The 57,671-nt window shown below is 42.0% G+C and carries 65 protein-coding genes and 3 pseudogenes (1 of these 68 cut by a window edge); 53 read left to right on the forward strand and 15 right to left on the reverse strand.

Translation table 11 applies throughout. The features are described 5' to 3' along the window. Positions 1 to 126: 126 nt before the first annotated feature. The 10 genes and pseudogenes from M3636_RS11590 to speD all read right to left on the reverse strand — a co-directional run bounded on the left by M3636_RS11590 (position 127) and on the right by speD (position 7,543). Complete coding sequence (locus M3636_RS11590; protein WP_145411203.1) at positions 127 to 576, reverse strand: threonine/serine exporter family protein; 450 nt, start codon at positions 574 to 576, stop codon at positions 127 to 129. Between the two features lie 18 nt (positions 577 to 594). Further along, a complete protein-coding gene (locus M3636_RS11595) occupies positions 595 to 1,290 on the reverse strand; it encodes a threonine/serine exporter family protein (protein WP_251383058.1) in 696 nt (231 codons plus the stop codon). Positions 1,291 to 1,649: 359 nt separating this feature from the next. Further along, positions 1,650 to 1,955, reverse strand: coding sequence for a hypothetical protein (locus M3636_RS11600; RefSeq protein WP_128100836.1), 306 nt, complete (start codon positions 1,953 to 1,955; stop codon positions 1,650 to 1,652). A 204-nt stretch (positions 1,956 to 2,159) separates the two neighbouring features. Further along, the gene (locus M3636_RS11605) at positions 2,160 to 3,479 is read right to left on the reverse strand and encodes a DUF4179 domain-containing protein (protein ID WP_251382621.1); all 1,320 of its coding nucleotides are present in this window, start codon (positions 3,477 to 3,479) and stop codon (positions 2,160 to 2,162) included. A gap of 1 nt (position 3,480) precedes the next feature. Beyond that, positions 3,481 to 3,990 carry an RNA polymerase sigma factor gene (locus M3636_RS11610; protein WP_145411207.1) on the reverse strand — a complete coding sequence of 170 codons (510 nt, stop codon included), beginning with the start codon at positions 3,988 to 3,990 and terminating at the stop codon, positions 3,481 to 3,483. A 186-nt stretch (positions 3,991 to 4,176) separates the two neighbouring features. After that, entirely contained in the window at positions 4,177 to 4,701 is a 525-nt protein-coding gene (locus tag M3636_RS11615) for an ankyrin repeat domain-containing protein (RefSeq protein WP_128100839.1), read from the reverse strand. Between the two features lie 15 nt (positions 4,702 to 4,716). After that, on the reverse strand, positions 4,717 to 5,118 hold the full coding sequence (locus M3636_RS11620; protein WP_251383059.1) for an NUDIX domain-containing protein: 402 nt from the start codon (positions 5,116 to 5,118) through the stop codon (positions 4,717 to 4,719). Between the two features lie 219 nt (positions 5,119 to 5,337). Continuing rightward, positions 5,338 to 5,829, reverse strand: a pseudogene (locus M3636_RS11625) (GNAT family N-acetyltransferase); the annotation flags it as partial. Between the two features lie 197 nt (positions 5,830 to 6,026). Further along, positions 6,027 to 6,434: a flagellar basal body rod protein FlgB gene (gene flgB / locus M3636_RS11630; protein WP_128100840.1), complete on the reverse strand. Its 408-nt coding sequence runs from the start codon at positions 6,432 to 6,434 to the stop codon at positions 6,027 to 6,029. Positions 6,435 to 6,724: 290 nt separating this feature from the next. Then, positions 6,725 to 7,543 carry an adenosylmethionine decarboxylase gene (speD, locus tag M3636_RS11635; RefSeq protein ID WP_128100841.1) on the reverse strand — a complete coding sequence of 273 codons (819 nt, stop codon included), beginning with the start codon at positions 7,541 to 7,543 and terminating at the stop codon, positions 6,725 to 6,727. Between the two features lie 282 nt (positions 7,544 to 7,825). On the opposite strand from speD, the gene M3636_RS11640 reads away from it, so the two are divergent. Continuing rightward, entirely contained in the window at positions 7,826 to 8,164 is a 339-nt protein-coding gene (locus tag M3636_RS11640) for a hypothetical protein (RefSeq protein WP_128100842.1), read from the forward strand. A 429-nt stretch (positions 8,165 to 8,593) separates the two neighbouring features. Here the strand turns inward: M3636_RS11640 and M3636_RS11645 are convergent, their stop codons facing one another. Beyond that, a complete protein-coding gene (locus M3636_RS11645) occupies positions 8,594 to 9,175 on the reverse strand; it encodes an SLOG family protein (protein ID WP_186323670.1) in 582 nt (193 codons plus the stop codon). A 42-nt stretch (positions 9,176 to 9,217) separates the two neighbouring features. Then, on the reverse strand, positions 9,218 to 10,366 hold the full coding sequence (locus M3636_RS11650; RefSeq protein ID WP_251382622.1) for an RluA family pseudouridine synthase: 1,149 nt from the start codon (positions 10,364 to 10,366) through the stop codon (positions 9,218 to 9,220). A gap of 220 nt (positions 10,367 to 10,586) precedes the next feature. Between M3636_RS11650 and M3636_RS11655 the strand changes: the two genes are divergently transcribed. Beyond that, the gene (locus M3636_RS11655) at positions 10,587 to 10,964 is read left to right on the forward strand and encodes a hypothetical protein (RefSeq protein ID WP_353056291.1); all 378 of its coding nucleotides are present in this window, start codon (positions 10,587 to 10,589) and stop codon (positions 10,962 to 10,964) included. 202 nt (positions 10,965 to 11,166) lie between these two features. On the opposite strand, the gene M3636_RS11660 is transcribed toward M3636_RS11655, so the two are convergent. Beyond that, a complete protein-coding gene (locus M3636_RS11660) occupies positions 11,167 to 11,877 on the reverse strand; it encodes a GT-D fold domain-containing glycosyltransferase (protein WP_251382623.1) in 711 nt (236 codons plus the stop codon). Between the two features lie 416 nt (positions 11,878 to 12,293). Here M3636_RS11660 and M3636_RS11665 point away from each other — a divergent pair, with 416 nt between their 5' ends. The 6 genes and pseudogenes from M3636_RS11665 (at position 12,294) to M3636_RS11690 (ending at position 17,520) form a co-directional block, all read left to right on the forward strand. Beyond that, complete coding sequence (locus tag M3636_RS11665; RefSeq protein WP_251382624.1) at positions 12,294 to 12,983, forward strand: glycosyltransferase; 690 nt, start codon at positions 12,294 to 12,296, stop codon at positions 12,981 to 12,983. A gap of 26 nt (positions 12,984 to 13,009) precedes the next feature. Then, positions 13,010 to 13,999 carry a polysaccharide biosynthesis protein gene (locus tag M3636_RS11670; protein WP_251382625.1) on the forward strand — a complete coding sequence of 330 codons (990 nt, stop codon included), beginning with the start codon at positions 13,010 to 13,012 and terminating at the stop codon, positions 13,997 to 13,999. Between the two features lie 25 nt (positions 14,000 to 14,024). Then, entirely contained in the window at positions 14,025 to 15,419 is a 1,395-nt protein-coding gene (locus M3636_RS11675; protein WP_251383060.1) for a nucleotide sugar dehydrogenase, read from the forward strand. Continuing rightward, complete coding sequence (locus tag M3636_RS11680) at positions 15,406 to 16,164, forward strand: class I SAM-dependent methyltransferase (protein WP_251382626.1); 759 nt, start codon at positions 15,406 to 15,408, stop codon at positions 16,162 to 16,164. The genes M3636_RS11675 and M3636_RS11680 overlap by 14 nt, the downstream gene beginning before the upstream one ends. Before the next feature lie 267 nt (positions 16,165 to 16,431). Continuing rightward, positions 16,432 to 16,713 (forward strand): annotated as a pseudogene (locus M3636_RS11685) (glycosyltransferase family 2 protein); the annotation flags it as partial. 171 nt (positions 16,714 to 16,884) lie between these two features. Further along, a complete protein-coding gene (locus M3636_RS11690) occupies positions 16,885 to 17,520 on the forward strand; it encodes a tetratricopeptide repeat protein (RefSeq protein ID WP_251383090.1) in 636 nt (211 codons plus the stop codon). Between the two features lie 184 nt (positions 17,521 to 17,704). On the opposite strand, the gene M3636_RS11695 is transcribed toward M3636_RS11690, so the two are convergent. Together M3636_RS11695 and M3636_RS11700 are read right to left on the reverse strand one after the other, a co-directional pair. Next, positions 17,705 to 18,250: a DUF859 domain-containing protein gene (locus M3636_RS11695; protein WP_251382627.1), complete on the reverse strand. Its 546-nt coding sequence runs from the start codon at positions 18,248 to 18,250 to the stop codon at positions 17,705 to 17,707. Between the two features lie 15 nt (positions 18,251 to 18,265). Then, positions 18,266 to 19,159, reverse strand: coding sequence for a helix-turn-helix domain-containing protein (locus M3636_RS11700; protein WP_251382628.1), 894 nt, complete (start codon positions 19,157 to 19,159; stop codon positions 18,266 to 18,268). Between the two features lie 114 nt (positions 19,160 to 19,273). Here M3636_RS11700 and M3636_RS11705 point away from each other — a divergent pair, with 114 nt between their 5' ends. From M3636_RS11705 to M3636_RS11920, 45 genes and pseudogenes are all read left to right on the forward strand, one after another. After that, the gene (locus tag M3636_RS11705; protein WP_251382629.1) at positions 19,274 to 21,073 is read left to right on the forward strand and encodes an ABC transporter ATP-binding protein; all 1,800 of its coding nucleotides are present in this window, start codon (positions 19,274 to 19,276) and stop codon (positions 21,071 to 21,073) included. Between the two features lie 38 nt (positions 21,074 to 21,111). After that, positions 21,112 to 23,307 carry an ABC transporter ATP-binding protein gene (locus tag M3636_RS11710; protein WP_251382630.1) on the forward strand — a complete coding sequence of 732 codons (2,196 nt, stop codon included), beginning with the start codon at positions 21,112 to 21,114 and terminating at the stop codon, positions 23,305 to 23,307. Positions 23,308 to 23,711: 404 nt separating this feature from the next. After that, positions 23,712 to 25,592 (forward strand): DNA helicase RecQ, encoded by a 1,881-nt coding sequence (gene recQ / locus M3636_RS11715; protein WP_128100854.1) that lies wholly within the window; start codon positions 23,712 to 23,714, stop codon positions 25,590 to 25,592. Positions 25,593 to 26,054: 462 nt separating this feature from the next. Further along, positions 26,055 to 26,195 (forward strand): hypothetical protein, encoded by a 141-nt coding sequence (locus M3636_RS11720; RefSeq protein WP_251382631.1) that lies wholly within the window; start codon positions 26,055 to 26,057, stop codon positions 26,193 to 26,195. 107 nt (positions 26,196 to 26,302) lie between these two features. Further along, positions 26,303 to 28,348 (forward strand): B12-binding domain-containing radical SAM protein, encoded by a 2,046-nt coding sequence (locus M3636_RS11725; protein WP_251382632.1) that lies wholly within the window; start codon positions 26,303 to 26,305, stop codon positions 28,346 to 28,348. Between the two features lie 257 nt (positions 28,349 to 28,605). Continuing rightward, complete coding sequence (locus M3636_RS11730) at positions 28,606 to 28,935, forward strand: hypothetical protein (RefSeq protein ID WP_251382633.1); 330 nt, start codon at positions 28,606 to 28,608, stop codon at positions 28,933 to 28,935. A 12-nt stretch (positions 28,936 to 28,947) separates the two neighbouring features. Continuing rightward, positions 28,948 to 29,721, forward strand: a complete 774-nt coding sequence (locus tag M3636_RS11735; RefSeq protein WP_353056294.1) for a tyrosine-type recombinase/integrase — start codon at positions 28,948 to 28,950, stop codon at positions 29,719 to 29,721. A gap of 185 nt (positions 29,722 to 29,906) precedes the next feature. Beyond that, the gene (locus M3636_RS11740) at positions 29,907 to 30,908 is read left to right on the forward strand and encodes a serine hydrolase domain-containing protein (RefSeq protein ID WP_251382634.1); all 1,002 of its coding nucleotides are present in this window, start codon (positions 29,907 to 29,909) and stop codon (positions 30,906 to 30,908) included. A gap of 210 nt (positions 30,909 to 31,118) precedes the next feature. Further along, positions 31,119 to 32,024 carry a hypothetical protein gene (locus M3636_RS11745; protein ID WP_251382635.1) on the forward strand — a complete coding sequence of 302 codons (906 nt, stop codon included), beginning with the start codon at positions 31,119 to 31,121 and terminating at the stop codon, positions 32,022 to 32,024. Between the two features lie 180 nt (positions 32,025 to 32,204). Beyond that, positions 32,205 to 32,783, forward strand: a complete 579-nt coding sequence (locus M3636_RS11750) for an HNH endonuclease (RefSeq protein WP_251382636.1) — start codon at positions 32,205 to 32,207, stop codon at positions 32,781 to 32,783. Positions 32,784 to 32,963: 180 nt separating this feature from the next. Continuing rightward, a complete protein-coding gene (locus M3636_RS11755; protein WP_251382637.1) occupies positions 32,964 to 33,344 on the forward strand; it encodes a hypothetical protein in 381 nt (126 codons plus the stop codon). A 188-nt stretch (positions 33,345 to 33,532) separates the two neighbouring features. Continuing rightward, on the forward strand, positions 33,533 to 34,285 hold the full coding sequence (locus M3636_RS11760) for a PD-(D/E)XK nuclease domain-containing protein (protein WP_251382638.1): 753 nt from the start codon (positions 33,533 to 33,535) through the stop codon (positions 34,283 to 34,285). A gap of 188 nt (positions 34,286 to 34,473) precedes the next feature. After that, the gene (locus tag M3636_RS11765) at positions 34,474 to 34,923 is read left to right on the forward strand and encodes a hypothetical protein (protein ID WP_251382639.1); all 450 of its coding nucleotides are present in this window, start codon (positions 34,474 to 34,476) and stop codon (positions 34,921 to 34,923) included. Between the two features lie 215 nt (positions 34,924 to 35,138). Further along, positions 35,139 to 35,843: a hypothetical protein gene (locus M3636_RS11770; RefSeq protein ID WP_251382640.1), complete on the forward strand. Its 705-nt coding sequence runs from the start codon at positions 35,139 to 35,141 to the stop codon at positions 35,841 to 35,843. Between the two features lie 282 nt (positions 35,844 to 36,125). After that, on the forward strand, positions 36,126 to 36,767 hold the full coding sequence (locus M3636_RS11775) for a hypothetical protein (protein ID WP_251382641.1): 642 nt from the start codon (positions 36,126 to 36,128) through the stop codon (positions 36,765 to 36,767). A 109-nt stretch (positions 36,768 to 36,876) separates the two neighbouring features. Continuing rightward, positions 36,877 to 37,344: a YxiJ-like family protein gene (locus M3636_RS11780; protein WP_251382642.1), complete on the forward strand. Its 468-nt coding sequence runs from the start codon at positions 36,877 to 36,879 to the stop codon at positions 37,342 to 37,344. Between the two features lie 150 nt (positions 37,345 to 37,494). Then, positions 37,495 to 38,373 carry a hypothetical protein gene (locus M3636_RS11785; RefSeq protein WP_251382643.1) on the forward strand — a complete coding sequence of 293 codons (879 nt, stop codon included), beginning with the start codon at positions 37,495 to 37,497 and terminating at the stop codon, positions 38,371 to 38,373. Positions 38,374 to 38,516: 143 nt separating this feature from the next. Continuing rightward, positions 38,517 to 38,960, forward strand: a complete 444-nt coding sequence (locus M3636_RS11790; protein ID WP_251382644.1) for a hypothetical protein — start codon at positions 38,517 to 38,519, stop codon at positions 38,958 to 38,960. A gap of 427 nt (positions 38,961 to 39,387) precedes the next feature. After that, positions 39,388 to 40,657: pseudogene (locus M3636_RS29960) on the forward strand (FAD-binding protein). 578 nt (positions 40,658 to 41,235) lie between these two features. Next, positions 41,236 to 41,712, forward strand: coding sequence for a hypothetical protein (locus M3636_RS11800; protein ID WP_251382645.1), 477 nt, complete (start codon positions 41,236 to 41,238; stop codon positions 41,710 to 41,712). A gap of 104 nt (positions 41,713 to 41,816) precedes the next feature. After that, positions 41,817 to 42,503, forward strand: coding sequence for a hypothetical protein (locus M3636_RS11805; RefSeq protein ID WP_251382646.1), 687 nt, complete (start codon positions 41,817 to 41,819; stop codon positions 42,501 to 42,503). A gap of 273 nt (positions 42,504 to 42,776) precedes the next feature. Then, positions 42,777 to 43,394: a Type 1 glutamine amidotransferase-like domain-containing protein gene (locus tag M3636_RS11810; RefSeq protein WP_251382647.1), complete on the forward strand. Its 618-nt coding sequence runs from the start codon at positions 42,777 to 42,779 to the stop codon at positions 43,392 to 43,394. Positions 43,395 to 43,416: 22 nt separating this feature from the next. Beyond that, positions 43,417 to 44,181 (forward strand): nucleotidyltransferase domain-containing protein, encoded by a 765-nt coding sequence (locus tag M3636_RS11815; protein ID WP_251382648.1) that lies wholly within the window; start codon positions 43,417 to 43,419, stop codon positions 44,179 to 44,181. A gap of 225 nt (positions 44,182 to 44,406) precedes the next feature. Next, positions 44,407 to 44,814 (forward strand): DUF4259 domain-containing protein, encoded by a 408-nt coding sequence (locus M3636_RS11820; protein ID WP_251382649.1) that lies wholly within the window; start codon positions 44,407 to 44,409, stop codon positions 44,812 to 44,814. Between the two features lie 147 nt (positions 44,815 to 44,961). After that, a complete protein-coding gene (locus M3636_RS11825; protein ID WP_251382650.1) occupies positions 44,962 to 45,444 on the forward strand; it encodes a hypothetical protein in 483 nt (160 codons plus the stop codon). 127 nt (positions 45,445 to 45,571) lie between these two features. Further along, positions 45,572 to 46,318 (forward strand): metallophosphoesterase family protein, encoded by a 747-nt coding sequence (locus M3636_RS11830; RefSeq protein ID WP_251382651.1) that lies wholly within the window; start codon positions 45,572 to 45,574, stop codon positions 46,316 to 46,318. A 320-nt stretch (positions 46,319 to 46,638) separates the two neighbouring features. After that, positions 46,639 to 46,905: a CD3324 family protein gene (locus M3636_RS11835; protein WP_251382652.1), complete on the forward strand. Its 267-nt coding sequence runs from the start codon at positions 46,639 to 46,641 to the stop codon at positions 46,903 to 46,905. Between the two features lie 183 nt (positions 46,906 to 47,088). Next, positions 47,089 to 47,898 (forward strand): aminoglycoside adenylyltransferase domain-containing protein, encoded by an 810-nt coding sequence (locus M3636_RS11840; protein WP_251382653.1) that lies wholly within the window; start codon positions 47,089 to 47,091, stop codon positions 47,896 to 47,898. A gap of 149 nt (positions 47,899 to 48,047) precedes the next feature. Then, positions 48,048 to 49,043, forward strand: a complete 996-nt coding sequence (locus M3636_RS11845) for a phosphotransferase enzyme family protein (protein ID WP_251382654.1) — start codon at positions 48,048 to 48,050, stop codon at positions 49,041 to 49,043. Positions 49,044 to 49,282: 239 nt separating this feature from the next. Then, positions 49,283 to 49,606, forward strand: a complete 324-nt coding sequence (locus M3636_RS11850; RefSeq protein ID WP_128100875.1) for a DUF2834 domain-containing protein — start codon at positions 49,283 to 49,285, stop codon at positions 49,604 to 49,606. 68 nt (positions 49,607 to 49,674) lie between these two features. After that, positions 49,675 to 50,163, forward strand: a complete 489-nt coding sequence (locus tag M3636_RS11855) for an AAA family ATPase (protein ID WP_128100876.1) — start codon at positions 49,675 to 49,677, stop codon at positions 50,161 to 50,163. An 81-nt stretch (positions 50,164 to 50,244) separates the two neighbouring features. After that, complete coding sequence (locus M3636_RS11860; RefSeq protein ID WP_128100877.1) at positions 50,245 to 50,874, forward strand: DUF3885 domain-containing protein; 630 nt, start codon at positions 50,245 to 50,247, stop codon at positions 50,872 to 50,874. Positions 50,875 to 50,934: 60 nt separating this feature from the next. Further along, positions 50,935 to 51,405, forward strand: coding sequence for a hypothetical protein (locus tag M3636_RS11865; RefSeq protein ID WP_251382655.1), 471 nt, complete (start codon positions 50,935 to 50,937; stop codon positions 51,403 to 51,405). A 152-nt stretch (positions 51,406 to 51,557) separates the two neighbouring features. Next, the gene (locus M3636_RS11870) at positions 51,558 to 52,337 is read left to right on the forward strand and encodes a Cof-type HAD-IIB family hydrolase (RefSeq protein WP_164848642.1); all 780 of its coding nucleotides are present in this window, start codon (positions 51,558 to 51,560) and stop codon (positions 52,335 to 52,337) included. Between the two features lie 22 nt (positions 52,338 to 52,359). After that, entirely contained in the window at positions 52,360 to 52,569 is a 210-nt protein-coding gene (locus M3636_RS29755) for a GrpB family protein (RefSeq protein ID WP_353056295.1), read from the forward strand. A gap of 44 nt (positions 52,570 to 52,613) precedes the next feature. Beyond that, complete coding sequence (locus M3636_RS11875) at positions 52,614 to 53,174, forward strand: histidine phosphatase family protein (RefSeq protein WP_251382656.1); 561 nt, start codon at positions 52,614 to 52,616, stop codon at positions 53,172 to 53,174. 48 nt (positions 53,175 to 53,222) lie between these two features. Continuing rightward, positions 53,223 to 53,681, forward strand: a complete 459-nt coding sequence (locus M3636_RS11880) for an NUDIX hydrolase (protein WP_285858841.1) — start codon at positions 53,223 to 53,225, stop codon at positions 53,679 to 53,681. A gap of 46 nt (positions 53,682 to 53,727) precedes the next feature. Beyond that, a complete protein-coding gene (locus tag M3636_RS11885; RefSeq protein ID WP_251382657.1) occupies positions 53,728 to 54,093 on the forward strand; it encodes a hypothetical protein in 366 nt (121 codons plus the stop codon). Positions 54,094 to 54,116: 23 nt separating this feature from the next. Further along, entirely contained in the window at positions 54,117 to 54,602 is a 486-nt protein-coding gene (locus M3636_RS11890) for a DinB family protein (RefSeq protein WP_251382658.1), read from the forward strand. Between the two features lie 47 nt (positions 54,603 to 54,649). Further along, positions 54,650 to 55,237 carry a hypothetical protein gene (locus M3636_RS11895; protein ID WP_251382659.1) on the forward strand — a complete coding sequence of 196 codons (588 nt, stop codon included), beginning with the start codon at positions 54,650 to 54,652 and terminating at the stop codon, positions 55,235 to 55,237. A gap of 34 nt (positions 55,238 to 55,271) precedes the next feature. Continuing rightward, the gene (locus M3636_RS11900; protein WP_251382660.1) at positions 55,272 to 55,619 is read left to right on the forward strand and encodes a hypothetical protein; all 348 of its coding nucleotides are present in this window, start codon (positions 55,272 to 55,274) and stop codon (positions 55,617 to 55,619) included. A 41-nt stretch (positions 55,620 to 55,660) separates the two neighbouring features. Further along, the gene (locus M3636_RS11905; RefSeq protein WP_251382661.1) at positions 55,661 to 56,386 is read left to right on the forward strand and encodes a hypothetical protein; all 726 of its coding nucleotides are present in this window, start codon (positions 55,661 to 55,663) and stop codon (positions 56,384 to 56,386) included. Between the two features lie 28 nt (positions 56,387 to 56,414). After that, positions 56,415 to 56,996: a chloramphenicol phosphotransferase CPT family protein gene (locus tag M3636_RS11910; RefSeq protein ID WP_251382662.1), complete on the forward strand. Its 582-nt coding sequence runs from the start codon at positions 56,415 to 56,417 to the stop codon at positions 56,994 to 56,996. A 140-nt stretch (positions 56,997 to 57,136) separates the two neighbouring features. Further along, entirely contained in the window at positions 57,137 to 57,430 is a 294-nt protein-coding gene (locus tag M3636_RS11915) for a hypothetical protein (RefSeq protein WP_251382663.1), read from the forward strand. A gap of 167 nt (positions 57,431 to 57,597) precedes the next feature. Then, on the forward strand, positions 57,598 to 57,671 hold the start of the coding sequence (locus M3636_RS11920) for a response regulator transcription factor (protein WP_128100888.1). 625 nt of this gene lie beyond the right edge of the window; 74 of the gene's 699 nt are visible here — the first part of the coding sequence; the start codon lies at positions 57,598 to 57,600; the stop codon falls past the right edge of the window.

The following is a 57,671-nucleotide window of genomic DNA, read 5'->3' on the forward strand; positions in this document are numbered from 1 at the left end:
TTAGGGGGAACAGGCGACCTCTAAGAGGAGAACAATTTACCAACGGAGTGTTGAGCAGTAATGTTCCTGGTTTTTTTATTGTAACAAATCTAACCTAACTACGTTGTTGCTACAACATTGGTGCTGTTAGGATTTAGTTCGGAATAACTGCGGTGTACGTCGAATCATCTGATTCAGAACCTCGGACAATACAAGTCCAACGGCGATGGCGCCGGATAACATGAGTGCTTTGGCGGCAAGCTCTACGGCGGCATTATAATCATTTTGCACAAAACTACGCATCGCATTGTAAGCCAGTCCACCTGGTACGAGGGGGATAATACCGGCTACGCTGAAAATAATGACAGGTGAACGGAACATCCGGGAGAATAACTGACTGATCACACCAACTGCAATCGTGGCAGCAAGTGTAGCAGGAACTGCATCGGCTGCATACTCCAGCACCACATAAATGATCCAACCAATCATACCGACAAAGCCACCGTGTAACAACATTCGCCGCGGGGCGTTGAAGATAATTCCGAACGCTGCCGAAGCAACAAAGCTGGTCAAGGCTTGTTCTATAAAATGAAGCATCGTCTGCACTCCTTCGTCTTACATAAAAAGTGAAAATACAACGGCTATACCTGTGCCGATGGCAAACGCGGTTAGGAATGCCTCGGCTCCCTTAGATAACCCAGACACGAGATGACCTGCCATTAAATCCCGTACAGCGTTGGTGATAAGTAATCCAGGTACGAGCGGCATGACAGAGCCGATAATAATTTTGTCCAACTCGTGGCCTATGCCAAGATAGACCAGCAACAGTGCCAGTATACCGATCAAAAATGAAGCCGTTAGCTCGGCAAAGAATTTGACCAGCACCAGTCGGTGAAAGGCAATCACTGCTGCATAACCGGTGCCACCGCAGATCAGTGCGGGGATAAAATCACCCCAGCCTCCGCCAAACATAATCGTAAAACAGCCGCTAGATAATGCAGCAGCCGTAAGCTGCACGGCAAAGGAGTACGAGGAGGGCTGTCCTTCGATTTGTTGTAACAATCCGTAGGCATCGATGGCGGATAACTCACCTTGTCCAATTCGCCGTGATATGGCATTCACCTCGGATACCTTGTGCAGATCCGTTGTTCGTTCGGAGATGCGAATGAGTTTGGCCGGTTCAGTTGCATCCACTGAGAAAAAAATGCCTGTAGGCACAACATAACTATGCGAATGGGGTAATCCAAGCGCAGCAGCCATACGTTTCATCGTATCTTCTACACGGTAGGTTTCCCCACCGCTCTGTAGCATGATTTTTCCTGCGAGCAGACAAGTGGCAATCACGCGCGATTGTTCTGATGCTGCTGTACTATTCCCCGCCAATTCCGTCTCAGGCTGAGGGATGGGGGGAGGGTCATGCGGTATGTATTTCAACCGGATCATACTCCGTTTCTTATAAGATAGGGCTTAAGCCGACACCATTGTATCATAATTCACACGAGAGGACGGAAACATACTGCACGAATGGGTGAACACCTTTATAAGCAGCACGAATTTACACGATAAACTAATGGAAAGGCTCCGCTTCAATACCCGTAGGGCCGAAACGGAGCCATGTTAAACTGTGAACATGAATTCAACTTACAGATGAAACTTCAAAAGTTGAACTGTTACATCAACAAAGTAATGACTAACAGCTCATACAGCACTAATGGCAAAATCGTTGGGCCAAACAAAGCTCGTGGCTCAGGATAGCCATGCATCGGCGTAACTTGAAGATATAATATCCCCCGGTCTGCGCTAATGACAACACCTTCCCATACTTGACCGTCGATATTCTGAACTTGAACCTTCTTGCCGATATGTTGCCGAGCTGTATGATGAATCATATTCCGCACGCTGTGTACGGATTGAAGCATAGGTGTATTCGCCTGATAGACGACGCGTGTCGACGGTGTAGATGTAGACTCAGACATGATGCACAACCCTTCCTTCGAGTAAACTTCTTACTTCAAGGTATGCACCTGCCTATAAAAGGTGACTACACCAGCATGACTACACCAGCATTATTCCATAAATACGCCAACGGAGAGGTCAAGATAGGTGCTCCCATCTTCACAGATCATCAATGCAATGACTTCCGATGAAGTAGCTAAGTTTCTAGATCAGTATCAATGAACCTATGGATTCACCGGAATATCAACTGAGAACGGTGATGGGCTTAGTACCGGGTATGAGAATAACTCCATATCCAGAGCGCCTTGGGCAGAAGCACCATTCTCGATGGTAATAGATGCTTCAGCATCGGACGGATACCAGCTAACTCCTTTAATCTCAAACGCCTTTCCTTTGTTATCCTTAATATTGGTAAATGACAAACCTGAGTTGGCATTCTCAGAATCTGTAATATTGAAGTGCAGTATCATATCATTACCTTTAATTTCTTTCTTAAGGAATTTCAAATTCTGTGGACCACCCTCGATCTTACCCGATGTTGGATCAATTTGAATGTGCAGTTTATCTTTGTCCACGGCTCTAATCCCAGACGCATGTAAGGTCAGTTTTTTTGGAATAGAGAAATACATACTTTCGAAGAAAGCAGACATCCCATCCTCGGGAAGCGATGCTTCTTTTGTTGTCCATACTCTACCTTGCTCATCCACGAGCTGTAGATCATCAATGCCAAATATCTTTTTGGTATTCTTCGGATCATAGGTCATGTCCAGCACAAGCCGAGTTGGATATAACGTAGCTTGGTTTACATTAATTTGCTGACCATCTACAACTAAGGTTTCGTTAACAGGGATAACCCTTTTCATGCCTTGGGTTAAGCTGTGATCGACGGGAAATGTAATTCTCCACTCGTTTGCGTCAGCTTCTTTTCTTTCTTTAAACACTACGGTTAACTCTCGTGGAGGTAGAGATTCGGTAAAGGAAACATTGATCATATTCTCATAGATATCCTGGTCTGATGTTGGATTAGGGTACGAATAACTAAATCCAACGGGAAGATCCTCACCGTTTTTATCTAATAATTTGATATCGTACATATGGTTATCTGGGCTTTGAATGCCTTTCATCGTATAGAAAATAACCATGCGTGACTCATCCGTAATAATCCCTTCAATAGTCACAGAAGAACCATTATGCTCGTCAGTGATACCCACCTTCTGTAATAGGGATTGATCGATTGCCATCATCAGTCCTTTGTCCTGACGAATAAGACTCACAATTCCATCCATACCGGGCAATTGCTCTACGAACGAAGCAAAAGCAGGGGACACCCGGATACACCCGGTAAAAATAAGAATGATCACAGCGGCTGACACGGAGCTCATTTTCCAGCGAAGCCGGGATTTACGCTGGCGCGTAGCTTTACGAATGCCAGCTTGCACAGCCTGCTGCGTGGCGGCTTCGGGTACGGACAGGGCATCATATTCTAATTTGCGACGATGAAGTCGTTCTTCAAGGTCTTCTACAGGGTTCATTTCATCAGACATATTATGTATCTCCTTTCGTTCCTAGTTGGTCACGGAGCTGCCCGAGTGCTCGATGCAGTCGTGATTTTACGGTGCCAGTCGGAATTTCAAGAATTTCTGCAACTTCTGTTAACGAGAAACCTTCAAAATAACTCAGGATAATAATCTGTTTGCAATCTCGATCCAATGAAGATACGGCAGCAGCCAAGTCAGGGTCTTCGGGTTGATCCCAGCTACTGGATTCCTGAATATCGGTAATCTGGCTGAATCGGCTTTTGCGTTTGCGTTCATCGGCACAATAATTGAGGAGAATGCGGATTAACCAGGTGCCGAAGTAGGACGGCTCTTTTAACTTTTTGACCTTGCGAAAGGCTCTATAGGTGGATTCCTGTATCGCTTCCAGTGCATCGGCTTCGTTATGCAGATACGCATAGGCGATTCGATATAATCGGCTCTGATGCATTTCCATTAAGACTGCAAAAGCTTCGGCATCCCCTTGTTGTGCGGCAACGGTAAGCTCGGCAGGGGTCACATGGCTCCTCCTTTCGTGGGTGTATTGCGTATTAGACGGCGCAGATCGCCAAACGGTTCTTGAATTTTCCAAAAAAATATTAATTCGTTTGATTGAGCCGTTCGCTCAAAATAAATAACCGCTAAACTCCATGACACAGCTAAGGAGCCTAGCGGTTAAACGGGTTTCGACATATGTGAGTAACAATTAGGACTTTGCTGCAAGGGCATCTCTCAGACATTTAGCTGTTGAAGGATTGCCTTTGTTCAGTGCAATATCCAGCGCGGTCTGTCCTGCATCGGAGAGGGCTGATGGATCAGCTCCATGCTGTAGGAGAAGCTGAATCAGTTCTGCTTGATCGGTATGGAACGCAGCAGAGTGAAGAGCATTCTGACCGTCACTATCAAGGATATTCGTCGATGCACCGTGTTCTAGTAATAAACGGACAACCTCCACCGACCGTTCCCCTGCAAGTGCGGCGTGCAGGGCAGTATTGGACGGGATAAATGAGATTTTTGAATGAGAAACAACGTTAACATCTGCTCCATGCGCTAGAAGAATACGCACCGCTTCGGCTTGTCCATAATGCGCGGCGTACCCAAGCGGGGTGAGCCCATCATTGTTTTCCGTATTGGCGAGATCAGGCAGAGAGGCGAGTAATGTTTTTATTTTGACAACATCCCCGTTCTGACTAGCTTTAAATAGTTCGTTAATCTGTTCTTCATGTTCCAAGTGGCAGGCCTCCAATCATTCTCCGAAATACATTTTCTTCACAGCATCAAGACCAGGAACAGCGAAGCAAGCGAGTGGAGATGGTAGATCATCCAGCGGGAACCATCCGATCTCACCGATGGCTCCGCCTTCTTCAAGATTCCGAGCGATACCTCCAATAATCCGTGTGGAGTAGAGAAGAGAAATCCAATGCTCCTGCTGGTCAGGCTGAATCGTCTCTGCTGTGCAGAGCAATCGGTCGATGGCGATATCTAGATTGACTTCTTCCTTAATCTCCCGAATAACTGCTGTTTCAGCAGACTCGTAAGGGTCGATTTTACCTCCGGGTATGCTCCAGGTGAATTGCTCTGGTTCACGGTTGCGCCAGACAAGTAGTACTTCTCTACGATCATTAACAATGACCGCACCTACGCCAATGCGAGGTTGAACAGTGGCGTTTTCACTCGTAGTGGACAGGGAGGGCTCGGATGCATCACCAGAACCAGAAGTAGAGACGGAGGCAGCGCGTTGAAATTGATCTATGTTAACTGACGTTTCGTTTGAGACATTCGCACGAGTAGACTGAAAAGATAGGGGCAGTTCCGTCTGTCTTGACCATTCCTCTGCAAGGATACTCATAGAGATGAGGTCATAGTGCCTTCCATCTCGTAATACGGCTGAACACTGACGTCCTTCTACCTGAAATCCAGCTTTTAGATATGCCTGCATGGCAGACTCGTTATATTCAATCACTTCCAGTGCAATCCGGTTCAGATTCAATTCATGGAAGCCATAACGCATGATCAGGGCAAGCGCATCACTACCGTAGCCTTTGCCACGATCCTTCGCATCGCCGATAGCAATGGCCAGACGCGCGGAGCGATTATTCCATTCGATTCGGTAGAGAGCGGTGAAGCCAATATATCGATTATCCTCTAGCGTACGCAAGGAAAACTCAAATCCATTATCTCTGCGGACAGAAGAAGAACCTGTTTCATCCGGCGTTAGCGGTACTGCAATGTCTGTATCTAGATTACGTAGATAGCCATAATCGTCTGTGAAACGGGATAACCGCATACAATCTTCCGGGCAGGGTGCTGCCAGTCGAACCTTGGAGCCTTGAAAATGATTAAAATGAAGTGGAGCCATGTTGCACCTCTTTTATCGATATGAAATCGTTCATTAGTTATCATTATACTACGAATGAGCCCAGATCCGAAAAATGGAATACCTGATTCACAATTCAATTCAATAATCCGTTCGTTTTGCGAGTATGTGCTTATTCGCGGTTATGTACTTGCTATGCCAAATAAAAAAAAGCAGCCTACGGGCTGCGGAGTCTTGCGTTATTTCAGATCATTTAGAAGGTTCTTTATCTTTTTATAGTGTCCACTTACTCGATCGACCATGTAATTGTACATCAATTGATTCTCCGCAAGATTCGACATTTCCTTGTCAATGTCAACATTATTGCCGTTGTTGTTCATCGTTGTGTTGTTGTCCTCTACAATGCGGTAGGGTACGACAGGACCAGGAGTGCTAACTGGAAAATGTTTCGGATGAGTCCGGTGTAAATCCAAATTATCTGTGTTGCCTTGCTCAACGATGCGTCTGAGTTCTTCTTGGAACTCTACCGACTTCTTCTTATAATTCGGTGTGTCCGCATTGGCAATGTTGTTAGCAGTTACATTATGCCGGGTGGTTAATACTTGTAACAGCGATTCGTTACGCTTGGAAGTGTTCGTTTCGATCACGGCTCATTCTCCTTCACTGCAAAGTAATACCGTTACTCCTATAATAAGAAAATATGTTGCGTCATGTCAACAAATGACGAAAAGACAAGCGTATGCCAAAGGCTCTCACGAAGTGAAGAACCTTACTGGCATGACTGCTTGTCTGTAAATAGTACTTTTAACGTTGATTAATGGGTTACATAGATTGTTACCGCAACGACGCTAGGAATGTTGTATTTTCGCACCGTATGCAGTCCCAGCACGCATTGTCCCACCTTATGACAAAGGTGTCAGTCACCTTTGAAGTTCAGTCATGGAGTAGGACGGTTAATGTTTTTGCCATAATAGATCTCGTCCATTTCCAGCTTCAGCCACTCCGTAATTTCATGTTGTTCTGCCTTGCTCAGCTTATCCTTGGTGTACCCAAAGAGATAGTTATCCAGATCGAATTCCCGGAGCTTACACTTGGTGTGGAAAATGTTCTCCTGATAGACGTTCACATCAATCATATCAAAGCTGCTCTTAATCTCATCCGGAATGTAATTCTGGATGGAACCAATCTCATGATCGATGAACAGCTTGCGTCCACTTGTATCACGAGTAAATCCACGCACACGGTAATCCATCGTCATAATGTCTGTGTCGAAGGAATGAATGAGATAGTTCAGCGCTTTGAGGGGCGAGATTTCCCCGCAAGTGGACACGTCTATATCGGCACGGAACGTACTAATTCCTTCGCTTGGATGAAATTCCGGGTACGTATGAACCGTAATATGGCTTTTATCCAGCTGCATCACGACGTTATCGGGCAACGGCCCGGGGGATTCATCGAACGATTCCTCCGGAATTTCCACGATCGGCCCTTCGGATACGAGCATGGTTACACTAGCGCCTTGTGGAACGTAATCTTGCTGCGCCACATTCAGAACGTGTGCACCAATAATGTCGGATACATTTCTGAGAATTTTGCTTAATCGAGCCGCATTATACTGTTCATCAATATATTCAATATAAGCCTCACGTTCATCTTTGGTTTTGGTGTAACAGATATCGTACATGTTAAAGCTCAGCGATTTGGTCAGGTTGTTGAATCCGTGCAGTTGAATGCGCTGCTCGGGAGTTAATGTCATGGCTGCAGTTCCCCTTTATCCATACGACATAGTAATCGCAGTTTTAATACTACTTATACCCATATTGCTGCCAAAAAAAACATGAGTAAGCCATTCAAGGCTTTTACAGCCTGGCATGACTACGACAGATACCCTAGTAACCCGGTTCGTTGCTTCACAGTATCTAATTCTCTTTTTTTACATTCATCCATTCCTTTGGTAATATTAACCTTTTGATTGTGAAACGTGATTCTTGATGGAGATGTACGAGGCGATTACTGATGAAGAGGAGGGCTATGCCACATGGAATTCAGCTTAGGGAGCGTTACTATTGTTCTCCCACCATTACTCATTTCAATGATCATGGTCATTATTATATTCCTGTTAGTAAGATGGAGCAGACAATTAGAAACAAGACGTTTTACCATTTTCTTTTACTTTTGGATCAGTACGTTTACTACACCAATCTATTCTCATGCTACAACCGAAGGCTTCTTTCAGTTATCGCTACCTATGGGATTTCTATTGATCTTATTATATTTGTCTGGGGGTAACAGCAGATACCATCCGTCTAAAATGAAAGCGAGTCTATTAGGACTCTCTGTAGCGCTATACCAGTTAATTCTTCAATATTTCGGATAGATAGATGAATCAGGATAAATAGGAGATGAGGGGAATGTCCATTTGGAAAAAGCAAATGATAATCTATATGGAATTCATAGGATTTTTGGTTATTGGCTTCATTGTTACAGAAAATGTTTTGAGAAATATTTATGAGCGTTTCAATATTCCTTTTATGGGGAACGTATGGGTTAACTGGTTTGGGGTCTCATATTTTTTGTTTTTCCTTTATACACTCATTTGTGCGCTATGTATAAAAAAGAATGCTGATTTCTTCAGGAAACGCTTCAAATCGTTGATTTTCTGGGCTTTTCTAATGGGCTCTTTGTATGTTATTTTTGTTCCATTTGTTAAAGGAGAGAATCCCTTTTAATAAAACACAAAAAGGGCTATCTCCAGTCATTTATATGACTTAAGGGATAGCCATTTCTATATCAATACAGACATGATTCAGAAGGAAGTATCTTCGTAATGCTGCACATCATTCATCCGTTCATCCTCCGCGATGGATTGAATGTCCTCCGACGTTACGCTGATGATGGTATAGTCTTCATTCTGCTGTTTCTTAATCGCCTTTTCCTTCATAAAGCGTGGGCTGCCTTCGCCGGCATCTTCATCGTACACAAGCAATAGACCGTCGCTTTTGCGTAGCAGAAGATCATCCCGCGCTGTGAACTGCCATGGACCAATATAGGGCTGACGACTGATCGCGCCATAATAATCAACGCCTTGCAGGATGGAGCGATAATACTCTTGTTTATCTTCTTTCCATTGTTCCTCAGGATTCTGAAAAGCAGTGATGATCGATAATTTCAGATCAGGGAAAGTCTCCTTCAGTTCCAGCACAACTTCACAGGCCCACAGATCCACGCCGTATTGCCCTGGTGTCAACACCCATTCCAGCCCATCCTCCACAAGCGGTGTGAGGCGGGAGGCAATGGCTTTTTTGATATAAGGAATGCCCTCATGCTTCTGTCCAAAAATCTGCAGTTCATGTGCCCGATAACCGGTAATTAACAAGTTTTTCAGCATCGGTTGCTCCTTTCAGCGCGAATCCGTTCCCGAGAGCTTCAGTTACTCCGCGGTTGCGTTATCTGCACGGAAAGGATACAGGAATTGCTTCGGAATATCGGTCTCGAATGTCATTAGCTTATCGGTCGTCGGGTGGATAAACGAGAGCACACGTGCATGGAGTCCAAGGCGTCCCAGGTCTCTCGTGCGCGCACCGTACTTTTTGTCCCCTGCAATTGGATGTCCGAGGTCTTCCATGTGCACCCGAATCTGATTTTTGCGTCCTGTTTCCAATCGAACTTCAAGCAGAGAAAACTCACGATTGGATTTAAGACGCTTGTAGTGTGTTATAGCGTGTTGTCCATCGTTCGCACGTGGACTTGAGTACATTTTCAGCGTTTTGGTTTCCTTCAGCCAGGAGGAGATCGTACCTTCCTCTTTGCTCACAGCACCTTCAACTAGAGCGACATAGACGCGATCCTGTACATTATCTTTCCAGTTGTTTTGCAGTTTCTGCTGTACCTCTTCGCTTTTGGCAAACATCATTACGCCAGATGTATCCCGATCCAGACGATGCACGACAAATATCCGATTGTTTGGATTCGTACGACGCACATGCTCCATCAACTGGCGGTAGGCTGTAAGGTCGTTGCTACGGTCAGCGGCGATGGATAATAGCCCAGCTTCCTTACGAATGACGATGATGTCATTATCCTCATGCAAAATATTCACACCCGTCATGGAAGGAGCAGCTACAGCGCCTTCTTTGCTAATGGATACAGTCTGACCCGGCGTGAGTGCCAGGTTGAACTTCGTCACGACCTTCTGATCCACAGATACCTGACCACGACCCAAAATGGACTTCACGGCATTCCGACCATCTTTCAAATGCTTAAGCAGGAACGGCAGCAATTCTTCTGACTCTGTCACTTGATACTGGCGAGGTGGCTCTTGTTTACGATAATAGGAATTGCCAGAGCGTTTCGATGCGCCTGATGATTTGGCTTTCGTAGATCTTGCTTGGTTGCCTGTTGTTGAAGACTTGGCAGCTAGTGGCTTGTTCGTAGCCGCTGTATTACGAGATGTAGATGCAGAGGATCTTGATGAATCGGCAGATGCAGCACCTGATCTCTGGGAACGTGCCGCTGAGGGGCGGTTCGATGACTTTCCTTTGGATGATGAATTGCCTGTGGAACGTTTACGTGTATTCATAAATTAATAATCTCCTTCTGAACAGCCTGTACCGCTTGCGTGCATACGATCCGTTCATTTCGTTATGCAGTTCAATATACCATTAACCGGGTGTAAATAAAAATAGGTGTATAGAAACTGTTATTTATCCAATCGAACGAGAGTTGAGATTCATAGAATAGGATATCTCATTGCATTGGAGGTGTTACTCTTGGGTGTATTTCTCGATATGAGAACCTCAATGAATTCAGGAAGCGTAGGATCGCCTAACACGTCTTTATCCGTATCACCAGAAGTGTTCGGGTCGATTGGGCTGCAAACCTTAGGTATTGCGAATCCCATTATCACCCTGAATGGCACGGTTGGTGTAACGGGAGAAGAGGGAGATACCTTCGTTGTTGAACTGGTACGAGGTACTGTATATGATCCGTTCTTTGTTATCTATCGTGCCGAAGGTACGGTGGGACAGACAGGCGGCGCTGAATTTCATTCTTTTACCGCACAGGATTTGGCTGCACCACCCGCGCTGGAAAGTGTATACACTTCGTTTATATCAGGGGTGTCTACCGTAGCAAGAACAGGGCCTGAGATGTTCTATGGCATTGCCGCTACTAACTAGTTTTCTGCAAGGTTACTAAGAGAGAAGTTGCCGATTCATTCAGAAATACTGAACTATGACGTACCGTAATTCCTCTGTGATACTCGTAGAAGAAAATCCCGGCTCCAGTATTGTAGGAGTCCGGGATTTTCTTTGAGTTATATCTAGTCTGTGTGTGAAGCAACATTAGAGGAATTGAAATAAATTGAAGCAAAAAGAAAGCTCAGTTAGCACGTCCTTTCAGAATGATGTTGCCTGCTTTGCCAAAATCAATAGCAACTTTGCCTGCCAGAGCGGCTGTGCGCTCAGCGAGAACAACCGCATTAACGCCACAGGAGAATAGGGCGACATCAAACGTATGCTGGTTCGTTACGATCCATTGCAGCGTTTCATCCGTCTGACCCCAGTTATCAAAAGGAAGGGCTGCTGCGATCTGCAGATGATACGGTTCTTGAACAAGCCGATCGCGAAGGGCATCAATCTCGCGAGTCACGAGCAGCACCCGTTTACCAGCAAGCATGGACCAGAACCGAGGCATCTGTACGAGCTCACGGTTGACACAAGCATGGCAGGTCATTGCTGGAGAGATACCGTAGTGAGCAAATAACATATCGGTGAGCGGCCGTTTGAGATAATCCGGTGCTTTGATCGTCATGTCCCCTGGAGGCAGCACCCCAACAATATTAGCTCTCTGTATAGAGGCGGCCACGTGATCTCTAAGCTGAAAATCGGGGAGACGAAGTCCCTTTTGACCTAAATTGGCTTTGATCGCCCAGCGCTCTTGAAGCACCTGCTCCACAGTCCAAACCGTTTCCTGAGACATGACAATATTCTCGCCATCGCCCACGCGAACGAGAGAAAAAGGACGCTGCTCTACAAGTGCTGCTTCGAGCTGATCAAGTACACCATCCGTCTCAAGATAAATAGCATTCATTTTAGATGTAAACCTCCTTCGTATTCTATTGACCTATTCTATGTAATGGCTGCGCTAACGTTTTGTACGTTCGACCTGTAAAAGGCTATTCCATAAGTCCACTTTTGATGAGGGGATTACCAACATCCCCTCTTCTTGGTGCTGAAAACCACCCTTATTGAACACGCAATATAAGGCGAATCTGCGGTGTATATCAATCTATTTTGTGAAAAGTAGTTCAAGTGTACTGACCGATTCTACCTCTATTTCATACGTTGTAGAGATGGCGGATAAGAGAATTACGCTATGAAAGATAGATTGAATGCAGCAACGCAAACCATTTATTTCTGCAAGGCATGGGCTGCAAAACTATGAAAATGGTCAAAAGCAACCAGAAGAGGTTATTCCAAAAGTTCGCATAAACAAGGAGGGATGTTATGTCTAGGAAAGTCGTTATTGAGATTAACTTCAACAATTATGGCATGGATCCGCAGCGGTTAACGAGAGAATGGCTGGAGCGACGGATGAGCATCTTTCGTACCTTTACCTTGCATTGCCTCAAGGCGCAGACGAATCAGGATTTCCTTACCGTAGTGAAGCTGTCGAAGGAATCAGGAGAGTTGATGCAAGAGATTCTTGCGGAACAGGAGCCGTTGCCTTCTAATATTCGTTTTGGAACCAACATCGAGAGTGTACGTGCCATTCTGGCTTATGCACAAGGGGCAGAACACATCTATATTGCACGTCTGGATTCGGATGATCTGTACCACCGTACCTTTGTTCAACAGTTGTACGATATTCAGCCACAGCCGGAGACAATGGCATTAATTAATCAGAACGGCTACCTGTGGGATAGTGTGAATCATGAGATGGCACCAGCGTTTCATCGTTCCCCGCAGTTCTATGTCTACCTGTACCGGACGGAGGAATACGCTGCAGGCTATCGGGTGAAGCTGCCAGGCCGCGGAACGCACGGAAATGTAATTGATCTGCCACATGAACTGCTTGCACCTCGCAATTATGTCAATATCGTGCATAGCAGCAACACATCGGTCAAAAAGGTACCACCCAAAGATCGTTTAAGCCGAGAAGAAATGGCTCAGGTATTACGTGAATTCATGATCTAACGATCTAATGAAGGAGGCATTCTTGCATGATTAAAGGACAGATTATTTTGATCACTGGAGGAACAGGCTCCTGGGGACAGAAGCTGACCGAGGTACTGCTGGAACAGGATCCGGCTGAGATTCGTATCATGTCGCGTAACGAGTATGCTCAGATCGCGATGCAACGTGATTTTGGTCATGATGCAAGGCTACGTTTTGTCATCGGAGATATTCGGGATTATGGGGCAGTAGAGGAAGCGTGCAGGAATGTGAATGTTCTCTTTCATCTGGCTGCATTGAAGCATGTTCCCGTATGTGAAGATCAGCCAGATGAAGCCTTCAAGACCAATGTCATTGGCACGCAGAATATCATTAAAGCAGCCATTCGTATGAAGATTCCTAAGGTGATTGATGTTTCTACCGATAAGGCGGTTGATCCAATCAACGTGTATGGCATGACCAAAGCGCTCGGGGAGAAGATGATGATTCGTGCGAATGGGCTAAGTGAGCATACTCGATTCGTCTGCATCCGTGGAGGCAATGTGTTAGGAACAAGCGGCAGTGTTGTGCCATTGTTCCGGCGGCAGATTGATGAGGGCAAGTCGCTTACCATTACGGACAAAGGTATGACTCGCTTTTTTCTGACTCGCACAGAAGCGATACATCTACTGCTTAAGGCGGCTGAGGCGGCGGTAGGCGGAGAGACATTTGTGATGAAAATGAAAGCTTGCAAGATGACCGATCTGGCCTCGGTTATGTTAGAGCAGGCGGGTCGCCCGTCCTTTGACTATAAGGTTACAGGCATTCGCCCTGGCGAGAAGCTGCATGAAGTGCTCATCTCACCATTTGAATCACCGCGTACCTATAAGTATGATGAGCAATATTATGTCATATTGCCGCAGGAGCCGGACAAGCGCCTGCAAGATCAGTACAATAGCCTGCCTCGTGTCACACTTTCCGAATACCGCTCAGACACTGCCATGATGAACAAACAAGCGATAGCTCAGTTTTTGCGTGCAGGCGGCTTTATCGATTAATAGAAGGGAGGCGGAGCGTTTGGAGATGGAAGGATTGCAAGACAGCATACACAACCGCTCCCTTCTTGCTGCTGTTATTGGGCTGGGTTATGTCGGGCTTCCGATGGCAGTGGAGATGGCGCAGGCTGGTTATCGAGTACATGGTATTGATATTGATACACTCAAGGTTGCGAGGCTTCGAGCGGGAGATTCCTATGTGATCGGCATTGAGGATCAAGTGGTGCAGTCGTTAACTGCAAACGGATTATTCACGGCAACAACGGATTATTCAGCAGTCGCCAAGGCAGATATCATTGTCATCTGTGTACCAACACCACTAACGCCAGGTCATCAACCGGATATTTCATATATCGCCGCAGCAGTGGAAGGTATAACCCCTCATCTGAAGCAGGGAAGCCTCATCATACTGGAGAGCACCACATATCCGGGAACGACGGAGGAGCATGTGAAGCAGCCGATTGAAGCAGCCACAGGCTGGACGGTAGGCAAACAGTTCCATGTCTGCTATTCTCCTGAGCGGGTTGATCCAGGTAGTGTGAATTATGGGGTGAAAAATACACCGAAGATCATTGGAGGTACTACGTCCTCCTGTTTAGCCTATGGCACAGCGTTCTACGGCTCGTTCTTGAACGAAATTGTGCCTGTGAGCTCGACCACTGTGGCTGAGACCGCGAAGCTGTTCGAAAATACGTTTCGCAGCGTAAACATTGCCCTTGTGAATGAGCTTACGCCTGCATGCGAGCAGATGGGAGTGAACATCTGGGAGGTGCTGGACGCTGCTGCGACGAAGCCGTTTGGATATATGCCTTTCTACCCCGGGCCGGGGATTGGTGGACACTGTATTCCGATTGATCCGATCTATCTGTCCTGGGCGGCAGAGCGACAGGGGTCGGAGCTGCAATTCATCAAACTAGCCGATGCAATGAACCGGGAGATGCCGGAGCGTGTGGTGGCGAGGGCAGTGGAACTCCTGATGCAGAATGGGATTTTCGTAAAGGATGCACGGATTGTGCTGGCAGGTATGGCGTACAAAAAAGATATTGATGATTTGCGTGAATCCCCCGCACTGGATGTCTTCAGACTGCTAAGCGCAGCGGGAGCAGAGGTCGTCTTCACCGACCCGATGGTACCGGTCTTCCGCAAGGATGACGGCACGATTATTCAATCTCAACCAGCCTCGCCGGAACTATGGGCATGGGCGGATCTTGTGATTATTACAACGGATCATACCGGCTTTGATTATCAAGAGATGGCCGACCACGCGAAACAAATTTTCGATACCCGTAATGCTACCCAAGGTGTCCATGGGGGCAACATTGTGGTGCTCGGGCATCCAGCTCATCATCCTATCGTTACTGATCCAGAGGAAATGGCGAGCCATTCACCTCAAAAAGCAGGAGGTAGCGATGGCGAATCATGACCGGGTGAATGAGCGATATTATGGCGAGATTAATTCGGAAGAGTCTCATGAAGCAACGAGGACACGTATTCACTGGATGTGCCGGGAAGCGACAGGTGAGCGAATGCTGGATATCGGATGCAGTCAGGGGATTACCTCCATACTGCTTGCGCGTGAAGGTTTTCGGGTAACCGGCATTGATCTGGAGGAAGAGAGCATCAGGTATGCGAAGGAAGAGCTAGCGAAAGAATCGAAGCCTGTGCGAAGCAAAATGGATTTTCGGCTGATGGACATTACGCAGTGGAAGGAAAGGGCTGTCTTCGACACGATACTGCTCGGTGAAGTGCTGGAGCATTTTGCCCATCCCGAGAAGTTATTAGTTCAGATCCATCGGTTATTGCATGAAAAAGGAACGCTGGTCGTGACGGTTCCCTATGGATATCATCCGTTTCATGATCATAAACAGACCTTCTATGCAGGCAAGCTTGCGATGTGTCTGCTGCCGTATTTCGAAGTGGTGAAGCTGGAGGTTCATCATAAGTATCTATGCTGCGCTGCACGTAGACGATGGGAAGTCAATCCATATATCTCGCCTGCGCCAAGTGAAATGAACACATGGATGGAACTGGACTATGCCCATTTTGCCGAAATCGAACGTAGCCACCTGCGACTGATGAATCAACGGAAGAAGGCGCTCGACAATGCGGTTGAACAGGTAAAGCGTCTACGTAAACAAGAAGCGGAGAAACAGTCGTCAGAACAGTAAAGGTAGTAAGGATAGTAAGAACAGTTAGAGAAGTAAGATAAGGCGGACACAACAAGTATAGAGGGAGAGTACGATATATCAAGCTAAGCTGCACCAAGGAGACTTATAAAATGGATGTACAACCGGAGGCTATGTTGAAAAATAGGGCGCGTCTCCGTCTTAGCAAGTCGGAATATGAAAGTTATCACGAATGTTGAATAAGATGCTTCATCGCATAAGGTGTAGGGGCAAGGAAGGGGTTTATCCGTGATCACTATCAGTCTATGTATGATCGTGAAGAACGAAGAACGCACGTTGGCACGTTGTCTCGATTCGGTGAGTGGAATCGTGGATGAGATCATCATTGTCGATACAGGCTCATCTGACCGAACCATGGATGTGGCTGCGCAGTATACCGACCAAGTCTACACATATGAATGGCAGGATGATTTTGCTGCAGCTCGTAATTACTCATTCGAACAGGCCACGCAGGAGTATATCCTATGGCTGGATGCGGATGATGTGCTGTTGCCGGGCGATCAGGCGAAGCTTCAAGCGCTGAAAGAGCAGCTTCCGTCAGATGGTGAGACGGAAGCTGTGGTCTTGAACTACACGCTGGCCGAGGGGGCGGAGGCAAGTCCGTTAGTGACGGACCGCCGGAACCGCCTGGTCAAGCGCAGCGCAGGGTGCCGCTGGCATGGCCGGCTGCACGAGCAGCTAAGCTTTCCGCGGAGCGGGGTGATGACGGCAGACATTGCCGTCACGCATCGCCGCGAAGCGAGCAATCATTCGGCGCGTAACGTGCGCATTCTGCGCAAATGGATCGCCGCAGAGGGCGCAGCCCAGGGTCGCCTGCTGTTCTATTATGCAGGCGAATGTTATGACCGCAAGCGCTACGGGGCTGCGGTGCAAGGCTACGAGAAACTGCTGCAGGAGCCGCAGGGTTATCGCGAGGATCGTCTAATTGCCTGCGCGCGGCTTGCGGAATGTTATGAACGACTTGGCAAGCCGAGCTATAAGCTTCGCGCCTTATTGCAGTCGTTCCAGTTTGACCTACCCCATGCGGACTTCTGCTGCGCAATTGCGTCTTGCTTTCAAGAACGTGGGGAGCATATGACTGCGATATATTGGTATATGCAGGCTCTTGATGTAGGCACCCGTGATCCGGGGTTCCGCCCCGTACCTGCGGCATGTCGATCCTGGCTTCCTCATGCCCGGCTCTCCTTGTCCTATGCTCAATTGGGACATTGGGAACAGGCGCTTAAGCATAATGTTCAAGCGCTGGCATATATGCCGACTGATGCCGGATTGCTCAGTAATCGGGAGAAGTTGGAAACGATGGTGCGTCAGACAACATTTGAACCTCGCCAGGATTGACAGTGGGCAGAGTGAAGGAAGCGTAGAGCAAGAGCAAAGAACAAGCGAAGAACAAGCAAAGAGTGTGCAAAGAAACCAGCACAGGGCCGTGATTAATGAGTAAGCTACGTGCTAGAATGTCTGCTCTAATCGTTTGATTTTGGTGTACTGCAAAAGCAAATAACTTATTTAAACATCACTGTTACTACTGCTTCTCAGGAGAGAGGCAACGCACGTATTCACCTTTCATGCGCAGGCTCTTACATGCAAAGTTCCATCCATCATAGATGTCTTCATCAATATTCAGCGTTACGCTGTCATCATTATATTCGTTCCGGTTTTCAATCCGGAGCGTTTTTTCATTTTCCCATTCAAGGTGGTTGGCTCCGCGAAATTCAGCACGATAGATGGTTTTCACAAAACTGGCGTCTGCACCAGCAGATCCGTTTCCGGTTGATCGAACATCGACCCAGATGGTTACTCCTCCTGCGCCCGCACCACCGTAAGGAACACCATAGATTTCGGCTACATATTCACCGTTCCGTGAAGGCATAGAATAAGCAAGATATCCTTGTTCAGAACGATCGAATGTCGAGAAGTAGATACGAAGTATGTAGTAGAGAACGCCAACAACGATAAGTGCGATTACAAACAATAGAAACCCAGCAAACATTGGATGGCGCCTAATCCAGGGTTTGGTTAGTTTAGTTTCTGTATTTGCTGCTTCGTTAGTACGATTGTTGTGCTCCAATAAGGTAAGCCTCCTTTAATCTAATATCTGCTGTGCCGGAATGTAGATATCCAATTCTCCGTAGTTCTCCTCCGCCAGATGACCATCCACCCATTCAAAGTAATACGAATCACGCTTCGCATACCCTGAACGACTCTGCCAATATTCATCAATAAAGGTCCAGACACTGTCTAGATGATCAATGTTGATTCGGCTGGAATGAAAGTCACAGATGAATTTGAAAACTGCATATTGACTGGCAGGTACCTCGATCTGATCCAGACCCGCAGGAGCATGATCAAACGTGTGCACTTCGACAGAAGGCTGATAGATACTATGATCGTTATCCATTTCACGGGTGAAACCAATGTAAACGCCGGGATGCACCGCATCGGGTATCATTGCAAAATGCTCTTCCATAAAGTTGTTGCCTGCTGTCGTAGCCTCATAATAGGTCTCGTTGTCAATGTACCGTATGCTGCGTTGCTGACCGACAAGCTTCATGGCGGGTTTTCGCACATAAGTTGGACTCAGTACGTAGCCGTGTGGAAGGGTGGTGATCATAGCTGTCGTTAGGCGAGCTGTAATCCGGAGATCATGAGCCCCTTGTTTGCGATATTGTAATGGCGTGATGCCAAAAGCTTGCTTGAATGCCCGTATGTATGACTGTTCATATTCAAATGCATAGTGTGCACTGATATCGATAATCTTCCAGTTCCAATCAACGAGTTGCTCCAAGCTGCGAGCGAGTTTGCGAGCACGGATATATTCACCGGGAAGTTGACCGCTAAGATGTTTGAACATTCGGTGCAGATGGAATTTGGATATATGAGCAATTGCAGCGAGATGGTCGAGGGACAGTTTTTCTTGAATATGAGTCTCAATATAGTCAAATAACATATCAAAAGTCTCTAGTAGATCGTGTTGCATAGGAATCTCCCTCATAGGTTCAAGTAGTTATAGCAATAAATGTTCATTTTTTCCTTATCTTCAATGATATCATAGCGAAGAGCTTAATTAACAACAAGATCGGAGAAACGTTCTATGATTACCCAAAAAAGAACTTATACCACACGAAGTATGATGATTCGTCTGTGGAAATTGACAGGTCGATATCGCATGTTCATCATCCTGTTGCTATTTGCGGCCTTTGCGGCTTCCTTAATTGAGGTCGGTTATCTGGAATCTATCCGAAGATTGGTCAAGGGAGCGACAGAATCACAGGTTTCCTTGATCTACTCAGGTCTAATCATAGGTGCACTCATTGTGGTATTACGCATACTTGTAACCGCATTCATGACGTGGATCGAGACATTGTTCCAGCAAAAATCACTCTTATCTGTGCAAACTCTATTACTGTCATCTCTTGGAAACACCGAGACACGAGATCTGACACCGTATCACACAGGTGATCTCACGGCTAGAATCTGGACGTCTGCTAAAGAGGCTCAGAAGGGGATCAACCAACATGGTATTGAACTGGCCAAAAATATCATTCAACTCATTCTCGCCTTTGCTTATTTCAGTTGGGTGAACCTGCCGTTGTCATTGGCTGTTATTGCATTTACGTTAATCTACCCACTTATAACGGTGGGGTTAGGCAGACGTTTACAACGTCAACATGATCTATTGAATGCTAGTGCAGCAGCAAGGGATGAAATGTTGACTGAGATTATACAAGCACCTGTTGAGATTCGCAGCTACGGACTTGCGGGATCTGTGCAGCATGATTATAAGGAACGAATGAATCGAGTGTTCAGACAGACGATGTCAGTATCTGTGTTGCAACGCCTCTCGGAGGCGGCTGGACGGATCTCCACGTATGGGGGAATGATCCTGATCCTTTATCTGGGTGGCATACAGGTATTGAATGGACATATGGATGTGGGAGGGCTGGCGGCTTTTCTGGTAGCAAGCAGTCAGTTAACACGCCCGATCGAATCACTCTCGGGGTTATGGAATGACTTTATCAGCTCAGCCTCTCATGCGTCACGAATCTTTGAAGTGTTAGATTTGGAGAAAAAGAATGCTGGATCAGATGAGCCAATGGCATCCACTCCTGAAACCAATACATATGTACACATTGAATCAGGTTCAGATCAATTGGCTAAACAAGATAAACCACATGCGATAGATATGCAGCATGTCTCCTTCAGATATGGGGAGCAGGAAGAAGTGTTATCGGATATTTCGTTTACAGCTATGAAAGGCAAACTCACTGTCATTACAGGGCCAAGTGGGTGTGGCAAAACGACATTATTGAAATTGTTAGCCGGGTTGTATGCTCCTAACGAAGGTGCAATACAAGTTACTGGCTCTACACAGACAGACCAGGTGCATCAGGTATATGTTCCGCAACAAGCCTTTATTTTCACAGGCTCGGTGGAAGAAAACATTGCTTTTGGACTAGAAGGAATATCGGTTGATCAAGTAGAGGCTGCGGCGCAAATGACTCATGCACATGATGCTATTATGCGTCAGTCACTCGGTTATAAGACTGAGCTTCAGCCACAAGGTGGATCGATGTCTGGCGGGGAGCTCCAACGAATTAGTTTAGCGAGAGCTGTGCTTAGAAACCCGGATATTTTATTGCTGGATGAACCAACATCTTCTCAAGATCCTTGGCATGAGCAGCAATTGAATCGTCTAATGACCCGAATGACAACGGAGCAAGACATGACGATTATTGCGGTCACCCACCGATTGTCATTGATTGAAAGGGCAGATCAGGTCATCTATATCCAGAAGGGGCGCATCCAAGATGTGGGCACACATCATGAGCTCCTGAATCGTCCGAATGGATATCGAAGCTATATTACGGAGCAGAGTGCAGCAGGCAATTGAATCACATTTGGGTGTGGAAGTGAGATTGGAGGAACACCATGAGTAGCGAGAATAACAAACCTATCAAGAACGAAGATCCGGTAAATCCGGTATATGCCGATGGCACCAAGGGAACGGAGATCAATCGTGAGATGATTACAGCGGATGAAATGAAAGTAAATGATACGAACGAAGAGGATACACGCAAAAATGATACACACGAAAAGGATACGATAAATGAAGGTGATGTGAAGAACGATATATATATCCCACATGAGCGAGAGGATAAGCAAGCTGAAGAGCAAGGTGTGAAGCAAGAGCGAGGTCAGGAGAAAGATCAAGCCGAGGAGCAAGATCAAGATGAAAAGAAAGTGGCTTCCCTTGCTCAGGTGTGGCCTGTTATTTACCGCTGGATGAAGCCTTATGGATTAGCTGTGGCAATTTTACTTATATTTATCGCAGCAGATGCTGTCTTTGATTGGGGACTTGCCTTTGTGCAGGGATTCTTCGTAGATGCGATCCAAGATGGTGGACAGCAGCGTCTGAACAATACAGCGATAATTTTCATTGCCATTCTGGCTGGATTTATCGTATTGCTGGCGATGCATCGTTATGTGCTGGTATGGCTCAAGGAGTCGATGCACCGAGACATGTCTATGGATCTGCTGAAGCTGTTGAATCGCATGCCCTATGCATGGGTTCGCAGGCAGAAGTCTGGGGATGTGATGCTTCGTATTAAGGAGGACACCAAGCATGGGGCAGAAGTGGTGGAGGCCATTGCGGAGGGTGTTACTGTTGTGTTCATTATTGCACTATCGTTAGGATACTTGTACCGTGCAGATGCATGGGTTGCAGTTATCGCTCTCATTAGTGCAGCTGCAATCTGGTTTACGGCGAGGTTGTACGATGGGCGGATTATACGTTTGTCCGATGAGGTTGAATCACGAGAAGGTGAGTCCCAGCAACAGATTCAACAATATGTGGAGGGCATACCGGTGATTCAGGCGTATCATGCTGCGCCATGGTTTCTGACTCGTTTTCGAACCCAACAGCAATCGCTGAACAAGGTTCAGGCGAAGCTGCAGATGACGTTGAGCATGTCGGATAATGTGGCGATGGCAGTGTTTGGTTTGGCTCAGTTGGCGGCATTGTTCCTTATCGCTTTATCAGCAGCGAGGGGGACTTTGTCTCCCGGTATGGTAGTGGCAAGTAGTTTACTGTTCGAACTCGTTGTGTGGCCTGTACTTGGTCTATCCAGCCAGTGGAGTCAGATGCAGTCCAGTGTGGGTGCATTTGGGCGTATCTCAGCATGGCTGGAACGAGCGGGCAAAATGGCGAAGATGGATAGATTCGAGGGCATGCAAGAAACCAATGTACATGGACGGGAGATTTCCCATAACAGAAAATCTAATGAAGAACTAGATAGAGCTACGGAGGAATTGCCAAATCAAGCATTAGATAGAACACTGGAGAAAACCTCAAATAAAACGTTAGAGCAACCAGCACATCAAACAAAAAATCAAGAAAATGAACGTGCTATGCTTCGGCTCAGACAGGTTATGGTATCGGATGAAGAAAGCGGACGGATCATTCTGGATCAGATTACGCTCAACCTGGTTCCTGGTGAACTCGTTGCTGTTGTTGGTGCCAGTGGTGCAGGCAAATCTACATTATGTCAGGTATGTGCTGGGTTAATTGAGCCTACAAATGGGAACGTAATGTTGCATGATAAGGAAGTTACGCAATACTTGGCTATGGATAGCCAATCCACTCTGACGTATATGCCGCAGACACCGACTTTTTTTACAGGAACAATGGAAGAGAATATACGTCTGGGAAGAGACGTTACATTGGATAAGGTAAAGCTTGCAGCAGTGCAAGCAGGTTTACATGAATTTATTGAGGCGCAGGAAGGACAGTATGAAGCACCCCTGCAAGAAAAAGGTGCCAATCTATCTGGAGGTCAGCAGCAACGACTATCGCTAGCCAGACTGTTCTTAAGAACATCTGATGTGTATATTCTAGACGAGCCAACATCATCACTTGATGTGCAGACAGAGCATCATGTAATGAAGCATCTGTTAACTTTTATGAAAGGCAAAATAGGATTACTTGTTACCCATCGAATGGAGGTTGCCCAGCAGTGTCCCCGTATTCTCGTGATGGATCAAGGCCGAATTGTTGAAGATGGAACGCATGAGCAGCTGATGGGAAGTAAAGGGTTGTATTATCACATGAATGGTAAGAATTCGTAACTGATGATGAATTAGAGAACAATCGTTTTGTCTAATGAGGACAGGACGGTTGTTTTGTTTGTTGCAAAAGATTAACTGGGCATGGACGTTCACTGCGCCTGAACTGAATTGCTGCTTGGAATGGAGCTTGAGCCGTAGTTGTGCCTAACATAAATCAGCATTAAAAGACGGTTCCTATTCCTATTTAACACTCTTTATATACCAAAGTACGTTTGACATGAAAACGCGGTTGCTCATTCGGGTCTGTCCCGTTAAACTAAAGGGAGCGGCGTTTTGCTTGACGGACAAGTCATGAGAACGCCATTTTGTTGTCAAGGATACGGCAATGGTGCCGTGTTCGGATGTCAGAATCGGATCGGACCAAGCTGGTGGAGGAACACCGGTGACAAGTAAGGAGTCTTTACATGAGTGTGCAAGCACCTACTTTAGAAGAAGCGCAGGGTCTCCTGCAAAAATATTATGGTTACCCCGACTTCCGCGAGGGTCAGAAAAAAATCGTATCCAGCCTGCTCGAATATGAGGATACGCTGGGCATTATGCCAACCGGGGGCGGTAAGTCGATCTGTTACCAGATTCCCGCTCTGTTATATCCGGGGCTAACGCTTGTCGTTTCCCCGCTCATCTCACTGATGAAAGATCAGGTCGATGCGCTGACGACCGCGGGCATTGCCGCCGCTTATATCAATAGTACGTTAAGCGGCAAAGAAGTGAATGATCGCATCCGCGCAGCGCAGCGCGGTGATCTGAAGTTGCTCTACGTCGCGCCGGAGCGACTGGAGCTGGATTGGTTCCGCGATGAGATGGCGCAGTTGCCCATCTCGTGCGTAGCTGTGGATGAGGCGCACTGTGTGTCACAGTGGGGCCATGATTTTCGGACAAGCTATCTGGCGGTAGCGCCGTTTGTGGATAGTTTGCCGGAGCGGCCGGTGGTTGCGGCCTTTACGGCGACGGCAACGCCCGAGGTCATGGGCGATATTCTGCGGCTGCTGCGTTTGCAGGATCCGCAGACATACGTGACCGGACTTGGGCGGGATAATCTGGCGTTTAGCGTGCTGCGCGGCGAGAGCAAGAAGGATTTTGTGTTGAACTACGCGCGCGAGCACGAGAGTGAGCCAGGTATTATATATGCCGCGACCCGTAAGGACGTGGATGATCTGCATCAACGTTTATTGCATGCAGGCTTGCCCGCAGGACGTTATCATGCAGGTATGACAGACGATGAACGTGCTCAGAGTCAGGAGCAGTTTTTGTACGATGATATCCGCGTGATGGTGGCAACGAATGCCTTCGGGATGGGGATCGATAAGTCCAACGTGCGTTACGTACTGCATTACAGCATGCCGAAAAATATGGAGGCATATGTGCAGGAAGCGGGTCGTGCCGGACGGGACGGGGAGCCGAGTCAGTGCATATTGTTATTCGGGGCACAGGATATTATCACCCAGAAGTTCCTGATTGAACAGAACCCGATGGAGGGTGACCGGAAACAAAACGATTACCGGAAGCTGCAACAGATGGTGGATTACTGTTATACAACACGTTGTCTGCGCAGTGCACAGTTGGACTACTTCGGTGAGGTGCATGAGGACAAGCCTTGCGGCATCTGCAGTTCCTGTACGGATGATCGCGAACTGGTAGATATGACGATTGATGCACAGAAAATTTTCAGTTGCATCCATCGTATGCGTGAACGGTATGGTGTATCTCTGGTTGCTTCGGTGCTCAAAGGCTCCCGTGCCAAAAAAGTGTTGGATTACGGCTTCGATTCCTTGCCGACATACGGTGTAATGGGCAATCGCACGGAGCGTGAAATTGCAGAGATCATCAACGTTATGGTATCCGAGGGTTATCTGATGCTGTCCGAGGGGCAGTATCCGGTAGTGCGTTTGCAGCCTTTGGCGGTGGAAGTGCTCAAAGGTCAGCGTGAAGTCATGCAGCGGGTGGTGCGCAAGACGGCTGCAACAGCTTCGGGTACCAACTATGGTGGACGTCGTGGACGTGATGCGATGCCATCTGCGGTTAACGAAACGGTATTTGAGCAACTGCGCTTAATCCGGCGTGATCTGGCGGCGAAGGAACATGTGCCGTCCTACATCATCTTCAATGATGCAACGCTTCGAGAGATGAGTGTGGTATGTCCGAAGACGGAACGTGACATGCTGACTATTAAAGGGGTCGGTGAGGTTAAGTATCGTAAGTATGGATTACCGTTCCTAGAATTCTTCCAGAAACAATCGGGCGAAGAGGTTGATACGGATGATGATGCCTTTTACGAGTATGAGTAAGGTGCTGGGTTGGTAATGAACACTGCTTGAGTTGCTGGAGCGATAAATGAATACTCTTTGTATTGCTCCGGTGGATAAATGAGTAATCAAGAGAATGCAACAGTTCTAAGTAAGAGTAAGAGTAAGAGTAAGAGTATGGGTATGAGTATGATCTATGAGTCCTGATGAAGTAATCGAGCGTATGAGTGTATGATATTGGTATTAGAGTTTGGAAATCAGGTTTGGTATTTGGATTTTGTATTTAAGTTGGTTGTTTTTTGATTCTAGTCTCTGAGTGATGGACAAATGGTGAAAGATTGTCTTTCATAAGGTGGACATTGGCGATTGAGAGAGTGAACCCGTAGGTGTACAATATGTAGGTTTATTCTTTGTTGTGTGGTCTATATGTTGTAGTTGGATGAGGCTGAGAGAAGGGTGTCTTTTTAAAAAGTGTGTCCACTCTTTGAAAGACAAAATCCAGATATGTCCATGAGGTGTGGAATATTTGCCTACGGAAGCTGGGGTATATGTATAATTAGTCGTGCAAGTGCAAGTGCAAGTGCAAGTGCAAGTGCAAGTGCAAGTGCAAGTGCAAGTGCAAGTGCAAGTGCAACGCAGGTGTAGATAGCGGTACAGGTTTATTCTATGAGAAGGCATGGGCTTGGATGGCTGTGGAGCTTTACTTTTCCCAAAAAAATATGGTCTGGGTGTCCAGGCAAAGGTTGTGAACCATGAAGGTTATTCTTTCTACATTAAATGCAAAGTATATCCATACCTCGCTGGCTTTGCGGTGTCTTAAGGCGTACAGTGAGAAGGATTTTGATATTGATATCGCCGAGTATACGATTAAAGACCCGGTCATGAATATTGTATCTGATCTGTACCAGCGTGGTGCGGACGTGATTGGGTTCTCGTGTTACATCTGGAACATTGAAGAGACGATTAAGGTCATTGATAATCTGAAAAAGGTTATGCCTGACGTGAAAATTTTGCTGGGCGGGCCGGAAGTGTCTTATGACACGGAATATTGGATGAACCGGATTCCTAATGTGGATTTCATCGTCATGGGTGAAGGCGAAGAGACGCTGCATCAGCTGTTGACGGAGCTTACGAGCAGTAAGAAGTTCCACTTTGTATACGGACTGGCTTATCGCAAAGGGGAAGAGGTCATTCTCATGCCAGGACGCCCGAAGGCGGATCTGAACGATCTGCCGTCACCGCATCGATTTGAAGAGGATATCCCGGATCTCGGGAAACGGGTTGTTTATTTTGAAACGAGTCGTGGTTGTCCATTCAGCTGTCAGTTCTGTCTATCCAGTATTGAGGTCGGCGTGCGGTATTACGATATCGAGCGGACGAAGTCGGACATTCTGTACCTGATTGAGAAGGGTGCGAAGCTGATCAAGTTTGTGGATCGAACGTTCAACATTAAGCGGGATTACGCGCTGGAGATGTTCAAATTCCTGATTGAGAATCATCAGGGGACGGTGTTTCAGTTTGAAATTACCGCTGACATCATGCGCCCTGAGGTACTCGATTATCTTGCAGAGAATGCGCCGCCAGGTACGTTCCGCTTCGAAATTGGGGTACAGTCCACGAATGATCCAACGAATGAACTGGTGAAACGTCGTCAGAACTTTACCAAGCTGAGCCGTACGGTGAACAAGGTCAAAGCCAGTGGCAAAATCGACCAGCATCTCGATCTTATCGCAGGACTACCGGAGGAAGATTACAATACGTTCCGTAAGACGTTTAACGATGTATTCGCTCTGGGGCCTGAAGAGCTCCAGCTCGGATTCCTCAAAATGCTGCGCGGTACTGGTCTACGTCTGGATGCAGAGAAGTACAACTATACGTATATGGATCATGCGCCGTATGAGATTCTGGGCAGTGATGTGTTGCCGTTCAGCGACATCGTGCGCTTGAAGCGTCTGGAGGATGTGCTGGAGAAATACTGGAATGCACACCGGATGGATCATACGCTGAAGTATCTGATGGAGCAGGAGTTCAACTCGCCGTTTGATTTCTTCCAAGCGTTCGGGGATTACTGGGAAGGGCAGGGCTGGCAGAAGATTGGTCACCAATTGGAGGATCTGTTCACCCGCCTGCACAGCTTCCTAGAGTCGCGGAATACGCCGCATATGGATATTGTGCTCGGTCTGATGAAGCTGGACTACTTCCTCGGTCACAAGTACAAGCCACGCAAAATCTGGTGGGATGACGTACTCCAGAAAGACCAGTGGGCGGGTTACATGAAAACGCTGGCTGAACGTCCAGAAGACGTTCGTCTGCCACGTGTTGCCGGTGCCGCAGGCTCGGCATGGCTGGAAAGCAGCGGCACGGGTGCGAGTGCCGCTGTGGGAAGTTCGGCTGCTGCCGGGGAAGACTCTGCCGCAGATGCGGCGGGTGTGATCGGCAGTGATGGCGAGGATGTTGCGGCGCTTGCAACGCGCGACGCTGGGGGTGTGTCCGCCGCGGATGGAGCGGCGGACGGGGTTGACGGCAACGCTTCGCGTGCGTTGCCAATGACCTCGGCCATGACCGCACAGACGGTCATGGGTGCCCGTGATTTCGCCGACCTTGGTCTCGGCGAAAAGGAACTGCAGAAGCACGCCGTATTGGACGTGCTTCCGTTCCGGCTTGAGCGGGTGCTTGCTGGCGCTAGCCCGCTTGCCGCGAAAGGCCGGACGCTGCTGGTCGTTGTGTACCAGCAGCATGAAGGGCAGCAGGCGCAGTATTACACGCTGCCGCTGGGAGAAGAAGCCGCTGCGATGTAGGCTGCAGCGGCATGGGATAGCACCGCGATCATTGACGCGGTGCATCTCCATGAGGTGCTGCCCATTCGGGCGCAGCACCTCACCCTTACGCGGCTTGCCATTGCACAAGCCGCGCTCCGCTCTACCTTTTATAACAGCATATATGTTCCGAAAGCATCGGAAGGTCGTCTGACTCCCTAGGGGAGGAAGAAGGGCCTTCCTTTTTGTTTTTCGAATGATAGCAAAAGCAGAATTCATCCAATCTAAGGAGGTTTCCTATGAGTGAGCATGCTACGACCAAAGAGACGATTACGATATCAAAAGGTTCTGCTGAGGTACTGCACATTTATATCCCGTATAACATTGCACATATTGAGCGGATTCGTCGGATCACGGGCAGAGCGTGGCAAGCGCAAGAAAAAGTGTGGGTCATCCCCTACACCACATCCGCTATACAGGAGTTCATGAATCAATTTGATCCAGTAGATGTTCAGATTGCCCCAGAGTTGTGGGTGGAGAGTGAGGATTTACAGCAATGGAAAGCTAGCAAAGAGAGCAGTGCATGGAGCAAAGAACCATTACAGAAGGCATTAACATTACGAGGATAGAGCCGCAAAACAATCAAAGCCTATTGTAATCAGATCGAACGGTTTCTCAGTAGCTGCGAACTGGAAAGTACAGCTGTGATTACTTCAGTAGTTCAGACGTATTGTTTAGATTTGCTTGAGCGAGGGATCTCCCATTCCAGTGTGAACCAGACGATCAGCGCGATTCGCTTCTATTGCAAACATGTACTCCATCATCCTACAGAGATCCAGTATATTCGTCCCAAGAAGCAGACCAAGTTGCCCCAAGTATTGTCTGAAAAAGAAGTGGCTCGATTACTCACATCCGTAACTAATCTCAAGCATAAAACGATTCTGTTTCTCACGTATTCGTCTGGTCTTCGTGTAGGTGAAGTCGTTCGTCTACGTTGTAGCGATCTGGATATTGAGCGCCAGACCCTTATTGTAAGGCAGGGAAAAGGTCAGAAGGATCGAAGAACGCTACTCTCCAATCTAGCTTGGGAAATTGTGCAGGAATACATCACCGAGTATAAACCCCATCGATGGTTGTTTCCGGGACAATCTTCGGATCGGCACCTGACCGAGCGTAGTGTGCAAAAGGTTTTTGAGGAAGCCAGACTACGCGCAGGTATTGTGAAAAAGGTTAGTATTCATATCTTACGACACTCTTTCGCCACGCATCTACTGGAAAATGGAACAGACCTGCGCTATATCCAAGAGCTGCTTGGTCACACAAGTGCACGAACAACCCAGCGATATACGCATGTGAGTACCAAGAATATTCAACGAATTCAGAGCCCGCTGGATCGTATGGATCTGGGAGATTGAGTGTTACTATAAATCTACCTTTTTCGCCAAATTCTTCTTCGCAAATACCAGTGCTTGGGGTATCATATACGTAGTCAGATATCAGCCAGGACATGTGGTATTTACGAAGTACATAAATTAGATGTTAGGCGAAACCGCGAAGAGCATATTTAAAATACACTACAATATCCGAAAGTGGTGATATATTGGATAGTCTATCAACTGCATTATATGACTACTTGGAGAATAAATTCCAGAAGGAAGAATTTAGTGGTTCTGTCTTGGTAACAAAGAACAACGAAAAGATATTCAGCGCGGGAGTAGGACTAGCAAATAGAGAGCATTTAATTAAATGCACCCCCGAGACTAAATTCCGAATTGGTTCAATAACAAAGCAGTTCACCTCAATGGCTATAATGATGCTGTTAGAGCAGAGGTTTCTGAACGAGAGGGATAAATTAATAAAATTCTTCCCGAACTATATCTTTGGTGAAAGTGTAACGATTCATCATCTGTTAACCCACACATCAGGAATCCCTAATATTACTCAACTTCAAGATTTTAATAAATTAATGACGGAATTTACACCACTAAATCTAACCACAGAGTTAATAATGAAGCTTCCATTAGATTTTCAGCCCGGCTCTCAATTCAGGTACTCAAATTCGGGTTATTTACTATTAGCTCAACTGATCCAGGTTGTAACAGGACAGACTTATGCAGAATTCCTGACGAAGAATATATTTTGCCCATTATTAATGAATAGTACAGGGTCGGATAATTATAGGGAGATCATTTCACAAAGAGCATCCGGCTACGAGATGGATAATACAAGAGGGTTTGTTAATTCCGCCTTTATTGATATGTCTATTGCAACTGGTGGGGGTGACCTACTATCTACCACAGAAGATCTATATAAATGGGATCGTTCTTTGTATTTTAACAAGCTAGTTACAAGTGACGGAATGCAGCGACTATTCACTGATTATGGATTTGGTTACGGTTATGGTTGGTTTATAAAAGATGAGCTGATTAATAAGAGACCCAGTAAGAGTGTCTTCCACGGAGGTGGAATTGTAGGGTTTAAAAACAAAATAACAAGATACCTTGATGACCAAGTTTCTATTATCGTTTTAAATAATCTTTCGACCACGGACGTAGACGATATTTCTAATAACATTACTAACCTAATTTATCAAAAATCTTAAATTCGTGTGGGTAACTCAAAGCAGCCTCGCCTAACACCACATTCACGCTTCGGGCATTCGCCCTCGGTCCGCGAGAAGTATTTTCGAAGAAGAAGATCCAGCGGACAATCCTGCACCGGCTAAGATAGTAGCTAACTAAGCCGGTGAGGATTCGTGAATGCGAGAGATGTTATCAGAAACCGGCCAAAGAAAAGAGGCTAAATAATTCAAATGAGAAAATCTCCAAAGAAGAAATTAAAAGAAATCTTAATGCAAAAAAATGCAGGTGTTTGTTGCGTATGTAAGAAAAGAGGGCAGGGACTTCACTTTCATCACATTGATGGTAATAACTCTAATACAGTTGAAGGCAATTTAGCTGTTCTATGCGTAAGAGATCATGATTTTCATCATAGACCACAGGTATATGATGAACCAAATCATACTGAGTTAACAGAATCCGAAATTCGAGATTTTAAAATATCTTGGGAAGCTTTTGTTTATGAAGCTTCCCAAGATGATACAAAAGTGCTTGCGGTATTAAATGCTTATGGAGATTATGATAAGATTCACTCTCTAAGACTAATCTTTCAATGGGAAAACGAGAAAGTTGAATTTGAACGTGTTTATCACTTGCTAGATGGACCAATGGATAAATTAATCGATAAAGCTCTAGAGGAAATATCATGGTTAGGTAAAGACATTAAATTAGTATTAATTGATAATCCTTTAGAAATTGAATATTGTCCATGTTGTAATAATAGTTATAGCAACACTATTAATAGTGGTTTTATTAAGAAGTTAAACAGTGGATCTTGGGAACAGGATTCGATTTGCACAATCTACATCAATCCTGAACAACCATCATTAGCTATAACTATGTTTTTACAGAATGAAATGATCTATTCTGGAAGTTTACACCATTGTAAGAATCAAAAGCTTCATTTTGTCTGTGATAATTTTGAGGAATCTATAGTTATCGATTCAGTACCAAGTGTTAGAACACAAGCTACAAAATTAATTGAAAAGATAATAAGAGATTGGGAACCAGGGCAAATATTTATTGGTACAGGTGATCCTGATAAACCCCAAATAATAAATGGAATGATTTTACCCCGCTGCTGGGAACGTAAGAAGTAAACATTTAATGACTGAAGGTATATTCTAAAGTAGTGCCGACATCTGATAACATAATATTCACGCGGCGGACATTCGTCCTTGGTCCGGCATTCGCCGGACACCCGACATGCGTCGGGTCGTGAATACAGGAACGTTAGGCAAATTATTGCATTCAAATAATGAAAGGAATGATAGTTGAAGATGGGAATGCCTTCAAAATCAAAGATATTTGAATATTGGATGAATTGGTTAGCTGAGAAGGGAATTGATTGGGGAGAGCCGTGTTGTTGGGCATGTGGAAGGTTTTGGGAGGATAAATATGATATAAAGAAATCTAATGCAACTAGGGAAGAGATAATAAAGAATTGGGATAATGTCCCTTTACAAAGATGTCATATTATTGCCAAGCAATTTGACGGTACTGACGAACCCTCAAATTTATTTTTAATGTGCAGGGATTGTCATGATAAAGCTCCGAATACTAGATCGGTAGAAGCATTCTTAATATGGACAGAAAAGCAAAATTGGTATGAGAATTTTAGAGATGAAGTAATGAAGGAAATGAAAAATTTTGGACTTGAAGACAGGGTTGAAGAGCTGAACGAATTAATTGCAAATAGAGAGATAAAGGGTAAAATCATTGGAAACTTGGGGATACATATGAATCAGAATGGAAAAGGTGCTCAAATAACCATCTCAACATATATTTCAGCGTTATATGAATATCTAAAAGAACAAGACAAATTGAAAGTCTCCCAAGAAGGCAATAACCTCGCCTAACATAATATTCACGCTGCGGACATTCATCCTTGGCCCGGCATTCGCCGGACACCCGACATACGTCGAGTCGTGAATACAGAAACGTTAGGAGAAATGCCGAAGTCAAAAAATGAGTATTAATAGAGAACCCTTACACAAATAAAAAAGATTTTATAAAAAACTACTAAAGGGATTAATTTAATGAAAAATTTAGAGAAAATTATCTGGATAGAAGCAGAACAATGGGCGAAAGGACAATGGGATAATGATGATGTAAATACTGATGTAATTGTAGTCTTTTCAAATCGAATGAAGTGGAGTGCAAGTTTTTTTACATATAAGAACATACAAACATTAAGAGAAAAGAATAGAAAAACCGGAGAATGTATGAATGGGGGGTATTTCTGTTCTAGTGATATGGTTCTAATTGATATTGGAAGTAAAGAAAGGATCTATGAAGTAGTAAATTTCTTAATTGAAACAGATGAATTTGAAACTGTGTTTACTAGGTATCCTGATGTTGAATTAATGGACGATGAATATTACCCTGAAGGATTCTTTATAAAAAATGAGGAATTATAAAATCTACTATTGTCGTGGGTAATTCAGGCAGCACTTCTCCTAACATAATATTCAAGCTGCGGCTTCTATAGAGCCTTGGTCTGCTGGATGCATTTCAAAGAGGAATTTCAGCAGACAACCCTTGGGGGTTCATGAATACAGGAACGTTATCAGAAATCCTATTAAACAATTAAATGAGAGGAGAATTTATGGGGCATTTAACAATAGCAGAAGTGAAAGAAATAAAAACACTTATTATGCAAGCTAGGAGTCTTGAGAAAACAATTGATGACATATTGAGCAGAGATGGTATGGAAGCTAATAAGTATACTTCATTTAAATCAATGGCTCATATCTATAATGATATAGCTACAAGATCTGCAACAGTAATGAAAATTGGGAACTTCTACAAAATGAATACTGAAGAAATGAAGGGGTGGGCAGATACACTTTGGCCAACAGCAAAAAGCATTTTAGAAACTGTTCTGATAAGCACACGTATCCTGATTTCCTCATTAGAAAGCAATATTGACTTTGTAGAAGAAGAAGTAGATAACATTGAGAGCTTTATTAAAACAAAATTAAGAAGTGTACTTTATGAAATTCCACAAAAAGAGAAGGAAGTTCAGAATGCTATAGAAAACTTATTTGTTGGAAAAGGTTTCAATAAAGCTATTGATTATGATAGAGAGACAGGGAAATTTAATTTCTCAGGTAGGGAATACATACCTGATTTTATTCTGCCCAAACTTAGAATGTGTATAGAAGTAAAATTGTTAAAAGATGTTGCTAAGAAATCCAAGATAATTGAAGAGATTAATGCTGACATAACTGCATACTTGAAAGAGTATGAAAATGTTCTTTTTGTAGTTTATGATCTTGGTGTTATACGAGATGAATTGGAATTCTGTAGAGACATTGAAAGTAATGAAGGCATAAAAATAATAATAGTAAAACATTAATGGATGCGTATTCTTAGGAGAATAGGACATCTGATAACATAATATTCAAGCAGCGGCTCCGTTGGAGCCTAGGTCTGGAGGAGGGATTTCGAAGAGGAATTTCAGCAGACAACCCCGTTGGGGTTCATGAATAAAGAAACGTTATCCGAAACACCTGGAAAAATATAAAAATAATGAGGTTGAAATCATTGGAGATATTAAAACATTCTCGAAGAATAAAAGAACTACTAGATTTGAAAGAAGATTTAGTAATACTTATTGGTGATTCAGGAAGACAGTACATTGAACAGCATAAGAAGGACAACAAACCACAAAACGGTGCATATACTTACTGGAATAACACAATTGCAATAATTGATGAAAAACTCGTAGGAACATTAGCTCACGAAATGCGACATGCATATCAATACGAAAACAAAGAACGATACGGTTATAAATTTTCTAGAAAAACACAAGTAATTGTTAATTGGCGAGAAGTAGTAAAATATATCGCTTCAGCAAAAGAAAGGGATGCAAATCTGTTTGCTTTAAAATATTTAATAAAGAACACAAAAAATTACTTGCATATTCTTAAATATATATTTAAATGTCTTGATGGTTATTTTTCATTGTGTGTTGTTAAATGCCTAAAACTATAAAACAATAAAAGGGTTTTGGATATTTCAATGATGTCAGGTGCATCGGATAACAATATATTCACGCTGCGGGCATACGCCCTTGGTCCGACTGATGAATTTCATGGAAGTAGATTCAGCCGGACATACTTGGCATTCGCCAAGCGTCGTGAATACAGGAACGTTATGTGTAATTCTTGCAGAGATCATTTAAAACTATTAAAGATAGGATGAGTACTTTGTCTAGTATTTTAACTCCGTATTTAACACATCCATTAGAGCGAGAATTTGAAGCTTGGGTCGTATCCAATATTCAAGATTACTATAAGAAAATCAATATCGATATACAAATTTGTGCAGTTAGTCCTTTTTTAGAAAATAGTTGGCCAGCGGATGAAGTGATTTATCATGAAGGGAAACTAATTGGACTTCAATTTAAACAAGCTCATTTAACTTTAACTACTTCAAAAGTAATTGACTATTCAAGATTAAATTGGGATATACGAAATCCGGCGGGGCAATATGAATTAATTCAAAAACATCCTGAGATCTATTATGCTCTTCCTACTTTTGTGAATAGAAAGTGGAAGGATGATGCACTACATCATTGCATTTTTTGGAGACCAGATGATGTTAAAAAATATAATGCTTGGTATAACAATCCAAGTGCAACAGATAAAAAGTCATACAAGAACATTAGATCGCATCCAAATTCTTTTAGGTGGGGAGAGTTTGTTGAGCGTATTTCTAATTGTGAAATAGGGAAGATTCAAGATAAAATAAGCCTCAATGATTATTTAATAAATTTGAAGAAAAGGATTAAAGAACAACATAAAACAGATAGAAAATCGAATGATATCTCAAATAAAAGACCTGAAAATGAAGTTAATGAACAAATGAATCATGAGGTCTTATATTTAATCCATATTCCTATGAAAAGCTAATTTGATTTTAAGATGTCAAAATGAGTTTTTGTAACTCAAAGAAGGCAATAACTACGCATAACAATATATTCACGCTTCGTGCCATTTGGCCCTCGGTCCGGCCGGAGCTCGAGGCATTTCGGAGAGGTATTTCAGTATTCAGGGAAGTAGCGCAGCAGGACACATCCGCACCACCTAACCGCATCGCGGCCGCCACTTCTTGGCTTAAGGTGGTGGGTCGTCGTGAATACAACAACGTTAGGCGAAACTTCGTAGTAGCTAATAATAAAGAGGAGTACATTAATGGAGTATGCTATTATCCGCATGAACGAGGTTTTTCCAAGTGATAATGATGTTGCTAAGTGGGTAGTTGGATTGGCAGTCATACATAATGATTTTCTCTTTCTAAAGAAGAAGTTATTCAAATCTTCAGACGTGCTTTCGGACTTGATTTCAGAAGCACCATCTATCCTTAAAATTCTCACTGCTTCCCTAAGAGAGGCTATTTTCTATCTAGAGGAGTCTGAAAAATTAGCAGAAATAAGGACATATATTAATTCTTTACCCGAGCAGTTAATCCAGATGTATCTGGCTCTTAAACTTCTATTTAGAAACGGTGCAAAGGCAGATTTATTGCAAAAATTAACAAACGCAAGAAACATAACTTATCATTACTCCAAACCTCAAAGGAACGAACTATCAGAAGCATTAGAAGCGTTGAGCAATGAAATTATATTTTACGAAGAGAACGACCAAAGGTTCTTGTTTGCAGAGCACGTAAGGAATACAATTTTATTAAATTCATTGTTTTCGTCTAATGAAATCAGATTAGGACAAGAGTTGCCCATATCAGAATTAATAATAAGTATTAAAGAATCTATAGAGACCTTCATTGATTCTTCTAACAAGGTAAGTAGATACTACTTGGAAGATTTTTGTAAGTGATTCAATGCAGCATCGCCTAACATAATATTCAAGCAACGGCTCCTTTGGAGCCTTGGTCTGCAGGGCGGATTTCGAAGAGGAATTTCGGCAGACAACCCCTTCGGGGGTCATGAATACAGAAACGTTATCTGAAATAACACAAGAAATAAAAGCTTTGATTATAAAGGAGGATTCATTGAAGAAAAAACTTGAAGAAGTTATAGAATTATATCAGCAGTGCCAGCACGGTGGAGAATCGTTGTATCAAGATTTCAAAGATTTACAATACGATTTTGCCGAAGAGTTTAGAAAGCATGTTCCACAAGAAATAATTTATGCGGATTTTAGTACATATACCGCATTCACCTATGGACTATCTTCTGGAGGTATAATCAAAAAACTTGAAGATCCATTAGAACGATACAAAACAAGAGAATGGCTTAATAAATCGTTTTTTGAATGGTTTCCCAAATACAGATTTATTCAAAGGTATAAATTAAGTGAATACAAAACATTAGATAAAGAATTAATGATGATTAATGAATTAAGAAGAAAGTTGATTGAATTGATTGACTTGAAAGGCAAAGAGCGATTTTGAATGCAGCTCAAGAGAAGTGTTACTTCAGATAACATAATATTCAAGCTGCGGGCATTCGCCCTTGATCCGGCAGTCGCCGGATACCCGACGTGCGTCGGGTCGTGAATACAGGAACGTTATCGGAAATTAATATAAAAGGAGAATTTAAAAATGCATGGTGAAGATTTAACAGCGAAGATAGAAAAATTCATTTTATCTACCGGTTATCCTTTTGAACAAAGAGTAGCGCACCTATTAAGAGAACACGGTTGGGTTGTTTTTAGTTCAGTAGAGTACATCGTTCCTCCTGATCAACAAAGAGAACTAGATATTTTGTGTTATAAAATCATTAATCGTAGAAGAATAGAATTAAGAATATCGTGTAAACAATCGAGCGATAAGCACTGGATCTTTTTCACTGAAAAAAACAGGTATTTGAAGTCTGGTTCAGCTTTAAAATTCACCCCAGTTCAAATCGAAAACTATACAACATATCGTACTTTACCGGAAAAATTGAAAAGTCTTCTTTTATATCAATACGATAGACACGTCACGAATTTCACAGCTTTCTCAGAGAAAAAACAGCACGAAGCACGACTAGTTATTAAGGATGGATTATTGTCAGTCATTAATAGTGTATATCATCGAATCTTCCCCGCAGAATTAATATACGATGAAAGAGGAACGATTTATTTTTTCATTACTTTGTTCAATGGCTTAATGTTTGAGTCTTATTACGATCCAGAAAGTGATAATAACATTGTTCAAGATATTGAATATACGCAATGGAAGACGGAGTATAAATCTAATTCGCATTTTGAAGAAATATTGAAATATGATGGGACTTATGTTCCATATCATGAAGTTTTACGAAATTTCTCAGAACGTTTTACAGTCGAAGTAATGAAATGGAGCTTTTTTGAAAGGTATTTAAATCACATAGAAACAATTTTTACAGAACTTGAAGAGGAGACAATTAGTATTTTCGGTAAACCATATGAGAAAGAATTTTTTCCGAATCGTATTATAGGTAAACCACTTACAAGATGATTCTATGAAGAAATTAACTTCCGATAACAATATATTCAAGCTTCGGGCATACGCCCTTGGTCCGGCATTCGCCGGACACCCGACATGCGTCGGGTCGTGAATACAGGAACGTTATGCGAAACACTTCGAAAGCAGGAAAGAACATGAAGACAAATAAGGCGATGAGAAATTTATTGAATGAGCTTGCTCAATTAAACGAATCGATCAGTTCAAATTTATTTAACCCTACTTTTCATGAATGGGATGATTGCATTTTAGTTGATGCTTCAAGTTTAAGAGAGATAGATTTTTTTGAAGAAACCATGTATCAAGATCGAACGGAGCTAGAAGCCTCAATAAATCATTACCATCTAGAGCATTTAAGCACTGGAATAAAACTCATTTCGAATTGGAAAGAGAATTTAGAGTTGAGTTATGCTGAAAAAGACTTTATTTTAGTTTTAAGTTCTACAATCGAAGGAGAAGATGTGCTAATTAGATTCTATCAATTTAGAGATCGTAAACCTGAATGGATTAAACTGAATGATCTTGAAGGATATAAAGAAGAAGCAATATTAGTTGTTGAGATTTTAAATGTAGTTCAATGAAGCGAAGTGCTTTGTATAACATAATATTCACGCTGTGGACATTCGTCCTTGGCTCGGCATGCGCCAGAAACTCGACATACGTCGAGTCGCGAATACAGGAACGTTATACGTAATTACTAAGAGCTGATTAAAATCGTTTGAATGACGAGCAATTCTTAAATAGCGAGCCTTCGATTATCGGCTCGAAGAAGACGAATTGAATAAGTAAAATATGGAATCAAAAAACAGATAAGAAACAGGTAAAGGTAAAAATGTTAAAGACAGTGTTGGCTTTAAAGCAGGACGCCATTTCTGCGGCTGCGAATTGAAGCGTGGAAAGGTTTATCTTAAATAGGTAAAGACTAGGCCATTAAAAAGGGTAAGGTTAGAAATGACGCTCGAATTTTTAAAGAAGCACTTTATTATTTGAAACTTGGGAGGGCCTCGAATGAGTTATCAAAATTGGGCCGGCAACTTTACTTACGGCGCGACCGAAATGATCTTTCCCGAAAGCGTGGAGCATCTGCAGCAGTTGGTCAAAGAGCATCGGAGAATCAAGGTTTCGGGCAGCGGCCATACGTTCAATGCGATCACGGATACGAACGGGATCTTCGTTTCGCTGCGGCATTGGAACCGCATGTTGGCCTTAAACGAAGAACGCGGCACGGTAACGGTCGAAGGAGGGATCACGTACGGGGAACTATGCGCGGAGCTCGCTCTGACCGATTATGCGCTTCATAATCTGGCATCGCTTCCTCATATCACGGTTGCCGGCGCCGCCGCTACGGCCACCCATGGTTCAGGCAGCCGTAACGGAAGCTTGGCGGCAGCGGTGGAAGGTATCGAACTGGTCGACGCGAACGGAGAGCTGCATACATTCAGCCGCGGCGCTGCGGAATTCTCCGGCGTCGTCGTGAACCTCGGCGCGCTCGGCATCGTGACGAAGCTGACGCCTGAACGTCGTGCCGGCTTATTCCATCAGACAGTTCGTTTATGAGAATCTGCCGCTTTCGCAGCTTGAAGAAAACGCGGAGGGCATCTTTACGGGCGCTTACAGCGTAAGTTTGTTCACGGATTGGCAGCAGCAGAGATTTCATCAGGTATGGACAAAATGCCGTGAAGAAGATGGCGCAAGCTATGCCGGACATGCGGACTATTACGGAGCGATGCCTGCGATGGCCCCTGTGCATCCGCTGCCGAACATGCATGCGGAAAACTGCACGGAGCAGCTCGGTAAGCCGGGGATGTGGCATGAGCGACTCGCGCATTTTCGTATGGAATTTACGCCGAGTGCCGGCAAAGAGCTGCAGAGCGAATACTTGATGCCGCGGGAGCATGTATATGAAGCGGCGCTTGCCGTTCACCGGCTGCGTGAGCATCTTGCGCCAATTTTGTTCGTTAGCGAATTGCGCACGATCGCTGCGGACGATTTATGGCTGAGCCCTTTTTGCGATCAATCTTCGGTGGCGTTTCACTTCACGTGGCGGGACGACTGGCAGGCGGTCGAGCGTGTGCTTCCGCTGCTGGAAGCAGCGCTGGCGCCGTTTCACGCACGTCCGCATTGGGGCAAACTGTTTACGATACCGGCCGATGTCCTGCAGGGACAATTCGACAAGCTGCCGCCGTTTCGGAAGTTGATCGACAAGTATGACCCTAACGGAAAATTCAGCAATGCGTTTCTGGATACTTATGTTCGTCCAGCCCGGACGTCACGTTGAGGCTGGACGAGGCTTTCGAGAGATGAATAGGATGCCGAATACCGGCCTCGTCCCGCGTGAGACGAGGTAGCAGCCTTTTTTTTCGTCATATCGCAGAGTGGATTCCGGCAGTCTGAAATGCGCCGCCGCTTCCCCGATAGATCGATCTGCTGGATGCATAATGGGGCCTCCAAAATTGAGCATTTTATGTCGACTTCCTCATCTTAGGACTTAAAACATAGTTGAAGTCAAGCCGCGATTTCATCAGAATTTTTGTGAAGGACGGAAGGGGGCGAACATTCGGATTCCCTAGCCATTTCTACAATTAGAGTATCTCAAGGAGGAAATGTAATATGGGAAAGGCATTTAAAAACAAGAGGGTCATTTTAGAGATTACTGAATAAAACCATATTATAAAAATTAAAGGCAGGGACATCTTATAACATAATATTCACGCTGCGGCCATTCGTCCTTGGTCCAGCATTCGCCGAACACTCGACATACGTCGAGTCGTGAATACAGGAACGTTATAGGAAATCAGCAAACACACAAAGAGAACTTGTATTATTCAGCATATTTTTTTGAGGAGAAGTGATTGAGTGAATAAAGACATTCTACTTGAATGGGACAGTAAGCATAGTGCGATGAAACGCACGAAAGAAAATTACTGGAAAACCTATAGGAAGTGGCGTGACGAGAACAAAAGCGATTATCATGATACTTTTATGGGAAAGTTATATGATGAATTTATAAGTCTTGAAGAGCGCGCTATATACCTAAAATATAGTTTTAATACAACAGAAGCTGTGCTATTTTGCTCAATTAATATCTTTTACATAGAAGAGCAAATAGGAACTTATGATATAGAGTTCTTTTTGAACGGTGAGATCGCTGATGATTACCTGGAATTTGGAGATGTATTACTTAAAGATCGTATGATTAAAGTAAAGTATAATTTGAAGACTGCAAGAAGCGCCTTAAAACTGGGATTGGAAGTATCAGATATTTTGAAAATCACAGATATTCCACTCAAATACATAGAAATATTAAAAGTTGATATAAAGGGAATGGTATAAGAAGTATAAGTGATTCGAAGAAGCTTCTGATATCCAATAACATAATATTCACGCTGCGGGCACATGCCCTTGATTTATCAGAAAGACTATAAAGGAGGGAGAAGATGAAGCTTTTTTCTGGAGTAGAGCCTTTAATACAAGAAGCTGATCTTTCACAACCCTCAATATATACGCCTCTTGGAACCATTGAGTTTTCGCTTTCTGTCTCCAACAAATGTTATCTTCCCACTCAATGTTTTCGACTCAAACAAGGTGGTTCATTATACCAGTATAGCTATGACTTGTTTGATTGCGAATTAGTGGTCTGCAAACCTAAGTTCGATCTTGCTTCGCATCTGACAATCGAGGAATGTTGGGGAGCCGTGTTTAGAATCCAACCAAATAAAAACCGTCAGATTGATACATGTAGTTTTTCTTCTTATTGGCAGGAGGGATACAACTGGAAAGATTACGGCTCTAATACCGGGGAACATCTTGAAGCTATTGAGTATGAGAACGAGAAATATCGATTACATGTGGGAACTCAGGATGGAGAATTTTTAATGGCAAGACGAGATCGAGGAGATAGGATTCCTAAATCGCTAAATTTGAATTCTGATTTTGAGAAATATGGTTTTATTATAAGTTCAGATAAAGGTATTGAAGTACCTATGACACGAATTGAATCTCAAGAGATATGCGAAGTACATTTTTTAACAGCTTGGAATCTAAAGATAGAAGAAGATGTTTCCACATGGCTAGCGGTAGATTTACTTTCGAAACAAATACTAGAAGGGGAAGAACTTTTGTGAAAATTTTTAAAAGAAGTTTCTAGTCCATCCGATAACATGTTGGCGTAGCTTATACATCACCTCACCTAACACATTGTTCACGTTGTGGACTTTCGTCCCTTGGTTGTGAGGTGTATAATACTGGAAGATAATCAGACAACAAACGCTCCAGCCCAAGATAAGAGCTATCTAAGGCTGGGGCGTTTCTTGAATACAGGAACTTTAGCAGAAATCAGGGGAATGCTTAATTATTATAAAGATTAGATAAACTATTATCTAAGGGTTGGGATTTCAATGAGTAGCTTGTTACTAACTTCGTGTGGTTTTAATACTGAAGATATTAAGAATCAATTTCTGAGTTTTATTGAAAGAGATATTTCTCAATTAAAGGTCTCTATTATTACAACAGCATCCCCTATGAAAGAAAATAATAGATATGCACAAAGGGCGGTGCAGGACTTCAAAGGCATGGGGTTTCAGCATATTGATTTTGTAGATATAGAATTTGATGATCCGCAACTTCTCATACATAGCGATGTTATATATATCAATGGTGGAAATCCATTTACATTATTGTATTACGTTAAGAAAAGTGGTACTGATGAAATTATTAAAACATTGGCCACACAGAATGTAATTATAGTTGGAGTGAGTGCTGGAACGTTATTACTGGGGCCGAATATTAATATTGTCGACTTCTTTACTCCACAGATGAACACTATGGATTTAACAGATTTTAAGGCATTAGGTGTAACAGACAAGCTTATTTTTCCTCACTATGATCGAGAGGACAAATTTAAAGATAGTACGAATAAAACAATTGAAGAGAGAATAGTAGCATTTGAATCCAATGAGAACTGTAAGGTGACAAGGCTTAAAGATGAAGAATATATCTCAATCTTAATGGACTAAGCATATTTCAGGAGGGGTCTGCATGATATTAGAAAAAGTAATAAATAGAGTTGAAATACAAAGTGAATATAAGGATTTGGTTGATAAGTATATAGATCATGTACGTACCGAATACAAAGGTGAAATTCATAGCATTTATATGTGCGGCTCGATTCCCAAAGGAACTGCTACACCTTTTAAGTCAGATGCAGACTTTACGATTGTATGTGAAAATCCCAAAGATATCGATTATGAAAGATTGTCGAATATTCAAGACAGGCTTTTGGAAGAATATCCATTCGTAACTAAGATTGATACGATAATTTGCTCAATAGACGATGTATTAAATAAACCGAATGAGTGGGGTTTCTGGGTTAAGATCATTTGTGTTTGCATACATGGGGATGACATTGGTGAAAAAGTACCCCCGATCATTATTTCTCCAGAATTCATTTTAGACTTAAATAGAGAGACTAAGGAAGAAGTAGATCGTATACATCGTTTACTTTCTAATACTAGTGATAACGCATTAAAAACCAGATATATTAAAGGTTACTCTAAGAGATTAATTCGTGCCTTATACTCTTTGGTTTTAGTAGATACAGGTGTATGGCAAGATGACATGCTTAAGATGAAGATTGCCATAGTAGACTATTGTGATATTGACTCCGCTCTAGTTGATTATCTGTATGCTTGTTACTTGGATTGTAGTAGTGTGCTTGTTGAAGAGTTTCTGGAAATTGCAGATGAAGTATATAGCTATTTTGAGAATGCCTTAAAGGCAATGGCTGCTTCCAGAAAACCCTAGAATAAAACATATTATTCTATCTTGTAACGGGTACTTGGATATACCTCTTCAAGATCAGGAGTAATCGAGTGTTGACGAGGCACCGGCACACTGGTGGATCTGTTACGAGATGGGAACAGAAGTACGAGAAGATCTTATTTATTGAGGGCTTGGTTACAAAGCCGGGGACATCGTGTAACATTATATCCATGTTTCGAGTAAACTTAATAACACTTTAGGGGGTTAATGATGGGAGCATGGGGAACTGGAATTTTTGAAAACGATGATGTATTAGATTGGAAGGCAGATTTACTTGATTCTGATGACATTGAATTAATTGAAGAAACGATTGAAGAAGTTTTAGAAGAAGAATATATTGAGTCAGATTTAGCTTCCAATGCTCTAGGTGCAATCGAAGTCCTTGCAGCTTTACAAGGCAAACCTGGCCAAGAGATATTAAATAGTCAAAGTAATACTGAAGATCTATATGAATGGATCGAAGCACATAAAGGTAAAGGGAAAAATCTCATTTCCAAAGCTAAACGAGCAATGAAAAAAATTAAGAAAGACTCAGAACTACAAGAGTTATGGGAAGAATCAGGAGAATATTCGAGCTGGTTGAATACACTAAATGACCTAGAAAGTCGATTGTAAAGAAATTTATTGCTTTCCGAGAAGGAGAGCCTTACATAACAAAATATTCACGATATGTGTATGCGCCATTAGTCCGGCATACGTTGGGGTGTGAATACAGGAACGTTAGGCGAAACTTCTTGAATTAACAACATTTGGGAGGAATACATGAGGATTTCTAAAATTGATACTAGTAATCGTCAAAGAGAAGGTTATCCTGGACTTATTAATTACGCTGATATAATTATTGATGGTAAATCTTTATTTGAGATGATTGCACATAAATATGATTTTGTATCTTGTATAGGATGGGGCAGTATTGAATTCCAAGAACAGCAGATTGCTCGATTACTTTTAAGAGTTGATTCCGATCTACCCAATAATCGAAATTCCATTTATATTTGTCCTGCGTGCGCTGATTTAGGCTGTGGGGCTATAACTGTGGAAATTGAAATAAATGATGATACAGTTATTTGGTCTAAGTTCGGGACACAAAATAATTTGAATGATGGTATAGAAGAAGATACAGGTAATGTGCATTATTTTGAGGAAATAGAAAAGTACATATTTAATAAAAGTGAGTATGAAGATGTAATAATGAATTCAAGAGGATTTGGGATGATTAGGTGGCCATGGGACACAGAAGAATGATTGTATTCGAGGAAAACCATCATCGCTAAACAATATATTCACGTTACGGAAATGGTTCGGCCTTCGCCGGACACCCATCATATTTCGGGATGTGAAATACAGGAACGTTATGAAAGGAGAGGTCTAAATGAAGATTGCAATCCTAACTGATATTCATGGTAATTATCCTGCATTAAGTGCCGTATTCTCTGATATTGATTCTCGTGGGGACATCGAACATACATATTGTCTCGGTGATATGATTGGCATTGGCCCTAACTCTAACGAAGTGCTTGAAGAGATAATGTATCGAAAGGATGTAACGGCGGTTTCAGGTAATCATGAAGAGGCAGTTTTGAAACTACTGCAAGGTGACGATACCTTACCGGGTCATGAAATGATAGCTGAACATCATAAGTGGATCGGCAAACAGCTAAAAAAAGAAAATATCAAGTTTATAGAAAATCTCCCTCAGACATTAGAAGTTGAAATAGAAGGGCAAAAAATATTAATAACGCATTACCATATGAAGAAAGGAGAAAGAGAAATAATAGATGAAACCCCTTCGGGATTGAAATTAGACGCAAGATATGAAGGTTCACCTTATAGTCTCGTTTGTTTTGGTCATCATCATCCAATCCATTATTTCAAGTCAAATCAAAGGGTTTATTTGAATCCCGGAGCATTAGGTTGTAATGAACATGCGATTGCAAGATACGCGGTAGTAGAACTCCAAAAAGGAACAATAAGTGTTCAACTTATAGGAACTGCATATGATAATAAAGCATTTTTGGAATCTTTTGAGCAGTTAAACGTTCCAGACAGAGAGTTTATAATAAAAGCTTTTCATGGAAACCAACTAGAGAGAGATTTCAAAGATGGTAATAACATCTGATAACATAATCTTCACGTTGCGGGCATTTGCCCTCGCTCTTGCCTTCGCCAGACTGGCAACTTAGTTCAAACAGATACACTGGGTGAAGGAAACAGTTAAATATTATCGAAGTATATACACAGATTATTTTGAAAGTGAGGTTATAAATTATGAGTAAGCGTCCGATCTGCTCCGTGCAAAGTCTTGATCTATAAACAACGGCGGTTGTTTGTATGGAGCTAGCATTTATTTCACCGCCTTCATATTCGTTTTTGCGTTTGTTGTTTATAGAATAGACTTTGCTACCTTAATTTAAATTAAATTTAAGGAGCAGAGCTATTATGAAATATGTAAACGCCGATATGATTTTTCCGAAGGAATTATTAAAGGAAATACAAAAATATACTCACAGTAGCATGGTATACATCCCAACACCTGATGGACAACGAAAAAAGTGGGGGGAAAACTCGGGAAGTCGCAAGTATTTGAAGCAAAGAAACGAAACAATACGTAAACAATATCTGGATGGTTCATCGATAGATGAGCTATCTGATCAGTTCGGTCTTTCTAACGATAGTATTAAAAAGATTATTTATACAAAAATATAAGTTATAGAAATCACATCAGCGATCTTATGATGTGATTTTTTTAGTGTAACAAATGATTTGAATTATTTTATATATATTTTTTGATGATTTACACCGCTAAAATGGAAAATACCAGCATTCCTTATTGAACTGGTAGCTAAATGATACATAGAATTCCAGATGATAAAAGAAAGGTGTCTTGATATGAATACCCAAACTTTATTAGATAAAATCGTTGCACTTTTTAGAGAAGAGCTTAAAGGGAACTTGATAGGTATTTATTTGCATGGGTCACTAGCTATGGGATGCTTTAATCCCACAAAAAGTGATATTGATTTTTTAGTTGTTGTAAAAGAAAAGCTTACACCAGTAAATAACTCCAGAATTGCAAAAATAGCTTTATCTTTGCATGATGAAATGTCTGTGATGTTTAATGAGCGTGGAATAGAATTTACCATTATCTTAGAAATGTATTTAAAACCGTTTGTATATCCTACACCTTTTGAATTCCATTACTCCGATTATCATAGGGAAAAATATCGTACAGATGAGAATTATCTTTGCGGGGGATTGGAAGATAAGGATTTAGCCTCTCAACTTGTTGTTGCCTATGAGCGAGGAAGAGCACTGTATGGAAAACCATTAAGTGAACTTTATGAACCGATTAATAGTCAATATTACCTCGACTCCATATTAAACGATGTGGAAGGATGTGCTGATGAGATCATTGACAATCCTCCTACGAACCTTACTTCTATGTACCTAACCTTAAATTTTTGTCGAGTTCTCTATTACGTAACAGAAGGTAAGATATCTTCAAAGCGAGAGGGTGGAGAGTGGGGAATGACATATCTACCTCAACACTTTCAGCCCTTGGTTAAGTATTATCTAGCTATATACACGGACGAATCATCCGACAGAGAGAACGACAATAGCAATTTTGATTTACAAAGTTTATTAGCATTTGTTAAATATATGACAAACGAAATAAAGCAAAATATATCTAATCATTAAGCGACATCTTATAACGGGGCATTCATACGGCGGCGCTTATCTTAGTCTGTAGAAGGATTTCAGAGAAGCATTTAAGCAGATAACCCCTTTGCGGCTCATGAATACAGGAACATTATCTGAAAAAATCACGAGAGAAAGGAACAAACGTTATGGAAAAGCACGCTAAAGAACTGTTTACCCAGAAAATCCTTAATGAGGCAGCTCAAAAGTTCAATATTAATCAATTAAGTCTTAAAGATTTAGAAGGATTCCAGAACTTTGTTTATTTTGGAAAATCAGATGATAGAAGTGTTGTCCTCCGGGTAACTCATCAATCACATCGAACTGAAGAAGAAATTTTATCCGAAATTGAATTTATGAATTATCTATTGAATAACAATGTATCTGTTTCCAAAGCGTTACCTTCTATTCATGGGAAATTTGTAGAGGGAATAAGTGATGGAGAATTTTATGCAACTTCTTTTGAGTTTTCTAGTGGTAGAAATGCTAGAATCGCTGAAGAGAGCAATTTGTTCTATCAAAGAGTTGGTAGTTATACAGGCAGAACACATAATCTTTCCAAGAAGTTGAATCTAACAAATGAATTAAACAGGAGACAATGGTATAAAAAAGAGTTGTTTATCAATATGAAAGAGTATCTGCCTACGGAGCTTTCTTATGTCATTGATAAATACGATATTCTGAAAAAAGAGCTCAGCAATCTGCCAAAGAATACGGATTCGTATGGCATTATTCATGGAGATTTAAATCATGGGAATTATCTGAATGTAGACGATGATGTAGTACTTATTGATTTTGATGAAGCTGAATATAGTTGGTTTGTTAGTGATATTGCTATTCCGTTATTCTATGAAATTCCGATCCCTTGGGTCGTAGATGGACAACGAAGGACAGAGATAGCTAAGAGGTATTATTACAACTTCATGGATGGGTATGTAAAAGAAAATACAATGGATAATGCATGGTTAAAACTAATACCTGAGTTTATTAATCTTAGACAGTTTGGAGTAGTGTCAGCAATTTATAGAAGTTATGATTTTGATCATTATAACAACTGGAGTGATTGGGACAAAGAAGCATTAAAATTTTATTTGAATAATATCGAGCATGATATTCCTTATATTGAGATGGATTTTAGTAGATAGTGCAATGCGGCATATCCTAATATAATATTCACGCTTCGGGCTTACTCCTATGGTCGTACAGATGTATAATTATAGGAGATAACTCGGACGATATGTGAGCCGACCTAAGATAAGAGCTATCTAAGGTCGGCTCGCGTCGTGAATACAGGCACGTTATGTAAAAATAACGAAAGTTCAACCTGAAAAGATTGTTGAAATTATTGTGATCTTTTTAAACTAATAATTTTGAGGTGAGAGACATGAAGTACTTTTATGGGGTGTTAACACTGTTAGGAATAACATTGCCCTACATGGAGTTTATTCCTTGGATTAGTGAGCACGGATTTAATATGACAATATTATTAAATGAAGCAACACAGAATCGAATTAGTGCATTTGCTTGGTTGGATGTAATAATTGCAGCAATTGTTTTGATTGGATTCATTTTATATGAAGGAAAGCGAATTGGCATAAAGCATAAGTGGATTCCGATCATTGGAACATTAACAGTTGGGGTTTCATTTGGATTGCCATTATTTTTATTATTGCGTGAAATTCGAATGGATAAACTGAAAGAAAAGTAAACTTAAATAGATATTCAGGTAACGAATTTAGTTGAAATCCCTCTAACAAAGTAATGGAGGTGTATAGAATGAAAAAACTAATTGTAGTAAACGGAAGTATGGGCATAGGCAAGACAAGTACTTGTAAATATCTTTACAAATCTTTAGATCGATCTGTATGGTTAGACGGAGATTGGTGTTGGATGATGAATCCCTGGACGGTAAACAAAGATACAATAGAAATGGTTGAGAACAATATTACCTATTTACTTAATAGTTATTTGGAAAATCCTTTATTTAATTATGTTATATTCAGTTGGGTTCTCCATAGGGAAGACATTTTAAATGATTTACTTGAAAGGTTACATACTTCGGAGTACAAGCTATACAAGATAACTTTAACCTGTTCTGAGGAATCATTGAGAGATCGAATGCATTCCGACATGAGAAGCTTAGAACAAATAAATAATAGTATTAATAGATTACAGTTATATCAAAGGATGCAGTCAAATAAGATTGATACAAGCGATCTTGGAATTGAAGAGACGGTTGAAAAGATTATAAGAATAATAAGTTAATTTTGAAATATAGCTGCCAAGAAAAAATGTGAAATATATCTAACATAATAATCAATCTACAAGAAGGTGGGGATTAACTAGATGTCTATTCAACAATTTATAAATGAACATCTCTCTAACATAATCTTTGAACCACCATTCTATTACAATAATGATTTTAGTATTCGGTTTGAACTGGGACCACCAAACAGCAATATTGATAATGACACATACTATAGTGTAGTTCAGGAGAGAATCCTGGCCTTATTTCTAGCAATATTTAAAGAGAAGCATCCGGTGTATATCGTCGGAATATCATATGAACCTATTGGAGATTTAGATGCTTATATTGAAGGGGAAATTGACCTTCTTCAATATTTTGCAGACCACACAATGAATAATTTTCTTAACAAAGAAGATTATGACGCTGAAACACTAGAGTTGACTGGACATTATAAATTTTACTCTCTTGAATGCAAACTGTCCGAGATAGACTATATTGATTTGTTAGGACTTATTGGAGGATTTACTCAGAAGAATAGTTACCTTAATTCAAGAATTTACTTCATAGATCCTCAATCCCAATTGGTTTTACACATTTATGATGATCGTGGTTTAGACATCGTCTCACCGACTAAGGAAGCCTTGCTTTACTTGTACAAGGAATTTAACGATTGGATTCTTGATTACGATCGAAAAGAGATAGATAAGATATTTAAGACTATTTCATAGAAATCAATTGTCCCGAACGTAGACAAAAGCACGGGGATTTTGAGGAGAGGAGGCGGAAATGTGATTGGTCCGATATTCTTAAGAGGTGAATTAATTCATCAGTTTAAAGAGCACCTCACCAACACTGAATACCATCGTGTAATACATAACGGTGTAGCCGATACAAATAGTACAACTGAAAGATTCGAATTGGAAAAACTAAATGATACATTCGATACATTTATTAACTCAGACTATCCTATTATTTGTAAGTCAGGCAGCAAGAGTACAATTCCATTCTGGGATTACCACATTGCAATCAACCGTTCCAAATACGACAAAGAGGTTATTGTAACTGAACTTTTGGTTCGAGAACCTAATGATCAGAACGTAACAAATGCAGTTTTAATGGCTTTCTATATGTTAATTAATGAGAAGTACAAGTATGAAAGATTAGTAGTGCCAATAAGAATGAATGACATCGTTGGATATGAAGAAATAGGGATACAATCTCACAAAGATGGAAGCGTTCTATTTAGAAAATACGCGTGAGTCATTGCTATTCCGTTATTCTATAAAATTCCAAGTTATAATTTTAATAATTATAACAACTGGAGTGATTGGGACAAAGAAGCATTGAAATTTTATTTGAATAATATTGAGCATGATATTCCGAAGAAAAACGTTGTTGGGGGTTGAATCCATTGAAGTATTCAACTGTAGTTCTTGACTTGGACGGAACATTATTGAATTCAAATAAAGAAGTATCCAAGAGAAATTTAGATGCTGTCTTATCTTGTTATCTGAAAGGAATGAGAATAATATTCGCAACAGCTCGACCGCCCAGAGCTGTTAATTGGTTTCTTCCTCAAGAATTATTGGATATCGGGGCTTTTGTATATTACAACGGAGCTCAAGTGATTTGTAAAGAAACTAAGATAGAAATTAATGAATCAATCCCTGCTAATGTAACCACAGAAATTCTTGATTACTGTTTGAAGTGTAACCCCGAGATTGAGCTGACGATGGAAGTGAAAGATGAGTGGTTTAGTTTAAGAGAGCTTGATTATATTACCTCAATGAACACACGATCTAACCCTATAGTAAAACCCTTAAATGAATTAAAGCAATATGATGCTACGAAAATACTCCTTTCCGGCAATAATGACACTTCTGGATTATTAAAAAAATTCGAAGGTAAAGTGAATATACTAATTACGGATAATAATCAATTAATACAAATCATGCCTCTTCTGGCTTCTAAGGAGCTGGCGATTACTAAACTCTGTGAATTGTATCATGTAGAATTGGATTCCGTTATTGTATTTGGCGATGACCATAATGACGTAGGCCTCTTTAAAAAGGCTGGATACGCTATTGCTATGGGGAATGCAATAAGGGAATTGAAGGAAATTGCTGATGAAATAACCGCTGATAATGATGAGAACGGTGTAGCTATAGGTTTAGAAAGATTTTGTGGGTAACTTAGGCTGTTTGAACGTCAGGATGGCGCGAAGAGTTTTGGATAATCTTCATAAATACTTATTTTTTTGGAGGCATCTCAAGAATATATCCTTCAGAGATGCATTAATTAGCAATCCTGAATTTGTAGTTGAATATGCCAATCTAAAGAAAGAGCTAGTTAATAGTTATAGTGAAAATCGGCAGGCTTACACGGATGGGAAGACCGAATTTGTAAATAAAGTACTGATGTGAAATCACAGTAAATCTATTTATCAGAGCGTTTCAAGGAGGTCTATATGAAAACTACAATCTACATGGTTAGGCATGCGGAATCACCATATGATGAAGGAAATGAAAGAACTAGGGGTCTTACTGCAAAGGGTAAGGCGGATGTTGAACAAGTAACGAAGCTACTTAGTGATGAAGGAATAGATATCATACTTTCAAGTCCATATCGCCGAGCGGTATTGAGTGTTGAGGGATTAGCGCAGCACTTAAACTTAGAGATAGAAACATTTGAAGATCTAAGGGAACGTCACTTTTCATCAGATGATGTTATTGATTTAATGTCTAATATTAGAAATAACTTCTACAACGCTGAATATGCCTTACCAGGTGGCGAATCTAACGCGGATTGCCAGAATAGGTCAATTACAGTGCTCAAAACCATATTAAAAGAACACAAGGGAAAGAAAATTGCGATTGGAACACACGGTCTTGTAATGACTTTGATGATGAATCATTTTGATTCAAATTATGGCTTAGCTTTCTTAGATCAATTAAAGAAACCGGATATCTATAAAATGCAATTTGAAGACCTGGAATTGAAAGAAGTAACGAGACTGTGGAATGAATAGATATATTTAAGCTTAGCTCTACAGAAGTTTATGAAAAGGAGAAGATGAATGGATTATATTAAGTGGATTAGAAGTAAGGTAGGCACTGAGATGATCATTCTTAACTTTGCAGGAGCCATCGTTTTAAATGAAGAAGGACAAATATTGCTTCAACGCAGAAGAGATAAAAATGCTTGGGGATTCCCAGGAGGAGCTATGGAGTTAGGCGAATCTGCTGAAGAGACAGCTATTCGTGAAGTGAAAGAAGAAACAGGAGTAACAATCTTCGTTGAGAAATTAATAGGCGTGTACACCAAGTATTTTGATAAGTATGCAAATGGGGATCAGGCACAAACGATTTCGTTTTTTTATCAGGGACGCATTTCCGATGGAGAACTGATTAGTAGTAATGAAGAAAGTATAGAAGTTCAATTCTTCGATCCAAATGAAGTGCCTGATTTATTTAATCAGCAACATGCTGATGCCTTTAATGATTTTAGGGCTCAAAGAGTCGCAGTATCTAGATAAACGGTTTGATGAAGGTTGACTAATAAAGCGAAGATAGGTGCATGACATGGCGGTGAGTAGAAAACTACGACGAAAAATAGTTCGTCTTGATAGAGTGTTTTATTGGTATGTGGCCCCAGACTACGATGATGCTGGGGTTCATAAGCTTCACATCTTATCTGAAGATAAAAAGTTTATTGTTGCCTACGAATTAGAGCAAGCAGACAAGCCGAATTGGAGACCGATGTTAGTCGTAATGGGTAGGGAGTTTGAAGGGTTAAGTAGTGATTATACGGGATATAGAAGGGTTCTGACACCTGTTTGGCAAGATAAATTGATAACCCCAAAACTAGTAGGCGAGATCATTGATTGGTGTTATTTAAAAGAGAAAGATTTAATCTTAGTAAATTGGATGGGAGAAATACTTATCTAAATTAATGAAGAGAAGAGGATTATATGATGAGCTATAAATCCATTTTGATAGATCAATTAACGGCATGTTATAACGATAAGAGTTGGTTCATTCCTCTTGCGGAGATCCTGGATGATCTAACAGCAGAAGAAGCAGTCATTAAGAATGACAATGAACAAAGCATATGGTCGATAGTGAATCATCTTATTTTTTGGAATGAAAAGTGGCTTGAGCGATTTAAGGCGGGAGAATTTAGATTAGATCATAATATTGATAATGATGAGACATTTGCTGTGGCACAAGATCAATTGAATGAGATTGGCTGGACAGAAACATTGAATAAACTTGAGAATGTGTTTGTTAATTGGAGAGTTGTCTTAGAAGAAACAGAAGAATCAAAGCTCACCAAACAACTTCCAGAATATTTCGATGCTCCTTGGTGGGGAGTTGTCTCTAATTTGAGCATTCATAATGCTTATCATGTCGGGCAGATCATGTTGTTAAAGAAACAAATGCGAGTAAAAAAGTGAGTTCAGAGGATGAACTAACAAAGAAGCAGAAGCAAAGGAGTAATGCAATGACTGATAATGTGTTAACTATTTTCAAAGAAATAAATAATAAAGATAACTTGCCAGGTGTATGGCTCAGAAGAAATTCAACTCACTACAATTTGGTATCATACATAAATCACATTATCGGGTTGTATCTTAGTGGAACATTCGAATTCATTCCAGTGTTCGTTAATAGGGCTGATAAAGAGCTGAATTTCTTAACTGACAGAGTGGGGCACCACCGATATTTTGTAAAGTGTCGGATCTTATTACTTCAGGTTTCAAAACAGATTAATCTTCATAAGTCACATAAAGAAATATTGCCGTTAATTTACCAAGAAGACAAAGAGCGATTTCATGCTTGTCCAGAGAAATTTTGCTTCCACTGGGTTGATGAGGGGACGATTAAGCTTCCTTTTCAATTTGCAGAACTAGAAGAAGTATTAAAATTATCCAATAATGCAACACCTTCAAAAACTTCATATTGTGGTTGCGTATTTGGAACGTGCAAAAGGCAGGTAGTAGAAGCTGGAAATAAGGATTGGTATGAACCCAATGAACCCTTATTAAGTGCATATAAAGTATCAGATAATCATTTTAGGAATGATTGCTGAAATTACCAAACATATAAAGGAAGGTATAGATTTTATGTGGGAACATCCATCTCATAAAAAAATTCAAAAACTTAAAGAAAAATATAAAGATTTATATCCTCAGGTTGAATCATTGGTCAATGAGTGGGATCCAGTAGGGCTGATTGAAGGTGGAGCGCCAAAAGATGAATACGATTGCATTTCAGTCCAATTAATTGAATTACTAGTACAAGGAAAAAGTAGTGATGAAATATATGAGTTCGTGATGCGTGAACTTGAAGATCATTTTGAGTTAGGAATCAAATCAATAGGAGAAGAATTTAAAGAAAAATTTATTCAAAAGCAAATTAACTTTAGTGAAGAAATCTCAGCTTGGTATCTAGAAAAAAACAATAAAAACTAAATAATGTTTAATCCAGTCAACCGAGAGAGGGGATGGTATTCATGGATCAGCAGGAATATGGTCGTTATTTGTTAGCAATGGGCGGAGAAGCATTAGAGATAGAAGAAGATGAGCATGTCGAAGCAGACCATCTGTACGGTTTGTTTCAGTGGTTTATGCCATCGGGCTCGGGGGTTGAACGTGTATTTGAACCAATTCCTGGTGGGCAGCGTTTTTTGGACAGAATACGTCCAATTTATGAGATGTTGAATCCAGAAGATTTCACCGGCGAATATGTACCAGGTTATTTCAATGGTGGACATGAAGGTACATCCGAGGAAGCGTTACGAGGACTCGGCCAAGAGCTAATAAAAGGGTTGGAGAGTCTGTTCTCCATCGTGCCGGAAGATGACGAAGCAGCGGACATTGCTAAGGAAGCATTACACGATTTGGCTTATGTGAAGGAAGTCGTAGTTTTAAAGCAGGGTGAAATTGGAAAGTTAGAGAAAGAAGCGATTCAAGGCACGAATGAAGAACATAGCGAAGCGGTTTACGAAGCACTTGGAGAACTTCTCAGTTCGCGCAGTGACTACAATGAGACGATTGAAATATTGAATGAAGCCTACTACTCTATCGCTTGTGATTATTGGGTAGCATACTACTTGCAATGGCCTCGTTATCAAGGTTTGCAGGACATGGAAGCCTGCCTATATCCATACTTTGAGCTATACCGTTATGGATACAATCTTCATTGGACTAAAAACGTGTTATTCATTGGAAAACGTTAAGCCAATTCATAAGATAAGGGTGATCAATGTGGAACGGGGACTCATTATATTTTTGAACGGAACGTCAAGTTCGGGGAAGACCAGCATAGCGATGGAAATGAAAAATCAGGCTGACACTCCCTTTCATCATCTGTCTGTAGATCAATTTTTCCAAAATTATGATCAGTTCATCGATACTACATATCCAGATATAAAGCCAACAAGAGAATTAGAAGCAGGTGTGATGTCAGATATTCTTTTTGACCCGATTGGCTCATTGTACTATGCAACCATTAAACTATTTTCAGAGCTGGGTTTGAATGTGATTGTGGATACAGTCATCAGTAATGACAAGTGGTTTAATGATTTTTATGATTTGCTTTCGGATTATCCGATCATGTTTGTAGGTGTACATTGCTCCAAAGAAGAACTCACCAGAAGAGAACAGAGTAGGGGAGATCGCGAGATTGGACTCGCCCATTCCCAGTTCGATTATATATACTCTTATGATGAATATGATCTGGAAGTGAATACAGAAGAACTCAGTTCAGCAGCATGTGCGGAGAAAATTTTAAGTTATATGAAATCCGGTCAGGAATACGCAGCTTTCAAAAAGTTAAGTAGAAGATGATTAGTAAGCTGCAGAAGCAGCTTCAGTTTTAGTACGTTATTATCGTTTACCTCACATAGTTAGATCATATAAATCGATGTCTCAATACAATTTGGGGCATCGATTCATTGTATTTTGTCAGAACAGAAGGAGCTCATCTCATGGAAACTAACGCTTTAAATCCAGAAGATCATATTCAGCAAAGGTTACAGGCAATCATTGAAGATACACATGCCATTATTAACGATAAACATAAACAATCCTTTGGCTCTCTGGAATATCTCTTGGAGCACATTCTAGAGTATCGGAAAGAGAAGCAATACATGACAGATGAGTGGCACATCCGCACTCCGCGCTGGCTTGGAGAGTATGGCAATACACCGGAGGAAGAGAAGCTTCTCTCAGACATATATCAACTACAAGCGTATATTACTGAAAAGTTAAAGGGCGGATAAGGAGCGTATGATATCGTATTATTTCGGATTCAATGATATTCAATGATAGTTTATTCAGATCAATATTTAAAGCATGTTTATTGGCTAGATGATCGTTGTTGTACGGAAAAGAGCACAAATCAGCTACACTACACTTTGTTTGACAGAAAGAAGGGGGAAGAATCCTCATGACCAATAGAATTCTCATCATAGATGATGATATTGAATTGTGCTCATTAGTAAAAAAATGCGTATCGCAAGT

The sequence above is a fragment of the Paenibacillus sp. MER 99-2 genome (genome assembly GCF_023714095.1).
Lineage (GTDB): Bacteria > Bacillota > Bacilli > Paenibacillales > Paenibacillaceae > Paenibacillus.

What these genes read in the sequence shown, in the direction of transcription:
- M3636_RS11645 (WP_186323670.1), bottom strand. Translation starts at nt 9,175, where the DNA reads ATGCTGAAAAACTTGTTAATTACCGGTTATCGGGCACATGAACTGCAG.
- M3636_RS11860 (WP_128100877.1), top strand. Translation starts at nt 50,245, where the DNA reads ATGTCTATTCAACAATTTATAAATGAACATCTCTCTAACATAATCTTT.
- M3636_RS11680 (WP_251382626.1), top strand. Translation starts at nt 15,406, where the DNA reads ATGGCGAATCATGACCGGGTGAATGAGCGATATTATGGCGAGATTAAT.
- M3636_RS11730 (WP_251382633.1), top strand. Translation starts at nt 28,606, where the DNA reads ATGAGTGAGCATGCTACGACCAAAGAGACGATTACGATATCAAAAGGT.
- M3636_RS29755 (WP_353056295.1), top strand. Translation starts at nt 52,360, where the DNA reads ATGGCGCGAAGAGTTTTGGATAATCTTCATAAATACTTATTTTTTTGG.
- M3636_RS11825 (WP_251382650.1), top strand. Translation starts at nt 44,962, where the DNA reads ATGAGGATTTCTAAAATTGATACTAGTAATCGTCAAAGAGAAGGTTAT.
- recQ (WP_128100854.1), top strand. Translation starts at nt 23,712, where the DNA reads ATGAGTGTGCAAGCACCTACTTTAGAAGAAGCGCAGGGTCTCCTGCAA.
- M3636_RS11650 (WP_251382622.1), bottom strand. Translation starts at nt 10,366, where the DNA reads ATGAATACACGTAAACGTTCCACAGGCAATTCATCATCCAAAGGAAAG.
- M3636_RS11880 (WP_285858841.1), top strand. Translation starts at nt 53,223, where the DNA reads ATGGATTATATTAAGTGGATTAGAAGTAAGGTAGGCACTGAGATGATC.
- M3636_RS11835 (WP_251382652.1), top strand. Translation starts at nt 46,639, where the DNA reads ATGAAATATGTAAACGCCGATATGATTTTTCCGAAGGAATTATTAAAG.
- M3636_RS11780 (WP_251382642.1), top strand. Translation starts at nt 36,877, where the DNA reads ATGAATACAGAAACGTTATCTGAAATAACACAAGAAATAAAAGCTTTG.
- M3636_RS11845 (WP_251382654.1), top strand. Translation starts at nt 48,048, where the DNA reads ATGGAAAAGCACGCTAAAGAACTGTTTACCCAGAAAATCCTTAATGAG.
- M3636_RS11915 (WP_251382663.1), top strand. Translation starts at nt 57,137, where the DNA reads ATGGAAACTAACGCTTTAAATCCAGAAGATCATATTCAGCAAAGGTTA.
- M3636_RS11820 (WP_251382649.1), top strand. Translation starts at nt 44,407, where the DNA reads ATGATGGGAGCATGGGGAACTGGAATTTTTGAAAACGATGATGTATTA.
- M3636_RS11665 (WP_251382624.1), top strand. Translation starts at nt 12,294, where the DNA reads ATGTCTAGGAAAGTCGTTATTGAGATTAACTTCAACAATTATGGCATG.
- M3636_RS11905 (WP_251382661.1), top strand. Translation starts at nt 55,661, where the DNA reads ATGGATCAGCAGGAATATGGTCGTTATTTGTTAGCAATGGGCGGAGAA.
- M3636_RS11830 (WP_251382651.1), top strand. Translation starts at nt 45,572, where the DNA reads ATGAAGATTGCAATCCTAACTGATATTCATGGTAATTATCCTGCATTA.
- M3636_RS11875 (WP_251382656.1), top strand. Translation starts at nt 52,614, where the DNA reads ATGAAAACTACAATCTACATGGTTAGGCATGCGGAATCACCATATGAT.
- M3636_RS11690 (WP_251383090.1), top strand. Translation starts at nt 16,885, where the DNA reads ATGACGGCAGACATTGCCGTCACGCATCGCCGCGAAGCGAGCAATCAT.
- M3636_RS11900 (WP_251382660.1), top strand. Translation starts at nt 55,272, where the DNA reads ATGTGGGAACATCCATCTCATAAAAAAATTCAAAAACTTAAAGAAAAA.
- M3636_RS11720 (WP_251382631.1), top strand. Translation starts at nt 26,055, where the DNA reads ATGTCCATGAGGTGTGGAATATTTGCCTACGGAAGCTGGGGTATATGT.
- M3636_RS11750 (WP_251382636.1), top strand. Translation starts at nt 32,205, where the DNA reads ATGGGAATGCCTTCAAAATCAAAGATATTTGAATATTGGATGAATTGG.
- M3636_RS11805 (WP_251382646.1), top strand. Translation starts at nt 41,817, where the DNA reads ATGAAGCTTTTTTCTGGAGTAGAGCCTTTAATACAAGAAGCTGATCTT.
- M3636_RS11785 (WP_251382643.1), top strand. Translation starts at nt 37,495, where the DNA reads ATGCATGGTGAAGATTTAACAGCGAAGATAGAAAAATTCATTTTATCT.
- M3636_RS11745 (WP_251382635.1), top strand. Translation starts at nt 31,119, where the DNA reads ATGAGAAAATCTCCAAAGAAGAAATTAAAAGAAATCTTAATGCAAAAA.
- M3636_RS11605 (WP_251382621.1), bottom strand. Translation starts at nt 3,479, where the DNA reads ATGTCTGATGAAATGAACCCTGTAGAAGACCTTGAAGAACGACTTCAT.
- M3636_RS11705 (WP_251382629.1), top strand. Translation starts at nt 19,274, where the DNA reads ATGATTACCCAAAAAAGAACTTATACCACACGAAGTATGATGATTCGT.
- M3636_RS11675 (WP_251383060.1), top strand. Translation starts at nt 14,025, where the DNA reads ATGGAAGGATTGCAAGACAGCATACACAACCGCTCCCTTCTTGCTGCT.
- M3636_RS11710 (WP_251382630.1), top strand. Translation starts at nt 21,112, where the DNA reads ATGAGTAGCGAGAATAACAAACCTATCAAGAACGAAGATCCGGTAAAT.
- M3636_RS11590 (WP_145411203.1), bottom strand. Translation starts at nt 576, where the DNA reads ATGCTTCATTTTATAGAACAAGCCTTGACCAGCTTTGTTGCTTCGGCA.
- M3636_RS11840 (WP_251382653.1), top strand. Translation starts at nt 47,089, where the DNA reads ATGAATACCCAAACTTTATTAGATAAAATCGTTGCACTTTTTAGAGAA.
- M3636_RS11640 (WP_128100842.1), top strand. Translation starts at nt 7,826, where the DNA reads ATGGAATTCAGCTTAGGGAGCGTTACTATTGTTCTCCCACCATTACTC.
- M3636_RS11895 (WP_251382659.1), top strand. Translation starts at nt 54,650, where the DNA reads ATGACTGATAATGTGTTAACTATTTTCAAAGAAATAAATAATAAAGAT.
- M3636_RS11810 (WP_251382647.1), top strand. Translation starts at nt 42,777, where the DNA reads ATGAGTAGCTTGTTACTAACTTCGTGTGGTTTTAATACTGAAGATATT.
- M3636_RS11670 (WP_251382625.1), top strand. Translation starts at nt 13,010, where the DNA reads ATGATTAAAGGACAGATTATTTTGATCACTGGAGGAACAGGCTCCTGG.
- M3636_RS11855 (WP_128100876.1), top strand. Translation starts at nt 49,675, where the DNA reads ATGAAAAAACTAATTGTAGTAAACGGAAGTATGGGCATAGGCAAGACA.
- speD (WP_128100841.1), bottom strand. Translation starts at nt 7,543, where the DNA reads ATGACATTAACTCCCGAGCAGCGCATTCAACTGCACGGATTCAACAAC.
- M3636_RS11725 (WP_251382632.1), top strand. Translation starts at nt 26,303, where the DNA reads ATGAAGGTTATTCTTTCTACATTAAATGCAAAGTATATCCATACCTCG.
- M3636_RS11890 (WP_251382658.1), top strand. Translation starts at nt 54,117, where the DNA reads ATGATGAGCTATAAATCCATTTTGATAGATCAATTAACGGCATGTTAT.
- M3636_RS11755 (WP_251382637.1), top strand. Translation starts at nt 32,964, where the DNA reads ATGAAAAATTTAGAGAAAATTATCTGGATAGAAGCAGAACAATGGGCG.
- M3636_RS11850 (WP_128100875.1), top strand. Translation starts at nt 49,283, where the DNA reads ATGAAGTACTTTTATGGGGTGTTAACACTGTTAGGAATAACATTGCCC.
- M3636_RS11655 (WP_353056291.1), top strand. Translation starts at nt 10,587, where the DNA reads ATGAATTCAGGAAGCGTAGGATCGCCTAACACGTCTTTATCCGTATCA.
- M3636_RS11595 (WP_251383058.1), bottom strand. Translation starts at nt 1,290, where the DNA reads ATGCTACAGAGCGGTGGGGAAACCTACCGTGTAGAAGATACGATGAAA.
- M3636_RS11775 (WP_251382641.1), top strand. Translation starts at nt 36,126, where the DNA reads ATGGAGTATGCTATTATCCGCATGAACGAGGTTTTTCCAAGTGATAAT.
- M3636_RS11600 (WP_128100836.1), bottom strand. Translation starts at nt 1,955, where the DNA reads ATGTCTGAGTCTACATCTACACCGTCGACACGCGTCGTCTATCAGGCG.
- M3636_RS11660 (WP_251382623.1), bottom strand. Translation starts at nt 11,877, where the DNA reads ATGAATGCTATTTATCTTGAGACGGATGGTGTACTTGATCAGCTCGAA.
- M3636_RS11760 (WP_251382638.1), top strand. Translation starts at nt 33,533, where the DNA reads ATGGGGCATTTAACAATAGCAGAAGTGAAAGAAATAAAAACACTTATT.
- M3636_RS11700 (WP_251382628.1), bottom strand. Translation starts at nt 19,159, where the DNA reads ATGCAACACGATCTACTAGAGACTTTTGATATGTTATTTGACTATATT.
- M3636_RS11885 (WP_251382657.1), top strand. Translation starts at nt 53,728, where the DNA reads ATGGCGGTGAGTAGAAAACTACGACGAAAAATAGTTCGTCTTGATAGA.
- M3636_RS11815 (WP_251382648.1), top strand. Translation starts at nt 43,417, where the DNA reads ATGATATTAGAAAAAGTAATAAATAGAGTTGAAATACAAAGTGAATAT.
- M3636_RS11790 (WP_251382644.1), top strand. Translation starts at nt 38,517, where the DNA reads ATGAAGACAAATAAGGCGATGAGAAATTTATTGAATGAGCTTGCTCAA.